Raw genomic sequence first — 56,614 nt, 5'->3', positions numbered from 1 at the left:
GGTCTCCCGGCTCCTGCCCGGGGCGGCGGTCCACGACGAACATCGAGGGTGGGGGCCACCATCCGGTGCTCCTCGGTCACCGTCTGTCGAAAGGGAAGCGGAGCCATGACCCACAACGATGTGGTCGTAGGAGTGGACGGCACCCTGTCCTCCACCAGGGCCCTGGACTGGGCGGCCAGGGAAGCGATCCGGCGCGGTGCCGAGCTGCGCCTGGTGTGCGCCGCCTCCGACCGCGACGAGGCCATACCCCTCCTCGGGGCCGCCGTCGCGCGCGTCCACGAGCGGCACCCCGGCCTCCCGGCCCGGACCGTCGCGGCCGAGGGCGGCGCCGTACGAGCGCTGGCGCGGGAGAGCGCCGACGCGGCACTCACCGTCGTGGGCACCCGCGGCATGGGGCGCACCGCCGGCCTGCTGCTCGGATCGGTCAGTGTGCGGCTGTCCCGTCGAGTACGGGGTCCGCTGCTCGTCGTGCGCGGGGACCACCCGTGCGACAAGGGGCGCGAGGTGGTGCTCGGCCTGGAGGACGACACCGACGAGCGGGCCGCCGTCTACGCCTTCGAGGAGGCCCGCCGACGCGGCGCCCACCTGCGCGTCCTGCACTCCTGGTCCCACCGCCACATCACGCCCGCACTGCCGCCGCTGATGCCCACCGAGGGCCGGCGACGGGACCCGGCCACCTCCTACGAGCGCGCCGAGGAGGCCGTCCCCCGCTTCGCCCTCGCCGCACTGTGGGAGCGGTACGCCGATGTCACCGTGGAAGCCGTCACAGTGCGCACGAGCGCGCCCGAGGCGTTGCTGGAGTCGACCCGCGAGGCCGGTCTGGTGGTCGTCGGCTCGCACCACCGGACGTCCGCCGTCGCCCCGCACCACGCGCAGGTCGCCCCCGTCCTGCTGCGCCGCGCGCACTGCCCGGTGGTCGTCGTCCCCGCCGCGTGAACCGCACGACTCCAGGAGGCCCACCCATGTCCCGTGTCGTCGCCGTGGGTCTGGACGGATCGTCGGAGAGCCGCGCGGCCGCGGACCGGTCCGCCCGTGAGGCCCGGATGTACTCCGTCGCAGCACGGTGAGCACCGGGCAGAGCTTCTCCCGGGTCAACGGCTCGGCAGGGCCGACCCGTTCGGCCTCGACCAGGATGAGCGAGGTGCCGGCGGGCACGGTGAAGCCGGCCTGCTCGGCGATCCACTCCGGGCTCTGCCCGACGGCCGCGGAGTTGACCTTCGGCTCGCAGCCACCGCCCACCGTGCCGCCGCCCACGGTCCCGCCGCCCGGGAAGAGGAAGACCTCCAGCTTCGCCTTCTCCTCGGCGGTCGCCAGATGGGCGTGCAGCGTGCGGAACTCGGTGAGCGCCGCCTCGTAGATCTCGTCGTCCAGGATGACGGCCTGCTCCGAGGCGCAGATCATCCCGTTGTCGAAGGACTTCGACAGCACCAGGTCGTTCACGGCCCGCCGCAGTTCGGCGCTCCTGTGCACATACGCCGGGACGTTGCCCGCCCCGACGCCCAGGGCGGGCTTGCCCGCCGAGTAGGCGGCCTTGACCATGCTGTTGCCGCCGGTGGCGAGGATCAGCGAGACACCGGGGTGCCGCATCAGCATGCCGGTCGCCTCGACGGACGGGGTCTCGATCCACTGGACGCAGTGCTCGGGTGCCCCCGCCGCGACGGCCGCGTCGCGCACGACGCGGGCCGCCTCCGCGCTGCAGCGCTGGGCGGAGGGGTGGAAGGTGAAGACGATCGGATTGCGGGTCTTCAGCGCCATCAACGCCTTGAAGATCGTGGTGGACGTCGGGTTGGTCACGGGAGTGACCGCGCACACCACCCCCACCGGTTCGGCGATCTCCACCATGTCCTCGATGTCGTCGCGCGCGATGACGCCGACCGTCTTCATCGGACCCATGCTGTGCGTGATGTGCTCGCACGCGAACATGTTCTTGGCCGCCTTGTCCTCGAACACACCGCGCCCGGTCTCCTCCACCGCCAGGCGGGCCAGCGCCGTGTGCCGGTCCAGGGCGGCCACCGACGCCTTCTTGACGATGTGGTCGACCTGTTCCTGCGTGAGGCCGTCGTAGTCGGCCAGCGCCTTGAGGCCGTCCGTGACCAGACGGTCCACGGCCACGGCCGTCCGGGACGGCGCGTCGGTGGCCGTGGTGGTTGCGGGGCCGCTGTCGTGACGGGTCATGAGGAGTGCCTCCGGGGTCGAGCGCCACCGTCGTGCGACCGGTGGCGTACGGGGTGGGACGGCGCCGTACGAGGCAGCCGCCCTGGGACCGATGTCGCTCACCCGCTCACTCTCGTCCGCACCCGGCCGTGTCCCGGAGATGCCGATGGTCCCTCGTCGGGACTGAACGGCCCGACCGAGCCGGCCGTCGTCGATCCGTCGGCGATCCGCTCGTGAATGAGGGCCGACCGGCCCTGGCCGTTCGGCCCGGATACGACGAGGATCAGCGGGTCGAGGCCGATACTGTCCGTGGCGGACAAGGACGGCGTGAAGTGCGGGACCGAGGAGTGAAGCGATGCCGGTCAGCGATCAGCCGGGCCCGGACAGCCCGATCCGGGTCTTCCTGCTGGACGACCACGAGGTCGTACGCCGGGGAGTACGCGACCTGCTGAACGACGAGCCGGACATCTCGGTGATCGGCGAGGCCGGCACGGTGGAGCAGGCGCTGGTGCGCGTTCCCGCCCTGCGTCCGCAGGTGGCGGTGCTCGACGTCCGCCTGCCCGACGGCGACGGGATCACCGTGTGCCGGGAGCTGCGGTCGCGCATGCCGGAACTGTTCTGTCTGATGCTGACCTCCTTCGACGACGAGGAGGCCCTCCTGGACTCGATCATGGCGGGCGCGTCCGGGTACGTCCTGAAGCAGATCCATGGCTCGGATCTGGTCTCCGCGGTGCGCACGGTGGCCGCCGGTCAGTCCCTGCTCGATCCCAGCGCCACCGCCCGGCTGATGGCGCGGCTGCGGCAGGGCCCGAAGGAGGAGCAGGAGCCCGAGGCACTGCCGGGCCTGACCGAGCGCGAGCGGGAGATCCTGGCCCTGATCGGTGAGGGCCTGACCAACCGACAGATCGGTCAGCGGCTCTTCCTCGCCGAGAAGACGGTCAAGAACCACATCTCCCGGCTGCTCGCCAAGCTCGGTGTGGAACGGCGCGTGCAGGCCGCCGTCATCGCCACCCAGGCCCAGGACAGGCTCCGGCAGGAAGGCCGGTAGGCCGTTCTCCCCGGGTGAACCCGCAGGCCACGCGCCGTTCGTCCGGAAGGCCGGGCAGGTGCGCCCGGACTCCTTCCAGGCTGGACCCGCGCGCGACCGGATCCGCTACCGTGCCCAGTGACGGGTCGTTACCGTGGCTCAGGACAGCGGCGGAACGGGCGGCTGCCGGCAGGCTGTGGGGAATGTGGAGGGGCACCGGTGGCAAGCGTGGAGAGGGCCGGGGAAGCTCGTGTACTGCTGCCGCAGCTGAGGTTGGACGAGCTGCTGGAGGAGTTGCAGGCGCGTCTGGACGCGGCGCGGGGGACGCGGGATCGGGTGCACAGTCTGTTGGAGGCGGTGCTGTCGGTCGGGCGTGAGCTGGAGTTGGAGCAGGCGTTGCGGGGGATCGTGGAGGCGGCGGCGGTGCTGGTGGATGCGGAGTACGCGGCGTTGGGGGTGATCGGTCCGGACGGGAAGCGGTTGTCGGCTTTCCATACGGTGGGGGTGAGTGCGGAGCAGATCGCTGGGATCGGTGCGTATCCGGAGGGGCACGGGATTCTGGGTGAGTTGATCAGTCATCCGGAGCCGTTGCGTCTGGCGAAGTTGTCGGAGCATCCGTCGTCGTTCGGTTTTCCGCCGAATCATCCGCCGATGAATTCGTTTCTGGGTGTGCCGATCCGGGTGCGTGAGCAGGTGTTCGGGAATCTGTATCTGACGGAGAAGCGGGGTGGGGCGCGGTTCGACGAGGAGGACGAGTCGGTGCTGTCGACGTTGGCGGTGGCGGCGGGTGTGGCGATCGACAACGCGCGGTTGTACGAGGAGTCCCGGTTGCGGGAGCGGTGGCTGCGGGCCAACGCCGAGATCACCCACAGCCTGATGTCCGGCGGCGAGCCCGCCGAGGTCCTCCAAGTGATCGCCGAACGGGCCAGGGAGATCATGACCGCGGCCCTCGCGGTCGTCGCGGTGCCGATGGAGGACACCGAATCCCTCACCGTCGATCTGGCCATCGGCGAGGGAGCGGCGGCGCACCGCGGGCTGGTGCTGCCCCTGGAGGACAACCTGATCGGCCAGGCCTTCTCCGGAGCCGCTCCCGTCACCAGCGCGGACGTCTCCCGTGACGACTCCGGCGTGACGGGCGCGCCGAGCCTCACCGGTCTCGGCCCCGCCGTGGCCGTTCCCATCGGATCGGGTGAGGGGACCCGGGGCATCCTGCTGCTGGCGCGCGCGGTGGGCCACACGGTGTTCACCGAGCCGGAGATCGAGCGCCTCCAGGGCTTCGCCGCGCAGGCCGCGGTCGTCATGGAGCTGGCCGAACGCCGCCGGGACGCCGAACAGATCGCGCTGCTGGAGGACCGCGACCGGATCGCCCGGGACCTGCACGACCTCGCCATCCAACGCCTCTTCGCCACCGGTATGACCCTGCAGAGCGCGGGCCGCTTCATCGACCACGCGGAAGCCTCCGAGCGGGTCCTGCGCGCGGTGGAGGACCTGGACGAGACCATCAAGATCATCCGGTCGACCATCTTCGGCCTGCGCTCACGCGAGGGCGCCACCGGTGTCGGTCTGCGGGCCCGCGTGGTGCGCGTGGTCGGCGAGGCGGCACCGGTCCTGGGCTTCGCCCCCAGCCTGCGGCTGGAGGGGCTGCTGGACACAGAGGTGCCCAAGGAGGTCGCCGACCACGTGGTGGCCGTGCTCTCCGAGGCCCTGACGAACGTCGCCCGTCACGCCCGGGCGTCCCGGGCCGACGTGGTGGTGGAGACCGCCGCGGGGGAGGTGCGCCTCACGGTCTCCGACAACGGGGTGGGCATTCCCGCCGAGGGCCGCCGCAGCGGACTGCGCAACATGGCCGAGCGCGCCCGGCAGCTGGGCGGCGAACTGGAGGCGACCAGCCCGCCCGGCGGCGGCACGACCCTGGTGTGGCGGGCACCGGCGGCCCACACCCGGTAGGGCAGAGCTCCTCGGCAGGGCCCGTCACGGGGTGGGCGCCGGTACGGGGGACCTTCGGCATCCGCCGTGAGCCGTGTGCCGGAGCCCTGACGGGAGGCGGAACGTCGTGAACGGCCTGGATCTGCTCACCGTGATCAGCGTGTTCGTGCCGGGCGTGCCGGGCGTGCCGAGTATCACCGGGCGGCGTCGACGTCATCAGCAAGGTTCCCGAGACCCCGCACACACCCCTGATGCCGGAACCGGAAGGCCGGGAGTCCTCCGGCTCGGGCAGGCAACGTTCTCCAGGGCGTCACAGCTTGAGCGTGAACCAGGTGGTCTTGCCGTCGTCCGTGGGGCGAACCCCCCAGCTGTCGGAGAGCGCGCGGACCAGGTGCAGACCACGTCCCGACTCCTCGTCCTCGGCCGCGAGGCGCGGCTGGGGCAGTTGGGGACTGCTGTCGCTGACCTCGACCGTCAGGTCCGTGTCGGTCCGGCACACCTGCAGACCGATGGGGCCATCGGCGTGCTGGACGGCGTTCGTCAGCGTCTCGGAGAGCAGCAGCAGCGCGTGGTCCGCCGATCCGACGCAGCCCCAGGAGGCGAGAGCCTTGGTGAGGAACTCACGGCCCTCGGGCACCGACGAGGGCACGGCGGGCAGATCGGTGGTGACGGACGCCAGCGGGGCGGCCGGCAGCTGGGCGAGGAGCAGCGTGACGTCGTCGTTGTGGCTCTCGGCGTCGGGCAGCAGCCGTGCGAGCACATGGTCGGCGGCGGCCTCCAGGCACGAGTCGTGGACGAAGAACCCGTCGAGGGAGGAGACGAGTTCACCGATGTGGTCGTCGATGTCGCTGCCCGGGGTCTCGACCAGACCGTCCGTGTAGAGGACGAGTGTGGCGCCCGGCGGGATCTGCTCGCAGGACTGCTGGTAGAGGATGCCGCCGACACCGAGGGGCGCGTTGACGGGTGTCGTGAGCCGGCGGACGTGATCGCCGGGGGAGGCGATGAGCGTCGGCAGATGACCGGCCGAACAGACGGTCACGGTGCCCGTGTCGGGGGCGATGACCAGGTAGCAGCAGGTGACGAGCTGGTCGGGGACATCGAGGTCGGCGACGCAGGTGTCGAGGGCCTGCATCAACTGACGTGGCTGCATATCGGTCTTGGCGAGCGCGTGCGCGGCGGACCGCAGCTGGCCCATCACGGCGGCTGCCTCCAGGCCACGGCCCATGACGTCACCGATCAGCACCCCGACCCGGCCCGCCCCCAGCGGGATCAGGTCGAACCAGTCGCCGCCCACACCCGCGCCCTGGGTGGCGGGACGATAGCGGCTCGCCGTGGCCAGCCCGGCGATCGCGGGCGGGGTACCCATCAGGCTGCGCTGCAGCGTGAGCGCGATGTGCCGCTGCTGCTCGTACAGGACGGTGAGTTCGGCCTCCGCACGCTTGCGGTCGCTGATGTCCCGGACGATGGCGCAGGCCCCGACGACCGTGCCGTCGGTGTCCCTGGTCGGCCACAGCGTGACGTCGACGTCCAGCAGGGCACCCGTCCGGGTGACGCGCAGGGTCTCGAAGTGTTCCACCTTCTCGCCCCGCCGCAGCCGTTCCATGAGGGCGCTGACCTCGTGCCTGCCGTCCATCGGGGCGAGGAACGACATGTGGCGACCGATGACCTGCTCGGCCTCGTAGCCGTACAGCCGCTGGGCGGCGGCGTTCCAGTAGGTGACGTGGCCGTCGAGGGTCGTGGCGAGGATCGCGTCCTGGGACGACTCGACGAGCGCGGCCAGTTCGTTGATGCGGCGCTCTGCGGCCTTGCGGTCGCTGACGTCCCGGACGGCGGCGGACACCAGCAGACCGTCCGCGGTCTCCAGGGGACTGAGGCTGATCTCGACCGGGAACTCGGTGCCGTCCTGGCGCAGGCCGTGCAACTCCAGTCCGGCGCCCATCGGGCGCACCTGCCGGTTGGCGGCGTAACCGCCCCGGTGTCGGGTGTGATGGTCGCGGAAGCGGTTCGGGATGAGCAACTCGACCGGGCGGCCGAGGAGTTCCTCGCGCCGGTAGCCGAAGAGAGCCTCCGTCTGGGCATTGACCAGTCGGATGGTTCCGGTGTCGTCGACGATGACCATGGCGTCCGGCGCGGCCTCCAGCAGCCCTCGGAACCGCTCCTCGACCACGCTCGGTCCACCGTCTCGTTCCCGTCGCGCACCGCATCGGCAGCGCTCCCGCTCGCCGGCCTCGGCGTGCAGTGCCCGCGCCACCGGGACGAAGTTGTCCATGCCCGCCCACCCAGCCTTCCCTCACGATCGGGTCATCCCACTGCATCCGTGGCGGACGGGCCACTGTTTGTCGGCAACTGTGCTCCTACCGAATGAATTTGCCCGGTTCGCGCCTCGGATGCCCGACGTGGCACCGCCGCTGTCCGAGACCGCCGGGACCTCCGGGAAGTCCAGGACCGACATCCCCCGAGCGGCCGGGAGACGGCGCGGCGGTCAGGGGCACGGCCGCCAGGGACGTACGAGACCGCGATAGAGGCCGTTCGGCTCATGTGCCGCGCACCGCACCGGAGTTGGCTGGGGCCGAAGAGACGACTACGACGTGCAAGACGTGCAAGACGTGCAAGACGTGAAAGGGGACGAGGCCCATGGGCACGAGTCTCACACCGGAGTTCTGGGCGCGGCTCGCGGTCCTCCTGGTCGTGGCCGTGGGGGTCACCCTCGTGCTGACCGCGTGGCTCGACACGCTCGCCGTTCGACTGCTGCACCGCGCCCCCAGGCGTCGAGGCGCACCGCGCGCCCGGCGAAGGGCGCGGTGCCGCAGGGGGCCGGTGGCAAGGCGTGCCGTTGCGGAACGGGCACCGTGACCACGGGGACGGTGGCGTGGCGCAGGCAGTCACGGGTGACCGCGCCGATCGCGGGGAGCCCTTGGCCATGGTGGTCGGGGCGGCCGAGGGCCAGTAGTTGTGCGTCGCGGGCGTGCTTCAGCAGGACCCGCGCGGGCGGGCCCTCCACCACGACGGTGCGTACGGCGGTGTCGGCGTGCGGGCCGAGGGACCTGCGCACCGCCCCCGCGAGCAACCGCTGACAGTCTCCCTGGACGGGCTCTGGTCCCACCATGCCCTTCACCGGCGCGGCGGGACCTGGGCCGAGGGGGCTCGGCCGTCGTGCCCGACGGCTCGGTGTCATGCCTGGACAGGGCCGGTGAGTTGCACGATGTCGTCGGAGGCGACGTCGTGGAGGCGGATGGCCAGGTCCTCCAGGGCGCGGCTCGCGGCGAGCTCGTCGCCGATCTCCGGGATGGGACGGTCGATCGGGTTGCGCCGGGCCACCCCCCTGCCTGTGAGGCGCGAGGTGTCACGCGTGGCCAGCACGGCACGCGCGTGCGTCTCGTCCCCTTCTTCGCTGATGTAGACCTGGACGGTCCACTGCTTGGCTTCCATCATGATCACTTCCGTCCGGCTTCTCGCCTCTCACTTCTCACCCTCTGCTTCTCAGCGTGCGCCGGTTCCGACGGCCGGTCCAGGAAGCGGTCGGTCACCCGGCTGCGCGGTCGTCGCGGAACGCGCCGTTCAGGGCTCCGGCGTGGGCAGGCCCCCACCTGCTGCCAGGTGAGGGCCTGTGGGGACGTGCCCGTCGGGGGTGAGCCTGAACTCACGGGCACGTCGGCCGACGACCCACATGCGGCCGCCGCTTCGCCCGAAAGCGGCCCCCGCACGAACGCCCTCACACGGAGAAGGGTGGCGGTGTGTCACCCGTAACGCTCGTGCCCTATTACAGCTTCGATCCGTCCGCGCCTCGGTTGAAGGGCTTACCGGCCCCGGTCCGGGGGAGGGGAGGCCCTTGCCGTCGCGGTGTCCCCGGCCCACCCCGGGCCCGCCCCGGGGCCTCGGCCGGGATCAGGCCGAACGGCGGTGTCCGGCGCCCGGCTGGGCTAGATGAGCGGTGAACCAGTCGCGGGCCAGTTCGGCGACCGTGGCCAGGGTCCCGGGCTCCTCGAAGAGGTGGGTGGCGCCGGGGACGACGGCGAGCCGGTGCTCGCAGCGCAGCCGGTCGGCGGCGAGGCGGTTGAGGCTGAGCACCCTGGTGTCCAGACTCCCCACCACGAAGAGCGTCGGGGTCCGCACACGGCCCAGGGCCGCCGGGGTGGCCAGGTCGGGGCGCCCGCCCCGGGAGACGATCGCACGGATGTCGGCCCCGGGCACGGCGGCGGCCTCCAGGGCGGCCGCGGCACCGGTGCTGGCACCGAAGTAGCTCACCGGTACGCCGGTTCCGTCGCGCAGCCAGGTGGCGGCCGCGTGCAGCCGGCCCGCCAGGAGGGCGACGTCGAAGACATTGTGGCGGTCGCCTTCCTCCTCCGCCGTGAGCAGGTCGAGCAGCAGGGTGCCCAGGCCCGCCCGGTTGAGGGCGTCGGCGACGTACCGGTTGCGTGGACTGTGGCGTCCGCTGCCGCTGCCGTGCGCGAAGAGAACCACCGCCGGGGCCGCGTCGGGCAGCACCAGCCGGGCGGGCAGCCGTACGTGACCGGCGGGCACTTCCACCTCACCATGGCCCGACCTCTCCGCCTGCCGCCCCCTGGACGTCGCCCTGGGGGCCGGCGTCGGCGACTCAGCGGCTGCGGCACGTGTGAGGAGTTCGATCACCTTCGAGTCGGGTGTCTGCGTGAAGTCGCGGTACCAGGCGCCGACCGAGCCCAGGTTTCCCCGCGTTTCGAGGCAGACGACCTCGTCGGTGACTCCGCGCAGCCGGGCGACCGCCTCCGGCGATCCCACCGGGACGGCGAGAACGACCCGCGCCGCACCCTGGCCCCGCACCACACGGCAGGCCGCCTCGGCGGTGGCGCCGGTGGCCAGCCCGTCGTCCACGACCAGCACGGTGCGACCCGCGAGGGACACCGGGGCGCGCCCGGCGCGGTAGCGGGCCACACGCCGGCCCAGTTCCGCCCGCTCCTCCCTCTCGACGCCGGCCTGTTCCTCGTCCCGTACACCGCAGCTGTCGATCACGTCCTGGTTGAGGACACGGACACCGTGCTCACCCAGGGCGCCGAAGGCCAGCTCCGGCTGCCACGGCACGCCGAGCTTGCGCACCACGAGCACGTCCAGCGGCGCCTCCAGCGTTCGGGCCACCTCGTACGCGACCGGCAGGCCGCCCCGGGGCAACCCCAGGACCACGATGTCCTCGTCGCGCAGGTGTTCAAGACGTCGGGCCAGTCGGCGTCCGGCGTCCGTACGGTCGTCGAAGGGCATACGCCACCTCCTCGTGCGCCTACCGCGACGATGCGGAGGAATCGGCGGGACGGAAGGGACCCTCCTGCCATCCTCTCCATTGCAGCGCGCCACCTGCCGTCGCGCGAGGGGCCTTCGGCCCGGGTGAGGGCCGGACGGTCCCTCCCGGGGGCGGCGCCACCGCCGCAGACTGGGGACGAAGCGGACACCGCGCATGTCTCGCCGGACGGGACACCGCGCCGACACGACGGGCCCGGGGCGGCCGTGGCCACGGAGTCGCGGCCCCGAGTCGCGGACCCGAGCCTCGGTCCGGAGCCTCGGTCCGGGGGAGGCCGGTGGAGGGACCCGCGGTCTCGGGCGGTCGACGCCCGGTGGACGAGGAGGTTGCGATGACCACGCGAGAGCTGGACACGAGGACGGTGACGGAACTCGTCGCCGAGGCCACGGCCGCACCGTCCATGCACAACGCGCAGCCGTGGAGCTTCCGCTTCCTGACCGACGAGCGCGTCCTGCTGCTGCGCGCGGACCTGGACCGGGCCATGCGCCGCAGCGACCCCGTCCACCGGGCGCTGCACATCGGCTGCGGGGCGGCGCTGTTCAACCTTCGCGTCGCCGCCGCGCACTCCGGGCTGTCCCCGCTGGTCCGACTGCTGCCGGACCGGGGCGACCCGCGGTTGCTGGCCGCCGTCCACCTGGCGGGCCCCGGGGGGCCGGTACCGGACGACCAGGATCTGGCCCGGCTGTATCCCGCCATCCACCAGCGGCACACCAGCCGCTATCCCTTCGACGACTGGGACGTCCCAGAGGACGTACGGTCGCGGCTGCGGGCGGCCGCCACGCGGGAGGGGGCCGAGCTGTCGTTCCCCGAGTCCTGGCACCTCGACACCGTCCTGGAGCTGGTCCATGACGCCGAGAGCCGCGACAGCCTGGATCCCGGCGGCCGGGAGGACCTGGAGCGCTGGACCCGGCTGGGCCCGGAGGCCGACGTCGCCACCGACGGGGTTCCCGAGTACGCCTTCGGGCCGCGCCGAAGGGACGGCCGGGCCCCGCTGCGGGACTTCGCCGGCCGCCGACCGGTGGCCGACCGCGGCAGCACCGTCTTCGAGAAGAGCCCGCACCTGGCCCTGCTGTACACCGGCGGTGACGCTCCCCTCGACTGGCTGCGCGCCGGGCAGGGGCTGGAGCACGTCCTGCTGGAGGCCACGACGGCCGGACTGGCCAGCTCGCTGACGTCCCACCTGCTGGAGAACGACGACCTGCGTGTACTCGCCCGGGACCCGGTCTCCGGGCGAGGGTACGTCCAGATGGTGCTGCGCCTCGGGTACGGGCCGCACGGCCCGGCCACACCCCGCCGACCCGTCGGGGACGTCCTCGACATCACCTGACCGGCCGCACGGTCACCTCGCCGGCCGCGCCCGGGAGTGGACCACCGTGCGAACGGAGGCCGGACGGCGCGGGCGCGGGCGTACACGCTGGTGCGAGGGGTCTGCACGTGTGCGCGGGAAAGCGGTGGGACGAGGGCCGGACGGGCGCCCGCCGGGGCCGTCCGGCCCAGTGCGGGATGCGCGGCCCGCGGGGAGACGCTGAAGTCCGGAAGAGCGCGGCAAGACCGCCCGGACGAGCAGTTCCGGCCGTCCGGCGCTGCCCTCACCCGTCCGTCGAACTCGGCGCCCGGTCCGGGGCCGCGCACCCGCACCCCGGACCGGGACCGGAGAAGAGGAGAGCCGCGATGAGTGCTCCCGTCGTGGTCGGAGTGGACGGCTCACCGTCCAGCCTGGCCGCCGTGGAGATCGCCGCGCGTGAGGCCGCCCTGCGCGGTGTGGGGCTGCGTCTGGTCCATGCCTTCGGATGGCCGGGCGCCCATGTGCCGTCGGGCGTGCCGCCCTGGAATCCCACGGGGGCGGGTCTGCGCGCGATGGTGGACGGCACGATGACCGAGGCCGAGCGGCGGGCCCACACCGTGGCGCCCGGTGTGGAGGTCACCCGTGAGGTCGTCGCGGGCGAACCGGTCCTGGTGCTGGAGATCGGTCCCGCACCGCCGGACTCCTGGTGGTCGGCAGCCGGGGAACGGGCACGTTCGCGACCCTGCTGCTCGGCTCCACCTCCGCGCACCTGGCCGCCCACGCGCGCTGCCCGGTCATGGTGGTGCGCGGCACGTCGGATCCGGCGGATCCCGTGCTGCTGGCGGTCGACGGCTCCCCGACGGGTGAGGGCGCCGTCCGGTTCGCCTTCGCCGAGGCGTCGTCGCGCGGTACTGACCTGGTGGCGCTGCATGTGTGGAACACCCGGACCGAACGCGTCTACGACGGTGCCGCCGATCCGCCCTTCGTGACCTACGACGAGGGCCGGCTCCGCGACGAGGAGGAGCGGGTGTTCGCCGAGGCGCTCGCGAGGATGCGCGAGAGGTACCCGGACGTGACCGTGCACCGCCGGCTGGTCCGAGGACGGGTGCGGGCCTCGGTGATCGAGGCGACCGCGCAGGCTCAGCTCCTCGTGCTCGGGGCACGCGGAAAGGGCGGCTTCGCCGGTCTGCGCCTGGGGTCGGTGAGCCAGGCCGTACTGCACCACGCGCACTGCCCCGTCACCGTCGTCCGCTGGGCGCAGGAGTGACGGGCGGACGTACCGACGCCGCAGGCCCTCAGGCCCTGGAGGGCCCGGCGCACCGAGCGGGCGCGGGAGGCCCACTGGCTGCCCCCGCGTCTGCTGCCGCCCGCACCGGTGCCCGCCCGGTTCGGCGTCGAGGTGGGGCGCCCCGAGCACCCGGCCGCGTCCCAGCGACGTGAGGGCAGGACCGGTCCCGGCGGCAGGACCGGGCCCGGTGCCCGGACCCGGCCCGACTCACCCGGGCAGGGGCAGCACACTCTCGTCCAGCACCTGCCCCGCCGACCGGCGCGGGGAAGCGGGGCCTTCCGGGCCGTAGCCGAGGCGGAGCACCATCTGGGCGTGGGCGCGGCGGTCGCCCGTCGGCGGGACCAGCTGCCCGCGCAGGTCCGGCCATTCCAGGGCCTGGTGCAGCAGGGAGGCCCGCAGCCCGCGGGCGGTGGCCACCAGCAGGACGCGTTCGAGAGCCTGCCCGGCCCGCAGCCAGTCGGCCCGCCGGTCGTGCGCGGTGAACAGCACGGCGATCGACGGCCGATTCTCGAAGGGCCGGCTGGTCAGGGCGGAGGGGTGCCGGTGGGCGCCGAAGTCCCGCAGCGGAATCCGCTCGTGGAAGTCCTGCGGGCCCACTGCCGCGGGCGGCATGCCGAGAGCCGCCCCGTTTGGCTCGTGCACCCAGCGACGGCTCTCCACCGCCCGGTAGGCGTCTGCGGTGTTGCGGTGCTCGGCCTCACGCGTGAGCCGCAGCAGTCGTTCCGTCGCGCCGGGTGCGGGACGCGCCAACAGGGCGCCCTCGCTGTGGGCGGCCTCGGTGAGCTCCGCCGCCACCGCGGTGGGCACGGGCACGTCGGAGAAGGGGAAGCGGCTGCTGTGCCGGTGCCACAGCGCCTCGTACAGCCCGGGGAAGAGGGCGCTGCGCACCGGACCGCCGAATCGTACGGTGGCGAGCAGATCCGGCTCGTCGGGCCGGGGCAGCAGCCGTGTCACCGGCTCCCGGCCGACGTGGGCCACCGCCACCCGCAGGTTGAGGACGGCGCAGCCGACGGAGAGGTGCAGAGCGCGGCCGGTGGGATCGATGTGGCGCAGGCCGCGGTCCTCCACGGCCCGGATCTCCAGCGTCACGGTGTCCGGATCGAGCCGGAACCGCCAGGGCTGGGTGTTGTGGATGGAGGGCGCGGCCACGGCCGCCGAGATCAGCGTCTCCAGCGCCCGGCCGTCGAGGGTCTCGGACCACATCGGATACTCCTCCCCGCTCCGCGTGCGCGGAGCCGCCGGGCCCCGGAGGTGGGCCCTGCCCAGTGTGGTGGACCCCTGTCGGCACCGGCATGGGCCGTACGGCCCATGCCGGTGCCGGTCGGCCCGGGCTGTGCGGCGGCGTGCGGCAGTTGGGGCCGAAGGGCCCGGCGACAGGACTGTGCGGCCCCCTGCGGGGGAGGCGGTTCTCCGCGAGGCTTCGGCACAGCAGGAGCCAGGCCCGAGCGCAGGAGGTACGCATCATGCACCGGCACGTGACAGCAGGAGTCGACGAATCGACCGAGAGCCTGGCCGCCGCCCACTGGGCGGCCAGGGAAGCCCTGCGCCTGGGCGCCGAGTTGAGGCTCGTGCACACCTGGGCGTGGCACCCGCGCCCGCCCGCCTCCCTGCCGGCCGACGTCAGCGAGCGCCACTGGGCCGAACAGACACTGGACCGGGCGGTCGTCAGCGTTCGCTCCGCGCACCCCGGACTGCGGATCGTCGACCGGCTCGTCGCGGACTCCCCGGTGAACACGCTGCTGGAGGAGGCGGACAGGGCGGACCTGCTGGTGCTCGGCTCCCGTGGCCTGGGCGCGGTCACGGGGTTCGTCGTCGGCTCTGTCTCCCAGCGTCTGGTCGGCAGGTCACCGCGTCCCGTGGTGCTCGTCCGGGCCCGGCAGACGCTCGCCGACGACCACCTCACGGCCCCGGACGGCATCTCGCCCGACGAGATACCGCAGACCCCCTACCGGGACGTGGTCCTCGGGCTGGACACCTCGCGCCCCTGCGACGAACTCATCGAGTTCGCCTTCGCGGCCGCCGCGCGTCGCGACGCACGGCTCCGTGTGCTCCACGCGTACCGGCTGCCGACGGCGCACACGGTCGACGACAGCTCCGCACCGACGCCGGCACCCGAGCTGGTCGCGGAGCGGGAGCGCGCCGTCGTCGCGACGTTGCGCCCCTGGTGCGAGAAGTTCCCCCGGGTCCCCGTCGTGGAGAGCGTCGTGCGGGGACGGGCCGCCACCGCGCTCGTCGAGGCCGCGACCGGGGCCGGGTTGGTGGTCGTGGGGCGCCGGACGCGGGACGCTCACCTCGACATCGGTCCGCACATCGGCCCGGTCACCCACGCGGTGCTGCACCACGCCGGCTGCCCCGTCGCCGTCGTCCCGCATCCCTGAGCCGACCCCGGCGACGCGTGTCGGCGGACATCCCGGCCGGAAACGAAGGACGGCCACCCGTGTCGCCGCCGGCCGGTAATCGGCCGACGGCGTATGCGTGTCCCGGCCGGGTTCTGCCGACGGCGCGTGTCTCACGTCTGTCCCGGTCGGCGTCGTCACGTCGGCCCGGCGTCAGACGTCGGCCTCGACGCCCTTCGCGTCGGCCTCGACGGCCGTGAGCCGGATGCCGGTGACCAGATCCGGGCGGATACGGACCGCGTGGTCCATGGATCCGCTCGCCCAGGGTCGCAGCATCGCCTGATAGCGGGCCAGCTCCTCGGGATCGGTGACCGGGCGGGCGTAGCCCGTGACGACCACGCTCCAGCCGAGGTGGGTCTCCGGGTCGATGGAGTCGGCCTCGTACGCCACCACGACGCCCTGGTCGTCCGCCTCCTGGGCCCGCGCGGTCAGTGCCGTGCCCTCGTGCGTACGGATGACGATGTCGCCGTCGTCCAGCACATGGTTGACGGGGCGGACGGTCGGCAGCGCGTGCCGGGTGAAGACGATCCGCCCGAAGGACACACTGCCGAGCAGCCGCAGCGCCTCGTCGCTGTCGAGCTCGACTGACCGCCGGGGTTTGGCGGCTCCGTTGTGGTTGGTGATCGGCATCGTGATCTTCCGCGCGGGTTGGGGTGCGTGCTGACGGATTTCGGTTCGGGCGGCCTCCATGGAACGGCGGCCCTTCGGAGTGGCGGTAGGGCCATTCGGCCCCGACCTCACGCGAACCGGCCCGGGACGTCGGGCGAACCGGCCTCGGACGTCGGGCGAACCGGCCCCGGTCCCCGGGGCGAGGGCCCCTCGGGCCGTTCAGCTCGCCAGCCCGGAGCGGCGCGACATGCCCGGTTCCGGGTCCGCGGACGTGTCGGTGTCGTCGATCCGGTGGTCCAGGTCGGCGGAGACGTCGACCACTCCGTCGACGCCGCCGCACAGCCGCACCACGACCGGGACCAGGGACTTGCGCTCGACGGTGCCACGGAGCGTGACGCGCCCGTCGACCACCCGGACGAGGATCGCGTCGGGCGCGATGCCCAGGGTGCGCAGCAGGACGTCTCCGTTGATCTCCTCGCGGATGGCGCGGTCGCCCCGCAGGAAGACGCGGAGCAGATCGGCCCGGCTGATCAGGCCGACCAGCCGGCCGGCCTCGTCGACGACCGGCAGCCGCTTGACCCGGTGCCGCTCCATGACCTGGGCGGCCTCCACGACCGTCCACTGCGGCCGGGCGGTCACAGCCGGACTGTTCATCAGCCCGGCGGCCGTCGCCGCCTCCGCCTTCGCACGGGCGGCGGGCTTCGGGTGCAGCACCGGCAGCAGACCGGCCGGATCCAGTTGCGCGGCCTCCTTGCGCAGCAGGTCCGCCTCCGAGACGACGCCCACCGGACGGTCGTCGTCGTCCACGACCGGTACGGCCGTGATGTCGTACTCGGCGAGCAGCTTGGCGATCTCCTTGAACCCGGTGTCGGGGTGCACCCGGACGACCGACGTGGTCATGAGGTCGCTCACCATCCGGTGCCGCATGGCACTCGCCTCCTGAGGACGCTCGTGTTTCTCCAGTTGTCTTCCCACCCACTGTCGGCCCGGGGCGGCCCGGCCTCCATGGGCCGGTCGGCCCCGGGCCGGGACCTGCGGCCCCTGCTCCCGGGGCCCCCGCTGCCGCGACGCTGCCATCGGGGAGCCCGGCCACGAGGCCGGGGTGACCGTCACGGTCGCCGGTCCTCGCCCGAACCACGCGCAGTTCCCGACCCCGTGAGGAGCACACCGTCATGACCGTTCGCGTCGGCATCAACGGCTTCGGCCGTATCGGCCGCACCTACCTGCGCGCCGCCCTCGACCGCGCCGAGGCCGGCACCCAGGACGTCGAGGTGGTCGCGATCAACGACATCACCTCGCCGGCCACGCTCGCGCATCTGCTGGAGTACGACTCGACGTTCGGGCGCATCGGACGCGAGGTCGTCCACGACGACAGCTCCATCACCGTCGACGGCCGCCGCATCGCGGTCACCGCCGAACGCGACCCGGCCGCCCTTCGCTGGGCGGACCACGGCGCCGACATCGTCGTGGAGTCCACCGGCCGTTTCCGCGACCGCGAGTCCGCCGCCCTGCACCTGAAGGCCGGCGCCCACACGGTGCTGCTGTCCGCGCCGGGCAAGAGCGTGGACGCCACCATCGTCATGGGCGTCAACGACGACACCTACGACCGCCACCGCGACCGGATCGTCTCGGCCGCCTCCTGCACCACCAACTGCGTCGCCCCCATGGTGAAGATCCTCGACGACGCCTTCGGCGTCGAGCGCGGCGTGATGACCACCATCCACGGCTACACCAACGACCAGGCACTCCTGGACGGCCCGCACAAGGACCTGCGCCGCGCGCGCTCGGCGGCGCTGAGCATCATCCCGACCAGCACGGGCGCCGCCCGAGCCGTCGGCCTGGTGGTGCCGGAACTGGCCGGCGCACTGGACGGAATAGCGGTCCGGGTGCCCGTCGAGGACGGCTCTCTGACCGACCTGGCCGTCGTGCTGGCGCGCGAGGCCACGGTCGAGGAGGTCAACGCCGCGTTCGAGACGGCCGCCGACGGCCCGCTCCACGGCATCCTGCGCGTGTCGAAGGCCCCGATCGTCTCCCGTGACGTGATCGGGGACCCGTCGTCCTGCGTCTTCGATCCGGCCCTCACCCAGGTCAACGGCACCCTGGCCAAGGTCTTCGGCTGGTACGACAACGAGTGGGGCTACACCAACCGCCTCCTCGACCTGACCGCCCTGGTCGCCGACGACTGAGGACCACCGCGGCAGTACGGCCGAGGACCGGCGCCGAAGGGCCCCGGCCGAGGCACGACCACCGAGGACACACGGGAGTCAGGATCCCCCGTCTGCCGCCGTACCCGCGTCGCGCGGGACGGGTGGCCCTAGGCTCGACACGACGACGGGACGCCCACGGGCTCCGCGAGGCTCCGCGAGGCTCCGCGAGGCTCCGCCGCCGAGGCGGCCTCGCGGAGCCCTACGCACCGGAGGACCGGATGCGCGACCGGATCTGGGAGTACCAGGGATAGGACCCGGGGGAGGAGGGCCTGCGCGAAGCGCTGTGCACCCTAGGCAACGGCTATTTCGCGACCCACGGCGCACTGCCCGAGTGCGGCGCCGACTCCGTGCACTACCCGGGCACCTACGCGGCCGGCTGCTACGACCGGGTCACCTCCGAGATCGCGGGCCACCACGTCGAGAACGAGGACATGGTCAATCTGCCCAACTGGCTGCCGCTGCGCTTCCGCCTCGTCGGCGAGGACTGGCTGACCCCGGACGGCCCCCGGCTCCTCGACCACAGCCTGGGCCTGGACCCGGGCACCGGCCTCCTGGAACGCCGTTCCACGTACGCCGTCGGCACCGGCCGTCGGCCGCGGATACGGCAGCTGCGGCTGGTGCACATGGCGGATCCCCATCTCGCGGCGCTGCGCACGGAGTTCACCGCCGAGGATCTCACCGGCGAACTTGAGGTGGAGGCGGCCCTGGACGGCCGGGTGCGCAACACCGGAGTGGCGCGCTACCGGGACCTGGAGACCCGGCACCTCGTGCACGTCCACACCGACTCGGTGGACGCCGACACCGTGTGGCTGCGCTGCCGCACCAGCGCCTCGGACATCCGCATCGGCAGGGCAGCACGGACGGTCAGCGCGACCGGTGAGACCGCCGAGGCCCGCCACCAGGGACGGCGCGCGGTCCAGCGGTTCCGCCTCGCGCTCGCGCCCGGCCGCACCGTCACCGTGGACAAGACCGTCTCCCTGTTCACCTCCCGCGACCCGGCGATCGACGACCCGCTCCAGGCGGCCGTCGACCGGGTCGGCCACGCACCCGGCTTCGACGAGCTGCTGGAGTCCCACCTCACCGCGTGGGACCTGCTGTGGCGGCGGGCGGACCTGGTGGTGCCGGGGAAGGCCGGCCGCATCCTCCGGCTGCACCTGTTCCACGTCCTGCAGACCCTCTCCCCGCACACCGCGGACCTCGACGTCGGCGTCCCCGCGCGCGGGCTGCACGGCGAGGCCTACCGCGGACACGTCTTCTGGGACGAACTGTTCGTCCTGCCCTATCTGAACCTGCACTTCCCCGAGGTCTCCCGGGCCCGACTTTGGCCGACGGCCGCGACTTCGGTAACCCCGTGACGCCAACCGCCCTGCCGCAGCAGGGGAATGGCGGGTTCGGCCGTCCCGCCGCAGGGTGTCCCGCTCGTCGGTCACAGTCCTACTCGGTGCCGCACAGGGGTGTCGGTGGCGCGGGCAGGAGCGCGTCGACGAAGGGCTGCGCGACGAGCACCACCGGCTCGCGGAGCTGACGCGCGGAGACCTGGACGTGCGCGCCAGAATCGTGCTCAGCTACCGGGCCCTGCCCTGGCGGGAGCGCCTGGCCTTTCGTCGGCGGGCACTGCTGGACCTGCCCGAGTTCGCGCCCCCCGGTTGCCGCGCACTGCTGAACACCGATCTGCCGTCGGCACGACCTCTCCTCGAGCGGCCGGCAGACATACGGCTGCTGGAACCGCTCGGCAGGGAACGGCCCGCGCATGGGCTGGAATCCGCAGGCTGGGCCTCGTATCGACGCCCCTCATCGTCCGTCGCGCTGGACGTGGGTCCCGGCCTCCCGTCGGCAGGACCTGCCCGTGCGCATGTTGCCGGTGGCGGCGGTGATGACCGCATCGAGCCGGTCCCGGGCGTGCAGGAGGTCGGTGATGCGCTGGTCGACATGACCGCGCTCCGTCGCCAGCCGCTCGAGCAGGGCGGGTGTGGCCCGGCCGTCGATGACGCACGGCAGGAGCTCGGCGATGGTCCTGCTGGACAGCCCGGCGGCGTACAACTGCTGGATGAGCCGGACCCGGTCGACCGCGCTCTCGGGGTAGTGGCGCTGGCCGCTGGAACTGCGGTCGGCGCTGAGCAGGTTCTGCTCCTCGTAGTAGCGCAGGGCCCGGACACTGACGCCGGTTCGGGCGGCGAGTTCTCCGACGCGCATCTCGTCTCCTGGGCGACTTCCGTCAGGCGACTTGCCTCTGACGTCAACGTCAGGTTTTAGCGTAACCGACGTGCGCCTCACCACGGGACTCTCCCGGTTCCTCTCCTGGCACACGAAGGCCCGAACGAAGGAGTACGCGAGCATGCCCGCGAGCCAGCTGACCGGCCTCACTGACCCCCCGGTCACCCCGACTGTGTCGGTCAAGCCGATCGTGCTTCCCGCGCCGTATCGCGGCGAGGACCTGCCCGTACGCGTTTCCGCACCGGTCACCGGTACGAATCTGCCGATCGTGCTGTTCGCGCACGGATTCGGTTCGCATCTGGACGGCTACGCGCCACTGGTCGACCACTGGGCGTCCCATGGTTTCGTAGTGATCCAGGCCACGCACCTCGACTCCAAGCGCTACGGTCTCCTCGCTGACGATCCCCGCAAGCCCCACTTGTGGCGCTACCGCGTGCAGGACATGCGGCAGATCCTCGACGAACTCGATCACCTGGAGGCGTCCGTACCCGCCCTGGCCGGCCGGGTGGACCGCAGCCGCATCGTCGCGGCGGGGCATTCCTTCGGCGGTCAGACCGCGGGTGTCCTCGTCGGCCTGCGTGTCATGGATCCGACGACAGGCATCGCGCAGGACATGTCCGACCGCCGGGTCATGGCCAGCGTCCAGCTGGCCACCGCCGGCAAGGGCGGCGACGAATTGACCCCCTTCGCCCTCGAGAGCGCTCCCTGGCTGTTCGGCCAGGACTTCTCCCACATCACCGCGCCCGGACTCGTCGTCGCCGGGGACAAGGACGAACTCCCGCTCTCCACCCGGGGACCGTCCTGGACGACCGACCCGTACACCCTGAGCCCGAGCGGCAAGAGCCTGCTGACGGTCTACGGCGGCCGGCATTCCCTCGGCGGCATCGCGGGCTACGAGGCAGCGGAAACCACCGACGAACATCCCGGCCGCGTCGCCGTCGTCCGGCAAGTCACCCTCGCTTACCTCCGCCACGTGACCGGCCTCGACCACACCGACTGGGAAACAGCGCAAGCCGCGCTCACTGGTGACTCCCACCCGCTGGGACGACTGGAGTCGAAGTGACCACCCTCGCCGGGCCCGGCTGCCATACGATGGCGTTGAGGGCCGCGCCCTCGGAGGCGGCCACAGCGCCTCCCCGGTGAGGCTGCGCGCACAGCGGGACCGCAGCGCCGACGGATCGACGTGCTAACCCCCGCATGACGTTGGGCCCCGCACGACGACCTCTCCCTCCACACCCGGCGGCACCTCGCTGCCGTCGGGGTCGACGATCCTGCCGTCAAGCCCTTTTCGTGCCGCTCTGTTCGCGGACGGCGTCGAACATCGAGGTGAGGGCGGGACTCTCGGCGAGGCTGCTCAACAAGGCGTGGAGCGAGTGCCGTTCAGTGGAGTCCAGGTCGGTGAGGATGTCGGTGTCGAGGCCAGCGAGTGTGTTGTTGAGGTCGGCCAGGACCTTGCGCCCGTCGTCGGTGATGTCGACGGCGTAGCGGCGCCGGTCCTGCGGATCGCGTGTCCGCTCGGCGTATCCGGCTCGCTCCAGGTCGTCGAGGCTCGTCACCATCGTCGCCGGGTCGATGCGCAGGAACGAGCCGAGCGCGAGCTGCGGCATGGCGCCGTTGTCGGCCAGGGCCTGCAGGACGCTGTAGTGGCGCACGCGCAGGCCGGTGCCGCTGATGCCGTCTTCGGCGATCCTGAAGGCCACCTGCCCGAGCTTGACCAACAGGCAGATGGTGTGCTCGGCCACGGTCCCCGGTACCAGCGGAGCCTCGGACATCGTTTATCCCGCCCATGGTTGGTCCTGCGTACGGTCGGGATCCATCGTACGAGAAGGCCTGCGGTGGCCGGACCGGGGCAGTGATCGGTGCGCGGAGGCGGGATTCGGCACCAACGAGATCCAGAGGTGGGTCATCGCCCGGCAGATCTTCGGCCGGACCATCGCCGATACGGGGCGCCCCCGCATGCCGCCCACTTCGACGAGCCGCTGCGCCTCTCCCGCCTGTTCGGCGGGATACGTCGCCGCGACGGGGAGTGTGAGGGTGCCGGACTCGGCCGGCGTCCAGCGCCATCCGCGCGGTCAGCGCGTTCATCGGCAGGGTCGACGCCGTCGTCAGGTCGGTCTCCTTCGGCGCGCGGACCGCCGACTCCGCCTGCGCCGTCACGTACTCCGCCTGCGCGCCGAGCGCCAGTTTCGGCTCCAGCGGAGCCATCACTCGATTTGGCCCTTGAAACCGACCGGTTTACGATGGCGATGAAACCGACTGGTTTCCTCTAGGGGGCGGTCATGACCGCCCCAGTGGGTTGCCGAGCGGTCAGCGTGTTCCCCTGCGGCTGTACAGGCCGAGGGAGCAGGTTGCCGCACAGGTGCCCCTCAGCGAGAGCGATCTCGAGGAACTGCGGGGCCTGCGTGCCGAGTTGCGGCGGCTTCTCGCCTCACGAAACGACGACGGCGCGGACGCCGGCGACCGGACCGTCGCACCCGCCGTGCATGTCGCGGCGGCGGCCGTGCGGATGGACCGCGATGGACGGGCCGTCCTGGAGCCTCGCGGTCAGGGCTGGCGATATGTGGCCGCCCTGGTGCTCCTCGAGGTGTTCCAGGCTCAGCAGGCGGACACCTGGCGCCGACTCAAGATCTGCCGCAATGCGCGGTGCACAACGGCGTTCTTCGACCGCTCCCGCAACAACAGCGGTGTATGGCACTCCACCAAGACCTGTGGCAACCCTGAGAACCTGCGTGCCCACCGGGCCCGTCAGCGTGTCCCTACCACCGGGTTGTAGGAGCCGTCCGGGTCGGTCGCCTGGCGAGAGAACTCCGCTCGAGTTGAAATAAGTGAAAGCCGTACGATCACTCGACGCGCCCCAGCCCGCGCCCGCCGGACCAGTCGACTTCACGGGCCGCTGATCCGAGGCAGGCGTAGCGTCACTCGTCGTGGGCAGCCGCTTCTCGCTCGCCATCGTGCCCACGGTGTCCGAAGGCGCGCAGAAGGAGGGGCAGCATGCGGTCGGCGGTCTCCGTCGCGGTGGCGGTGTCGACTTCGTTCGGCGGCAGGGGCGTGAGGAAGAACCTGCTCATCATGGGACCGATCACCAGGTCGCCGAGCAGGTCGGCATGCTCCACCGGCGGGATCTCACCCCGGTCCACCGCACGTTGCGTGATCTCCTCCAAGCGTTGGCGCACGGGCACCATGAAGGCGTTCGTGAGGGCCTCGGCCAGGGAGGGGCTGTACGCGGCCTCGCCGATCAGAGTGCGCAGCACCCCTCCCTCGTTGCCGGTCAGGGAAGCCGCTTTGTCCCGGAGCAGGGCGCGCAGGTCACCTTCGAGCGTGCCGGTGTCCGGCTGCGCCGTCAGGTCCTTGGCGTACGCGGCGGCGGCGTCGACGACCAGGACCTCCTTGGACGGCCAGCGCCGGTAGAGGGTGGCGGTGGACACTCCGGCGCGGGCCGCGACGGCGGCCGTGGTCAGTCCGCTGTAGCCGCTCTCGGTCAGGACGGCCAGGGTCGCGTCCAGCAGCGCACGGTCGCGGGAGGCATCGCGGGGGCGCCCCCGGCGTGCCTGCGTCCCGGTCATCGGACGGCTCCAGAGGGGATCCGGCGGGGGGTGTGGGCGACGGCGCGGACCGGATGGTCGGGCTGCCGTACAGAACGTTGAGTAAGGGTGCGGTAGGTCACACGACAAGTATACAAGAAAACGAAACGAAAGGCTTTCGTTTCGTATATGCTTCTCGGTATGAAGACCAACGCACCCGTCGGCGGTCAGCCGGACATCGCCGTCATGGCGGCCCCTGCGGCGGAGACCGTCGCGCGACTGCGGGCCACGTTCGACACCGGCCGTACCAAGCCCGTCGCCTGGCGCAAGCGGCAACTGCAGGCGCTGAGACGTCTGCTGACGGAGCATGAGGACGTGTTCGTGCGGGCGCTGCAGACCGACCTGGGCAAGAGCGCGACCGAGTCGCGCATGACGGAGATCGGCTTCCTGGTCAGGGAGATCGACCACACCCTGAGTCATCTCGACCGGTGGCTGCGTCCGAAGCGGGCCTCCGTGCCCCTGTCGCTCATGCCGTCCCGGGCCTGGACCGTGCGTGAGCCGCTGGGCGTCGTGCTGGTCATCGCCCCCTGGAACTACCCGGTCAACCTGGCGCTCGCGCCGGTCATCGGCGCCCTGGCCGCCGGCAACGCCGTCGTCCTCAAGCCCAGTGAGGTCGCACCCGCGACCTCGGCGGTGCTCGCCCACTGGCTGCCCCAGGTTCTGGACCCGCAGGCCGTGGCCGTCGTCGAGGGCGGCGTGCCGGAGACGACCGCCCTGCTGGAGCAGCGCTTCGACCACATCTTCTACACCGGCAACGGCGCGGTCGGGCGCATCGTCATGACCGCCGCGGCCCGCCATCTCACTCCGGTCACCCTGGAGCTGGGCGGCAAGAGCCCCGCCGTCGTCGAACCCGGCACCGACCTCGCCACGGCCGCCCGCCGCATCGCCCTGGGCAAGTTCATGAACGCGGGCCAGACCTGCGTCGCACCCGACTACGTGCTGGCGATAGGCGAGGCGGGGGCCGAGATAGAGGCCCACCTGGCGCAGGCGGTCCGCGAGATGTACGGCGCCGATCCGGCTCGGAGCAACGACTACGGCCGTATCGTCAACGAGCGTCACTTCGACCGGCTGGCCGGGCTGCTGAAGGACGGCCGGACCGTCGTGGGCGGCGACCGCGACCGCGACGCCCGCTACATCGCCCCGACCGTGCTGGCCGACGTCGACCCTGACTCCCCGGTGATGCGCGACGAGATCTTCGGTCCCGTCCTGCCCATCGTCGCCGTCCCCGACCTGGACGCGGCGATCGCCTTCATCACCGGACGGGACAAGCCGCTGGCCCTGTACGCCTTCACCGCGTCCAAGCGCTCCAAGCGGCGCCTGATCGCGGAGACGTCCTCCGGTGGCCTGGCCTTCGGCCTCTCGCTCCTCCAACTCGGCGCGCTCGACCTGCCCTTCGGCGGTGTCGGTGAGAGCGGTATGGGCCGCTACCACGGCTCGTACTCCCTGGACACCTTCAGTCACATCAAGTCCGTCCTCGACAAGCCGCTCAAGCCGGACACGCTGGGCGTGGCCACCCCGCCCTACACCCGCGGCAAGGACCGCATCCTGCGACGCATCACGTGACGTCCCCAAACGTCCCCAAACATCCCCAACCGTTCCCCAACGTCACGACCATCGCCGCGGGCCCCCGGGCCCGCCCTGGCACCAGATGACGGTTGCCGACCGTCGCAAGACTGAAAGGAGAAGGGGAGGAGGTGCCCGCGAGGGCGCCGTGTCCCCGACCGCCCCATGAACAAGATCGACTACCGCACCCAGACCACATTGATCACCGGCGCGAGTGCCGGACTCGGCGCGGAGTTCGCCCGTCAGTTCGCCGAGCGCGGCTCGAACCTCGTGCTGGTCGCCCGCCGCGCGGACCGGCTTCAGGCCCTGGCCGACGAGCTGTCCGCGAAGTACGAGGTCACCGTCACGGTGGTGCCGTTCGACCTCACCGTGCCGGCCGCGGGTCAAGCGCTGGCCCAGGAGGTGGCCCGGCGTGGGATCACCGTCACCAGCCTCGTCAACAACGCGGGGTTCGGCACCCACAGCCCGTTCCGCCAGGAGGACCCGGCACGGGTCCAGCAGGAGATCGGTCTGAACGTGGCCAGCCTGGTCGACGTCACCCGGGCCTTCATCGACCAACTGACCGGTGTCCTGGTCAACGTCGCCAGCTCCCTCGGCTACCAGCCGTGGCCGAACGCCGCCGTCTACGGGGCGACCAAGGCCTTCGTGCTGAGCTTCACCGAGGCACTGTGGCAGGAATCGCGAGGGACCGGGCTGCGCGTGCTCGCTCTCTCCCCGGGCCCGACCCGCACCGAGTTCTTCGACGCGGCCGGCTCCGACGACATGGCCCGCGGTGTCCGGCTGCAGACCCCGCGCCAGGTGGTCACCACCGCACTGCGCACGCTGGACCGGCGCAACCCGCCGCCCAGCGTCGTCTCCGGCACCTTCAACTGGGTGATGACCCTGACCTCGCGCTTCACCACCCGCCGGGCCAACGTTCTGGCCTTCGGCGCGGTGACCCAGTGGCAGATGCGCTCGAGCAAGCCTGGTCACTGACCTTCGCCAGGCCACCGTCAATCGGAGGGCCCCATCCACGCACGTAGGATCGTTGAACGATCCTCCTGTAGCCTGTTCGTCATTTGTCACGTATTGCACTCGAGCTGTGAAGGGACCGATGTGAGCAGGAACGAGATGAGCGTGCCCCGCTCCGTCCAGGAGGCGGTTCATGCCTGTGCCGTCCGCGCGACGCAGGGCTCGGCGGCCTTGGCCCGGGCCTCGGACGTGGAGATCGACACCGCGCTGCGGGCCATGGCGGAGCGGCTGCTCACGGCACGCGACGTGGTGACAGCGGCGAATCAGGACGACCTGCGATCGGCCGCCTCGAACGGGATGTCGGCGGCACTGCAGGACCGCCTGCGGCTGACCGGCCCGCGGTTCGAGGACATGGCCGCGGCGTTGCGTACGCTGGCGGACGTGCCGCACGAGCCGCGGGACAGCGTCCTCGAGGAGCGCCCCGACGGCCTGGTCCTGCTGGAGCGCCGCCGGCCGGTGGGTGTCATCGGCGCGAACTTCGAGGCGCGTCCGAACGTGACACTCGACGTCGCCTCCCAGTTCCTCAAGTCCCGCAACGGCGGCGTGCTGCGCACCGGTTCGGCGGCCTTGCGCTCCTCCCAGGCCTTGGTCACCCACGTGATCACGCCCGCTCTCACCGACGCGGGACTGAACCCGGACGCCATCCAGCTGGTGCCGAGCGAGGACCGAGCGGCGGCCCACGCGCTGGTGTCGCTGCCCGAGACCGTCCCCCTGGTCATCCTGCGCGGCAGCGGCGACAGCACCCGGGAACTCGGCCGAGAGGCCGCCCGACACGGTGTGCGCACGCTGGCCCACGCGGACGGCGGGGGAGTGCTGTACGTGGCCCGGGACGCCGACGAGAAGCTGGTGCACGAGTTGGTCGTCAGCAGCCTGGACCGGCTGGGCGTCTGCAACCGGCTCAACCTGCTTCTCATCGACCGGGCCGTCCACGACAAGCTGCTGCCGGGCATCCTGAAGACCCTCGAAGACCTCGGCATCGCTGCCTCGTTGCCGCCGCACGCCCACGCGCGCGGTTACGAGTGGTCCCTGGACTCCGAACATGCGGCAACGGTGACGATCGACGAGGCGGACGGCCCGGTCCAAGCCGCACGGATCGCCAACGAGGAGACCTCCGGACTGGCCGCCGCCATCGCCACCCACGACCCGGACACCGCAGACCGGTTCATGGACGCCTACGGTGGCTCAGGCGTCTTCTGGAACTCCACCACACGCCTCCTCGACGGCTTCAAGCTCCTGCGCCTGCCCGAAACCGGCATCAACATCGACCGCGTCCCCGGCCCCCGCGGCCCCGTCACCTACCGCGACCTGTACCTGCGCCAGTACGTCGTACGACCCGCGGCGTCCCTGCGCAGGTGAGCCGGTGCCGCATCGATCCTCTGCGAAGGCGGTTCCAGCCGCAGCCGGAACCGCCTCCGTTTCACGAGCCGGTCGAGGCCGTGTCCGGGCCGAGGTGGGTGCGGAACCACGACAGCGCGGCGCCGCTGGATTCCTCGAAGTGCACCTTGTTCGGGCTGGGGGATGAAGCCGAGGATGGAGGAGATGTTGATGATCCGTCCGAAACCCTGGGCGCGCATGTGCGGCAGGACGGCCTTGGTCATGCGCATCACACCGAAGACGTTGATGTCGAAGACGCGCTGAGCCTGGGCGACGGAGTTCTCCTCGTCGGCGCCCGAGGAGCCGATGCCGGCGTTGTTGATCAGGACGTCGATCCGCCCGTACCGCTCGATCACCTCCGCGACCGCGGTGCTGACCGAATCGTCACTGGTCACGTCGAGTTCGAGGAAGGTCACGCCGTCGCGGCGGACCGCCCCGGACGCCTTCCGGCTCGTGCCGACGACCTCGAAGCCCGCCTCGACGAGCGCCAGGGCGGCTGTCTTTCCTCTGCCGGAGGACGCGCCCGTCACGAGGGCTACCGGCCGTGCTGTCGCCATGATGTGCTCCCGATCCATGGCGCAGTCAGCGGCAATATCGGAGTGCGCAGAGGGTCCCGGGAGTGCCACAGTCGCTGCGTGACCTTGATGGACGTGCTCGTCGACTTCGCCCGTACCGGCCGGATCGGGCCGCTGCACTGCGGGATGCCCTTGGCCGAGGCCGAGGGCCTCCTCGGCCCGGGGCGTCCGCACCCGGCCATCGTCATGATGGGGCCCGACATCGACGGCTACCCCTACTCCTGGGACGGACTGAGGCTGGACGTCACCCGGCGGCGGGTCAGCGGCCTCTGCGTCGACCTCCATCCCGGATCGACCACGAAACTCCCAGCGCTCGTCCTGCCCGAATCGACGACCTACGAGGCCACGATCCAGCGCGAGGAACTCATCACGGCCCTCGACGACGCGGGCTGCGGGCACGAGGTCAACGGCGTGCTCACGTTCGGGCAGCAGTCGAGCATCCTCACCCGGCCCGCCGACGTCTGCGCGGTCTTCAGCCTCCCGGGCCGGGACGACCACGTTCCGCACCGCGACCGGCACCATCTGCGCGTCATGCACAAGCGCGCCGACATCGTCTGAACCCACGACCGCCCTCAGCGCAGCCGCTCGTGACGTGTGGTGCCCAGAGCGTGCAGGACGGCGTCGGCCATCCCCTCCTCGCCGCGTGCGTTGGGGTGAACGGCCGCCGCCGGACTGCTGGGCACGAGCGGCTCGATCCAGCGGGTGTCCTCGGCCGCACAGGCGTCGTGGCCCTCGGACACGGTGTAGGTGTCGACGTACACGGCCCCCTCGGCCTCGGCCCGCTCGCGAAGTACGTCGTTGAGCTGCTGCTCCTTCTCGCGCAGATAGATCATGTCGCCGGGTGCGAGGGGCATCTCGCGCTCGCAGTCGGTGCTGTCGGCAGGCAGGACGGCCGGGTACCCGACGACGTAGACGCGGGCCTCGGGCGCTCGGCTCTCGATGTCCTTCAAGGCGTCCGTCAGCCGACCGCCCACGGCGTCGATCCTCCGCTGAACCCGGTCGGTGCCGTCCTTGCTGTAGAGCCGCTCGCAGGGGGTGTCATCAGGGATGTACTTCCCGCTGCCGAGGGCGTGATAAGCGGCCCCCATGCCGACGCAGCGCTCGATCATCGTGCCGAAGCCGATGTCATTGCCGCCGATGCCGAGGGTGACGAGGCGCGTGCGGTCCGACAGCGCCGTGAACTGGGCGGCGTTCATGCCTTCGGCGGTGCGCTGCGGGGAGGTGAGATCGGTGATGGTGGCTCCGGTGCAGCTCATGTCGCGGAAGTCGGTGCTGTCCAGGCCGAGTCGACGGGCCACCAGGGACGGGTAGTTGTGGTCGGAGCGGGCACAGTCGACCGGGGTGCCCGTCCGGCCGGGGATCATCGGGCCGGCGGTGTAGGAGTCGCCGAGCGCCACGTACGGTCCCCGCGGCGCGGCGAGCGCGGCTGTCTGCGCCGGGGTGCGGTCGTCGCCGTCGTGGGTCGCGACGCCGACCGCGGTGGCCAGGGCTCCGCAGGTGAGAAGGGCGCCGACCAGGACGGTCCGCAGTCTCGTGGTCATCGAGGTGTTCTGCCTTCCCTCGGGATTCGGGGGTGCCGGCGCCTCGGCCGGTCCGCTCCGCATCCGCCTTCGGCGGCGGGGAGGGGAGAGGGAGGCGCCCTGTCGTGGCCTCCACGATTCCGCCGACCACCGGTTCGAACGAGGGAGCACGCTCCCGAAGCGGGGGTGGAGCGGGCTACACCGTCGTTCGGCGGCCGCCCGGGACCCCTGAGACGCCCGAGGTTGGGCTTCGAAACCGAGTGGGGGTGGCGAACGCCCAGCGTCCTCCTCAAGAAGGTGTAGTCAGCGGCGCGTCAAGGCGTCCCCGGGGCCACGGGCATGGGGCTGGGGGGACGCCCCTGTTACAGCAGCGCCGGGTGGTGCGCGGGCGGCGCTACGGCGACGTCGGCTCCGCCCTCGGCCGAGGCGCCGTCGCCTGTGCCCCGACACATGAGCCGTCAGCAGCTCCAGGGCTGGGCGGGTGCCCTGACCGGTCACCTCCTGTGCCACCGCCGCCGCGGCCGCCTCCGCCGGCAGCCGTGTCTTGCCCACGCCACTCGCACCGGTCAGCGTTACGCGAGGTCGTCACCGCGCAGCACACCGCAGCCGGCGCCGCCTTCAGTCGAGGACCGCCGTGGCCTCGATCTCGACCAGATGCTCGGGTACGTCCAGCGCCGCCACGCCGATCAGCGTGGCCGGTGGCGCCGCGGTGACGCCGAGCTTCGCGGCCGCCCGGGAGATCCCGTCCAAGAGCAGGGGCATCTTGTCGGGCGTCCAGTCGACGACGTAGACGGTCAGCTTCGCGACGTCGTCGAAGGACCCGCCCGCGCCGGCCAGGGCGGTGCCGACGTTGAGGTAGCACCGCTCGACCTGGGCGGCCAGGTCGCCCTCGCCGACCGTGACGCCGTCGGCGTCCCAGGCGACCTGGCCGGCGACGAAGACGGTTCTCGTACCGGATGCGATCGCCACCTGCCGGTAGATGTCGGTCTTCGGCAGCCCGTCGGGGTTCAGCAGGGTGATGGCCATGGGCGTACGACTCCTCGTGCTCTCTTGTGGTTACTCGGAAACCGTAGGAGAGTGGGCGCTGACGTGGAAGAACGCACTTTCTGGTGACTGGGGAACCCGATGGTGACCAAGCAGGTCGAGGGCTCGGCCAAGGACGAAGCCGATGTGACACGGGCGGATTCCCTCGCCCGGGAGATCTTCACGGACATCGCCAACAAGTGGGCCCTGTTGATCATCGAGGCGGTGGGCGAGCGCACCCTGCGCTTCACCGAGCTGCGGGGTGAGGTCGAGGGCATCAGTCACAAGATGCTCACGCAGAACCTGCGCCTGCTGGAGCGCAACGGTCTGGTCGAGCGCACGGTGTATCCGACCGTGCCGCCACGCGTCGAGTACAGGCTCACCGAGCCGGGCCGGGCCCTGCGCGCCACGGTCGACGCCATGTGCGACTGGACCCACCGCTATCTGGGCGCCATTGAAACCGCCCGCCACCGCTTCGACTCGACCTGACGCCGAAGCCACGGGGCCGGGACGGGCATGGTGTGCCGCCCGGCCCCGCGAGGTCGGGGTCAGACGCGGTCGGCCGCGATCAGGACGTACTGGAAGGAGCCGTCCCGGTACGACTCGATGAACGCCTCCTCGATCCCGGTGACCAGCGAGGACGTGGCCCGCAGCTCCCAGTAGGGCAGCGTCTCCGCGGTGAGGTCGACGATGGTGTGCGGCACCAGCCGGTTGTCGGCCATGGCCCGCAGATACTCGCGGCGGGAGTGGATGTTGCACTCGAAGTGGGCGTTGATCTGGGAGACCCACTTCGACGGCTGGCCGTAACGGGGGTTCCAGCAGCCGGTGATGGTCACGTACCGCCCGCCCGTCTTCAGGAAGCGGGAGTGCTCGGCGAACAGGTCGTGGAGGTCGACGTACATGGTCGACTCGTTGTTCCACGAGGCCGCGACGCTGCCCTTGTCGAAGGGGGTGTCGAGCATGTTGCACACGCGGGAGCGGACGTGGTCGTCCACGCGCAGCTCTCGCGCGCGCCTGTTGCCGAAGTCGGCCTGGGTGGCGGACAGGGTGACGCCCTCGACCTTGGACCCGAAGCGCTGGTGGGCCATGATCATGGACCCGCCGCGCCCGCAACCGGCGTCGACGAGGGTGTCGTCGGGGCCGACGGAGCCGAGGTGGTCCAGCAGGAACTCCGCTTGCGCCGACTCCAGCCGGTGCAGTTCCGCGATCAGCTTCTTCTCGTACTCGCTGTGGGCCGGGTCGCCGAGCGCGGCGTGGTCCACGGCGCCGATGCCGTAGTGGTGGTGGTAGAGCCCGTCCACGTCGCCGAGGCGGAGGTTGACGGGTCGTGCCTCGTTGTTCCAGTAGCGGGCGATGTCCTCCTGGTACGGCGACGCCGGGGCCGGGATCTTCGGGGTGGCTGCGGCGGTGGCCGTGGCGGAGGCGGTCGTTTCAGTGGCCATGGAAAATATCCGTTCTTTACCAGAAATCGGGCAGGCTGTAGCGGAAGGTATTGGTGCGGTGCCAGTCGTGGTTGCCGTCGACCCAGGCGGCCACGCCCCGCAGGAAGCGCAGCACGGTGGGCAGGGGGCAGGCCTGTGCGAGCTCGGTCGCGGCGGCCTCGAAGGCGTGCTGCAGTTCGTTGTGGACCTCGACGGCCTTCAGATAGGCGTCGCGCTCGGAGAGCTGCTCGCGTTCCGCGAGCACCACCGGAAGGTTCAGGTGGTGGCCGGGGCTGTCGAGTTCCTTGGTGTACGAGTAGAGGTCGTTGACGATGGTGGTCGCGTTGCCGGCCAGGGCGATGACCCGCTGCATGTCCGGCCGGGCGTGCAGGTCCGCGGGCAGTTCGTAGCCGCCGACGCTGTCGGTGATCGTGGGGCAGGGGCGGAAGTTGTTGAACTGGCGCATCGCCAGGTACTCCCACACCTCCGGGACGTGACCGGTCTGGGCCCAGGCGGCCTCGGCGAGGTACCCCATGTGCAGCCTGGCCATGTCGTGCCGGTAGCGGTCGGCCTGGGAGGGCGTTGTCGCGCGGACGAAGTACTCCATCGCGCTGTCGTACGCCCGGCGCGGGGCGTCCGAGGCGAGGGACTCCCGCCACGCCGGCGCGTACTCCCCGGTGGTGTGACAGTGGTCGAGCGCGGTGTGCGCGAGCAGGAGGCGCCCGCCGAGACCGACGGGTGATCCACCGTGGTCCTCGCAGTAGCAGTCGTCCACCGCGTTCTCCGCGACCATCAGCCGTGTGGCGAGCATCAGATGGTCGACCGTCGGGGCGTCGGGGTGGCAGGCGACCATGTAGCGGCCGACGGAGAAACCGTCGAACTGCCCCTCCCACTCCTCGGGATAGAGCTGGACCTCGTCCTCGGCCCAGCGCTTGATGCGGCGGCTCACCTCCTCGACGCGTACGGGGTCGGGCTCCGGAATCGGATGGTGGTAGAGGCCGGGCACCGCTCGCCCCTCGGCGGACGGAGCGCGTGCCGGGGACTCCGGACCCGGGAGCGGGGGGTTGAGGCGGCCGGCCACGGCGAGCGAGGCCGTGCCCGGTCCGGTCGGTCCGCGCAGGATCGCCCGGAGCGCGGAGCCGGCTGCCGTCGTGTCAGGCGCGTCCGGCACGGCGGTGACGGGTGCCGGCACCGACGCTGGGGGCGGGAGCGGGGACGGTGGCGGTGCCGTTGGCTGTGGTGGCGGGCCGGGGATCGTGACCGGGGGGTGCAGTGACGCCAGAAAGCCGGCGGGGATCGGCGTGACCGGAGGGTCCGAGACCACCGGTGCGGGGGCGTCCGGCACGGCTGTGGGCGGTGTCGGCCGCTGCTCGGGGGGTGATGATCCGAGGGGCCCGGAGTCGGGCATCGACGGCTCCTTGCTGTGCTGCGGTGGGGTGGGTGCTCCGTCGTGCACGCACGCGTGGATGCACGTGTCCATGCGCGCGTCCATGCGTGTCTTTGTGCGCGCACGCGTGTTCGGTGGGGCGGGTCGGGCGCTGACCTGCCGCGATCAGGGCCTCAGCGCGGCCTGGCCGCGATCTGCACGTTCTCCATCACACCGAGGGCGTCGGGCAGGAGCACGGCGGCGGAGTAGTAGGTGCTGACGAGGTAGGAGGTGATCGCCTTCGCGTCGATGCCCATGAACCGTACGGAGAGACCCTCTTCGTACTCGTCCGGCAGTCCCGTCTGCCGCAGGCCGATGACGCCCTGGTTCTTCTCGCCCGTGCGCATCGCGATGATGGAGCTGGTCTGCTCCCTGCTGATCGGGATCTTGTCGCAGGGCAGGATGGGTACCCCGCGCCAGGCGGGGACGGTCTGCCCGCCGAGGTCGACGTGGTCGGGGTGGAGGCCGCAGGCGTTGAAGCCGCGTCCGATCGCGGCGATCGTCCTGGGGTGGGCGAGGAAGAGCTTGGTGCCCCGCCGACGGCAGAGCAGATCGTCCATGTCGTCCGGGGTCGGCGGGCCCGAGCGGGGTTGGATGCGCTGCTTGAAGTCGGCGTTGTGCAGCAGCCCGAACGCGCGGTTGTTGATCAGCTCGTGTTCCTGGCGTTCACGCAACGCCTCGACGGTGAGCCTGAGTTGCTCCTGGCTCTGGTTCATCGGGCCGTTGTAGAGGTCGGACACCCGGGTGTGGACGCGCAGAACGGTCTGCGCGACGGCGAGTTCGTACTCGCGCGGCCGTAGTTCGTAGTCGACGAAGGTGCCCGGTAGGTCGGCCTCGCCGACATGGCCGGCCGACAGGGCGATCTCGGCCTCGCCGTGCTTGTTCTGCCGCTGCCGGGTGCGGGCGCCGAACGCCTCGACGTGCGCCCGGAGTTGGGGCGCGGAGGCCTGGACGGCGGCGAAGTCGGCATGGGAGAGGGTGAGGAGGGTGCCGGCGGTCTCGGCGGTGACCGTGCAGTCGTGGCGGGCGTCGGGGTTCGACAACGCCTCCTCGCCGAAGTGGTCGCCGTCCGCGAGCACCGCGACGGCGACCTCCCCGCCGTACTTGCCCTCGGAGGTCCGGCTCACCCGGCCGTGGGCGATCAGATGGATCCGGTCGGCGGGGCTGCCGCGCTCGACGAGGACCTCGCCCGCCGTGAAGTCGCGCTGCGCGCAGCGGCCGGCGAGGGCGGTGAGGACGTCGGTGTCCTCGAACCCGCGCAGCAGGGCCAGTTCACCGAGTTCCCGGGGGATCACCCGGACCGTGGCGCCCTCCTGGACGAACTCGACGCGCCCGTCGCCGAGGGTGTGGCGCAGTCGTCGGTTGACCCGGTAGGCCCCGCCTCCGGCCTCGACCCAGGGCAGCATCCGCAGCAGCCAGCGGGAGGTGATCTCCTGCATCTGCGGGGCGGACTTGGTGGTGGTGGCGAGGTTGCGGGCGGCGGCGGTGCTCAGGGACTGCTGGGACTGCTGAGGCGTGTCGGGTGCGGTCCGCGCTTCCGGGACGCTGTCGACGGACATCGGGGGCTTTCTCCTTGCGCGACGGGTCGTCCGGCGCACACGGGTGCGCCGACCGGGAGACAGGGAGGGGTGGGCAACGGGCGAGAAGGATCACGGGGAATCCGTCCACCTGCAGAAACCTAGCCCCCGGACCGGCCCCATCCACCGGGCGGACGAGATGCTTACCTCGAAGCGGTGACAATCAGTGCGATGCGGTTTATCGGTCCGTGATGTGTCATCGCCCTGCCCCCGGTTCCCTTTTGTGTGGAATGCGAGTGACCTGCAACATATGAGCTGGTCACACGTTATGGGTAGCTTGAGGTGCTTGCCCCGTCCGTCGCGGTGCCTCGTCGAGCGCACCGCCACGCCGATCCCCGGTCCGGGAGACCCATGCGCCCTCGAATAGCCTCCGTGCCGCCCCTCGCCCTGGCGGGCGGTGCGCTGACCGTCGGTCTCGGCGGTCTGTATCTGGCCGGTCTGCTCGTCCTCGGGGGTGAGATCGAGGCGGGTACGACGGTGCGCGGGGTGGACATCGGGGGCCTCAGCCGCGCCGAAGCCGTCCGCAAGCTGGACGACCACCTGGCGGCGGCCGGCTCACGGGAACTGGTTGTGAGGGTCGGCGACCGCGCCGGGACCGTCGACCCGCGGCGGGCCGGACTCGCCTTCGACATCGAGCGGACCGTCGACCGGGCGGCGCGGACGGCCTCCGACCCAGTCGGCCTCGTCGGCGGGCTCTTCCGCTCCGGGGGTGCCATCGAGCCGGTCGTACGCCTGGACGAGGGAAAGACCCGCGCCGCTCTCGGGAAACTGGCGAAGACCCTTGACCAGCCGGTCCACGACGGGGCCGTGACCTTCGAGGACGGTCGGGTCGAGCAGGCCGCTCCGCACCGGGGCTACGCACTGGACGTGGACGCCGCCGTCGACACCCTGCGGACCTCCTTCCTGCGTGGCACGGGGGACACGGTCACCGCACTGCCCGCACACATGACCGAGCCAAAGGTGGAGGCGGCGGAGGTGCGGCGGGCGGTGCGCGAGTTCGCGCGGCCGGCCATGTCGGCACCCGTCACCCTCACCACGGGCGGCAGCCGGTTCACGATCAGCCCGGCCGTCGTGGGCGAGAACCTGACGATGCGGCCGGACGACTCCGGCAGGCTGGTCCCGAAGCTGGACGGCAAGGGCCTGCGCTCCGCCCCCGAGGTGGCCGGCCCCCTGGCGGACGTCACCGCCACGGCCGAGGACGCCCGCCTCCGGCTGGACGGCGAGAAGGTCGTGGTGGCCGACGACGCCCGGCCCGGCGCACAGATCACCGACGAGGCGCTGAGCGGCGCCGTGCTGCCGCTGCTCACCGAGACGGGCGCGGCCCGCACCGGGGAAGTGGCCGTGCGACGCGTCCAGCCCGAGGTGACCCGGGAGAACGCGGCGCGGCTGGGGCTGACGGAGAAGATGTCGTCCTTCACCGTCAACTTCGAACCGGCCGCGTACCGCACGAAGAACATCGGTCGGGCGGCCGAACTCATCAACGGTTCCCTCGTCATGCCCGACGAGACCTGGAGCTTCAACCGCACCGTCGGCCGGCGCACCGAGGCCAACGGTTTCGTCGAGGGCGTCATGATCCTCGACGATCAGTTCACCAAGGCGGCCGGTGGTGGTGTCTCCGCCGTGGCCACGACCGTGTTCAACGCGATGTACTTCGCCGGGGTCAAGCCGGTGGAGTACGGCGCCCACTCCTTCTACATCGAGCGGTACCCGGAGGGCCGTGAGGCGACGGTCGCCTGGGGCAGCCTCGACCTCAGGTTCACCAACGACTCCGGCAAGGCCCTGTACATCCAGGCCGAGGCCACCGACACCTCGGTGACCGTCACCTTCCTCGGCACCCGGAAGTACGACGAGATCACCTCGGTGAAGGGCCCCCGGACCGACGTGAAGCCGCCGGCGAAGAAGGTGAGCACCGACGAGAAGTGTGTGCCGCAGACCCCGCTCGACGGCTTCGACGTCACCGTCGAGCGGGTCTTCCACGACGACGGCAAGGTGGTGAGGCGGGAGCCGTTCCGCACCCACTACACCCCACGCGACGAGATCACCTGCGAAACCCCCGAGAAAGCGGACGACGACCGCCCCGACAAGCGATAGGCCGGGCCCGGCTCGCGGGGGACGGATCGCGCCCGCGCCGCCCCGTGCGGGCGTGCGGTCTCCCGCCGGGGGAGGTATGACTGACAGGGACCGGCGGACGGGGTGAGCGCACCCCTGTGCGCCGCCGGAAGGAGCCCCGGTATGCCTGAGGAAGAGACCCGGAGCGGGAGCGGCGGGCAGGACCGCGTCACCGCCGCGCCGGGTGGGCTGCTGGATGTGCTGCGGGTGGCCGCCCTGGTCCTCGGTAGCGACGGCCGGATCGTGCTGTGGAGCCCCGAGGCCGAGGCCCTGCTCGGCTTCAGCGCGGCGGAAGCGCTGGGGCAGGACGCGGGCGCGCTGCTGGTGGACCCCGATCACCGGTCACTGGCGCACGAGCTGTTCGACCGCGTGCGTACAGGTGCCCGCTGGGCCGGCGTCTTCCCGGTGCGGCACAAGGACGGCTCCACCCGCCGGGTGGAGTTCCGCACCATGCAGCTGCGCGACGCCCGTGGCGACATCCACGCCCTCGGTCTGGGCACCGACGCCGACACCGTGCGCGATGTGGAACGGGACCTGGCCCTCTCCCACATCCTGGTCAGCCAGTCACCCGTCGGCATCGCGGTCTTCGACACGGAGCTGCGGTGGGTGCGGGTCAACCCGTCACTGGAACGCATCAACGGCGTCCCCGAGGAGGCCGTGCTGGGCCGCCGCGTCGGCGAGGTGCTGCCCGCGCTCGACGTCGAGGCCATCGAGTCACGGATGCGGCGGGTCCTGCGGACCGGCGAGCCGCTGCTGGACCAGCAGACAGTCGGCAGGACGGCAGCCGACGGCGAGGATCACGCCTACTCGGAGTCGTATCACCGGATCCAGGACGCCAACGGGCGGGTCCTGGGCCTGGCGATGGCGATCATCGACATCTCCGAGCGGCAGCGGGCGACGGCCGAGGTCGCGAAGGCCCGCGAACGCCTGGCGGTGATCGCCGACGCCGGCGTCCGCATCGGCACCACGCTCGACCTGCGCCGGACGGCACAGGAACTCGCCGACGTGGCCGTTCCCGAGCTCGCCGACGTCGCGGCCGTCGACGTACTGGACGCGGTGGTCAACCCCGGCGGCACGGCCGCGCCCCGTACGGACGGCTCCCTCGACTTCTGGGCGCTCGCCCTCAAGGCGAACCGCCCCACCGACGCGCTCGAGGCCCTGGACCCGGTCGGGGAGCCCGCCCAGTACAGCTCGTCCCGGCTGGTCACCCGGTCCGTGCGCGAGGCGCGGCCGATCCTCCTGGAGCACGTCGACGACGCCGCGATCCGCCGCATCGCCCGGAACGAGGCCGCGGCGCGGGCCCTGCGGCGCGCCGGTGTCCACTCCTGTCTGGTCGCTCCGCTGATCGCGCGCGGCGAGGTCCTGGGCACCCTCAGCCTGTACCGCACGGCCGGCCCCCGGCCCTTCGACGACCAGGACCTCACCCTCGCCGGCGAACTGGCCGCGCGCGCCGCCATCTGCATCGACAACGCACGCCTGTACGGCCGCGAACGCGACATCGCGCTCACCCTCCAGCGCAGCCTGCTGTCCCAGGAGCCACCGCAGCACAGCGGCATCGAGGTCGCCTCCCGCTATGTGCCCGCCGTCAGCGAGGTGGGCGGGGACTGGTTCGACGTCCTGCCGCTCAAGGACGGCAAGGTCGGACTCGTCGTCGGTGACGTGATGGGCAAGGGTGTGCACGCCGCGGCGATCATGGGCCAGCTCCGCACGGCCACCCGCGCCCTCGCCCGGCTCGACCTGCCGCCCGCCGAACTGCTGCACCACCTCGACGACCTCGCCACCTCCCTCGGCGACTCCGACACCCTGGCCACCTGCCTCTACGTCGTCTGCGACCCCCGGCACGGCCGGTGCGAACTCTCCCGCGCGGGCCACTTGCCCCCGGCCCTGGTCGGCCCGGAGGGCGGAGCCGAACTCCTCGACGTCGCCGGCGGGGTGCCGCTCGGGGTGGGGGGCGTGCCGTTCACCGTCGAGGAGCGGGAACTCCCCGAGGGGGCGCTGCTCGTCCTGTTCACGGATGGCCTGGTGGAGAGCCGCGCGACACCCGTCGGGGCAGGACTGCGGCGCCTGCTCGGACTGCTCGACAACGCCCGGCTTCCCCTGGAGGAGACCTGCGACATGCTCCTCGGCGCCCTGGACCGCGAGCGGAGCGACGATGTGGCGCTGCTCGTCGCCCGCCGCGTGGGCCGGTGCCCACCGGACGCCTGAGACGCCACCTCGGCGGCGTCTCAGGCGACCGGCGTGGGGTCGTGTTCAGCGGTGGCACGTGGTGAGTCCCGGGCGCCACGGGCAGGCGAGGGCGGCGAAGCCGCCGTTCGTGACCACGTCCACCGTGAGCGTGTCGCCGCCGCGGCGCACCTGACGGTCCTGGACGAGACCGTCGGCGCCGTCCCGGACCGTCTCGACCAGCCAGCGGCCCGGCCCGAGGGACAGCGGCACCTCGGCGGTGCGGGCCGCGCCGGCGTACACGCCGCCCACGAACCAGCGGTCGCCGCTGCGCCGTGCGAGCACCGCCTCCCGGCCGGGCTGTCCGGCGAGGAGCCGGGTGTCGTCCCAGGCGGCGGGGACCTGGTCGAAGTAGGCCCGGGCGAGCGGACGGGCGTCGTACGACTCCGGGGTGCCCGCGAACATCTGCAGGCCCGACTCGTAGGCGACGGCGAGGCCGACCTCGGCCGCGTCGGAGTTGGGTCGCAGCCCGACGCGCTGGAAGGCACCGGGCGTGAAGTCCATGGAGCCGATGACGTTGCGCGTGAACGGCAGAGTGGTGAGGTGGGCGGCGGTGTTGGTGCGCTTCTCCTCGCCCGCGACGCCCTCCAGGGTCATGACGTGCGGCCAGGTGCGCTGGATGCCCTTGGGGATCGTGGAGCCGTGGAAGTTGACCAGGAGGTGGTGGGCGGCGGTCTCCGGGAGGATCGCGTCGTACCACTTCAGCGTGGCCTGCGCCTCCGAGTCCATGAAGTCGATCTTGACGCCCTTGACGCCCCAGCGTTCCAGGGTGGGCAGCCACCGGGCACGTTCCTCGGCCGTGTCGAGGTCCCGCTGGTGGATCCAGACGATGATGCCGACGCCCTTGGCCCGCGCGTACGCCACGAGTTCGGGCATCCAGCTGGTGGTCTGCCAATCGGGGTCGGTGGTGTCCCAGGCGTCCGGCCGGAAGTACCAGCCCGCGTCGACGGCCTCGTAGGGCCACCCGCGTTCGGCCGCGTAGTCGACGTACGCCTTCTGCGCGGCGAGGCTCTGTCCGGCCGGTCGCCCACCGGCCAGCCAGGTCCACAGGGCCGTGCCGGGCCGGATCCAGGAAGGGTCGCGGACCTTGGAGGCAGGGGCGAGGTCGTCGGTGAAGGTGGAGCGGGTGACGGTGGCGAGGTCGCCGGTGACCAGGGCCCGCCAGGGGGTGGCGAGCGGGCCGTCGGTCGTCACCCGGTCGTCGGCGAGCGCGATCCGATAGGCGCCGCTGCCCTGTTCGTGGGTGAGCCGGGCGCCGGAGTAGGCGCCGGTGAGGTCGGACTCGGCGAGCAGGGTGTAGCCGCCGTCGGTCCGGAACAGGGCCTGGTCCGAGTACGCGCCGGTGGGCGCGCCCGCGGCCGTGTACTGGACGAACTGCCCCTCGTTGTCGGCCCGGTAGGCCCCGAGCCAGGCGTCGGCGTCCGCCGGCAGGTGGAACGCGGAGGTCTCGCCGAGCACGTCGCCGTGGCCGGCGGGCAGTACGTACCGGTAGGCGACGCCGTCGGCGGCGGCGCGGACGACGAGGTCGAGCCGGGCACCGGCGGCGGTCGCGAACGACAGCCGGCTCTCGTGCATCCGCACCCGGCGTTCCAGCCGCTTGCCGGCCTTCGTCCGGTACCGCTCGTCGATCACCCGGTCCCCGCGGTGCAGGAACCGCAACCCCTGGGACAGATCGGCCCGTTCGGTGACGATGCCGACGGGCGACGGCTCGACGACCGTACGGCCGCCGCGGGACACCGTGAGACTCAGGGCGCCGGTGTCCGCGTCGAGGGACACCCGCGCGCGGGGCGCGTGCGCGGACGCGGACACCGACCAGGCGCGGTCGTGCGGTTCGGCCCGTGCGGGCACGGTCGTGAGAAGGGTGGCCACCAGCCCGGCGCAGAGCCCGGCGACCGCGGTCCTGATCGGAACAGCCATGGGAACCTTCCTGTGGTGCGTGCGTGCGGACGAGCGACGGGTCGGTGGTTCGGCGCCTACGGCAGTCCCCAGGCCGCGCCCGGTGCACTGATGTCGACCGGCGCGACGACCAGGTCGGGCCGGGCCCCGGAGTGGACCAGCACCTCGCGGCCCCTGGGCAGCTCGATGCCGAGGGTGCCGTCGCCCGGGTCGTGGGTGCGGGCCGGGGTGCCGTCGTCGAGGAGCACGGTGAGCCGGCCGGAGAGCCCGTGCCGGAGCCTCAGCGGCTCGCCGGCCAGGCTCCTGATCCGGATGAAGCGGGTCGTTCCGCCCTTGCGGACGGCGCTGACCAGGAAGGCGCCCTGCGTGCGGAAGTCGTGCAGGGTGACGTCCGCCCAGGCGGTCGGGACGGCCGGGAAGACCCGGATCACTCCGTCCCAGCTCTGGCAGAACATGTCGTGCAGCGACTGCGAGGCGGACAGCGGCGTCTCGATGACCGGACCGGCCTCGGTGTAGTGGGTGTTGGCCTGGCAGGGGTAACGGGTGCTCGGGTCGAAGAACTTCCGCAGATAGCCGAGCGCGGTGTCGCCGTCGCCGGTCATCGCGTACATCGAGGCGGCGCCGGTGTAGCTGTAGCCGCGGTGCGCGCTCGGCAGCGCGTGCCAGTGGGCCACCGACTTCGTGATCAGCTCGCGGTTCTCCGGCTGCTCCCAGTTGACGAGGTACAGCGGATAGATCATCAGCAGATGCGAGTAGTGCCGGTGGGACTGCGCGTACGGGGTGTCGGCGCCGATCATGAAGCCGTTGGCGTCGACCGGGTACGGCGTGAGCCGGGTCAGCACCTCCTGCCAGCGCGGGAGCAACTCGTCGTCGACGCCGAGCAGTTCGGCGGACTCGATGAGCGTCCGGCAGCCCCAGCGGATGAGGGCCAGGTCGTAGTTGGTGTCCTGCGGCGGCACCACCGGGTACTCGGGGGAGAGCGTGCTCGGCAGATGCAGCTTGCCGTCGCTGCCGGGGGTGAGGAAGTGCAGATAGTAGTTGATCGCCCGGCGCAGCACCGGGAAGACGGTGTCGCGCAGCAGGGACTCGTCCATGGAGTGGCGGTAGGTCAGCCAGACGTTGTGCAGCGCCCAGGTGAGGTTGCCGACCTCGGTGGCCTGGCCCGGTCGGCCCACGCCCCGGTTGGCGAACATGTCGGAGCTGCGGCCGACACCGGAGCTGTCCGAGCGGTAGGCGGCGGGCACGTTGGCGATCAGCTGTTCCTGGCTCTGTCGCACGGTGGTGGCGAGCGAGTCGAGCTCCAGGTGATTGGAGCCGTGGACGAGCCAGTACTCCAGCTGGATGTTGAGGTTCCACCAGACCGCGGGCCACGGCGTCGGCTCCAGCCAGGGGCCCGAGGTGGCCATGACGGGGCCGCCGGCGCGGCTGGCGGAGGCGACCTTGTAGAGCTGGATCCAGTGGAAGCTCTGCAGCCGCTGGTCGGGGAACGACACGAAGCTCTTCGGGTAGAAGGCGTGCCACCAGCGCCGGTGCCGTCGGCGGAGCGCGTCGTAGGACCGGGCGCGCCGCAGCAGCCGTAGCGAGTCGGCTCCGGCGGCGGTCCCGGAGGGGGAGCTGTGGCCCACGCCGAGCAGCAGTTCGTCGCCGTCGCGCCGGTAGGCGGTGGCGGTCTGGCCGGTGAACAGGGGCTGGAGCACCTGCTCGGTGCCGTCGTCGTGCGTCCGGGTCGTCCAGGGCGGGTTGGGGGTGTACCCGGCGGGCGGCGCCTCGCTGATCTTCCGGGGGCTGACGGCCTCCTCGGGGTGGAAGGTCCAGACGACCCGTTCGTCGCCCTCGGCCGTGACCCGGGTGGCCAGCACCTCGTCGTGGACGAGGGCGGAGAGGGTGAGGGTGCCGGCGGTGGTGGTGACGGTGCCGGTGAGCTCGGCGTTCCACAGGCTCAGCCGCCAGTCGACGGCCGTGATGGTGCCGACCGGGTCGAGGGTGAGGTGCCCGACGGGCAGTCGGCAGGTGCCCCAGCCGCTGCCGAACTCGGGCCGGTGGTCCTGGACACGGCCGTGCTGCACGGTGAAGCGGATCCGGTTGGCGCCCGGTTCCTGGTAGATCATGCTGCCGAGCAGCCCGTCGCCGAGGAACGGACCCTCGTACCAGCGCGTGGGCAGTCTGCTCCAGCGGAGGTCCTGGCCGCGCAGGAATCGCTCCCAGGAACGGTCGGTGGTCATGGTGTCGCGGAGTCTCCAGGGGCGTCGGGCCCCCGCGGCCACCGCTTCGGTGCGGGCGGACGGTGCCGCCGACGGTAAGGACGGCCCGGCGTGCGCCGTCCCGGGCAGGGCCGCCACCGCCGCTCCGCCCAGGGCCGTGCCGAGCACGGCACGGCGGGGCAGGGGCGAGTCGTTCGCCGACTGCGAGGTCATCATCGTCCTCCAGACCTGACGGATCCTTGATACATCGGGTGTATCGGCGAACCTAGGCAGGGCTCGTGTACCTGTCAATGGTGGGGACGGTGGCGAGTTCCCGTGCAACACAGGCTGAAAGTAGGCTGTTTGCGGGTCGGATTGACCTCCATGCTCACTCTGGCGCCATGGTCCAGACGTTTGCACCCATCCGATGTTTCCTGTACGGGAGGACATTCCGATGAAGAGACGCACGGTCCTGCGAGCGGGAGCCGGCCTGCTGGCCGGCAGCACGGTCGCCGCCGCCCCGGCCGCCGATCCGACCGACGGCTGGACACGGACCTCGTTCACCCACAGCTGGCAGAAGCCCTGGAACCTCGATCTGAGCGACCGCCACAGCTACACCGGAGGCGTCCACCGCATGTGGGTGTACGCCACCGACGAGCCGTTCGAGGAGGGCAACTCCACCGACCCCCGCACCGAGATGCGCTGGAAGAACGACTACAGCACCGGCAGCCACATGTGGGACGCCGACGTCTACCTCCCGGCCGGCACCGACGGCGCGTCCTTCGTCCAGACCCTGCGCAGCCAACGCCCCTCCGGCACCCCGGCCACCGACATCATGCTCAACGTGTACGACACCGGCGGTGGGACCGTGCGCCGCTACGACGGCACGGTCCTCAGGACCGACGCCTACGACACCTGGTTCAACGTGAAGATCGCCCACCAGGCGAGCAGCGGGACCGGCACCATCAAGGTCTACCTCGACAACTCCCTCGTCCTCACCGTCGCCGACCGGGGCCCCGCCACCCGCTACTTCAAGAACGGCGTCTACCACCACGGTTCCGGCCGCGCCGAGGCCCGCTTCCGCAACATCACCTACTGGAGGCGCTGACCGCGCCAACCGCCGGACCGTACGGGGCGGGGGGGGCGTACGGTCCGGCGGACGCGCACCCCACCCGGGCACGGCCACGCAGGTCACCGCCCAGTAGAGTGCGCGTCTGTCGCCCCCGGGAGCCGCCTGCCGTCCGACGGGAGCAGCCCCCGAGCACCGCCCCCGAACCACCGAGGAACCGCGCAGTGACCCCCGCCCCACCAGGACCGCCGTACGCCGTCACCGTCGTAGGGATCGGCGCCGACGGCTGGCGAGGCGTCCCCGACACCTCCCGAGCGGTCCTGCGCGACGCCGAGGTCCTGATCGGCGGCCCCCGCCAACTCGACCTGCTGCCCCCGGAGTGCGCGGGCGAGCGGATCACCTGGCCCTCGCCCCTGCGCCCCGCCGTCCCCGCGCTCCTCGCGGCCCACACCGGCCGCCGCATCGCCGTCCTGGCCAGCGGCGACCCCATGTTCTACGGCATCGGCCGGGCCCTCGCCGAGGAGGCCGGCGACCGGCTGCGCGTCCTGCCGCACCCCTCCTCCGTCTCCTACGCCGCCGCCCGCCTCGGCTGGCCCCTGGAGGACACCGAGGTCGTCACCCTCGTCGGCAGACCCACCGCCCGCCTCGCCGCCGCCCTGCACGAGGGCCGCCGGCTCCTCGTGCTCAGCGCGGACGCCGGCACACCCGCCGAGGTCGCCGCCCTGCTCCGGGACCGCGGTTTCGGCCCGAGCCGGCTGCGCGTCCTGGAACAACTCGGCGGCGAGAAGGAACACACGACCGACGCCACCACCGCCGACGCCTGGACGGCACGGACCGACCCGCCCGGCGACCCCCTCAACATCGTCGCCGTCGAGTGCCGACGAGCCCCCGACGCGCTGCGGCTCGGCGCCGTCCCCGGGCTCCCGGACGAGGCGTACGAGCACGACGGGCAGCTCACCAAGCGGTACGTCCGCGCCGCCACCCTGGCCGCGCTCGCCCCGGCACCCGGCGAACTGCTCTGGGACGTCGGCGGCGGCTCCGGCTCCATCGCGATCGAATGGATGCGCACACACCCCTCCTGCCGGGCGGTCACGGTCGAACGCGACCCGGTACGGGCCGACCGCATCACCCGCAACGCCGACCGCCTCGGCGTCCCCGGCCTCCGAGTCGTCACCGGAGCCGCGCCCGCCGCACTGACCGAACTGCCGCCCCCGGACGCCGTGTTCATCGGCGGCGGCCTCACCGTGCCCGGCCTGCTCGACAGATGCTGGGATGCGCTACCGGTCGGCGGCCGGCTGGTCGCCAACACGGTGACACTGGAGTCCGAGGCGGTGCTCGCCGACGCCCACCGCCGCCACGGCGGCGAACTGATCCGGCTGGCGGTGGCGCAGGCCGTCCCCGTGGGCGGCTTCACCGGCTGGCGACAGGCGATGCCGGTGACCCAGTGGGCCGTACGGAAGACCACCACCGGCGACCCCCGCCACATCGACGACCCCCTCGACACCGCTCCGGGAGCAGACAGATGACCGTGTACTTCATCGGCGCCGGCCCCGGCGCCGCCGACCTGATCACGGTCCGCGGCGCCCGCACCCTCGCCGCCTGTCACGTCTGCCTGTACGCGGGCAGCCTCGTCCCCCGCGAACTGCTCGCCGAATGCCCGCCGGACGCGCGGCTCGTGGACACGGCGCAACTCGATCTCGACCGGATCACCGCCGAGTTGGTCCGCGCGCACGAGGAGGGCCATGACGTGGCCCGGCTGCACTCCGGGGACCCCTCCGTGTTCAGCGCGGTCGCCGAGCAGATGCGGCGGCTGGACGCGGCGGGAGTGCCGTACGAGGTGGTGCCGGGGGTACCGGCCTTCGCGGCGGCCGCGGCCGCGCTGAAGCGGGAGCTGACCGTGCCGACGGTCGGCCAGACTGTCATCCTCACGCGGATCGCCCAGCAGGCCACGGCCATGCCCGACGGCGAGGACCTCGCCACGCTCGGCCGCAGCGGGGCGCTGATCGTGCTCCACCTCGCCGCGCGGTACGTCGACCGCGTCGTCGAGGAACTCCTCCCGCACTACGGCGCCGACTGCCCGGCCGCGGTCGTCGCGTACGCGTCCCGCCCCGACGAGCTGATCATCCGGGGGTCTCTGGACGAGATCGCCGACCAGGTCAAGGCCGCGGGTGTGCTGCGCACGGCTGTCATCATGGTCGGCCGCACGTTGGGTGCGCGGCAGTTCCGGGACAGCCACCTGTACTCGTCCGAGAGGGATCGGCACGGGTGTTGAGGGGCGGGTGGGGTGCGTTGTCGGGTGCGGGTGAGTGGGGGCCGATCGCGCAGTTCCCCGCGCCCCTGAAAGCGGCCTGCGGCGCTTTCAGGGAAAAGCACGGGGCGCAGCCCCTGCTTTTCAGGGGCGCGGGGAACTGCGCGAGAAGCCCCGCTCACCCGCACCCGACAACGCACCCCCCAATTGTTAGGCTCCCCCTCGCCTCCCGCGGGGAAAGTCCGGTGAGAACCCGGCGCTGACCCGCAACGGTGTGTGCGACGGCCGAGACGGCCCCGTCGTGCGAGCCCGATCGCCCGTGGGTGGTGCGACCCGTTGAACGCTCGCCTTGCCCTGGCCGAGGTCCTGCGCGAGGACCTTCAGCGGCAGGATGCAGCGCAGTGGACAGCCCGGCACGGCACGACGTGGCAGATCCCCACTCGCGACATCCTGCCCCGCTTCAGCCCGGCCCAGCGCGCCGCTGCCCAGCAGAGGCAGCCACACCTGATGCTCGATCTTCTGGAAGGGCCCACCCAGTGGTCATGACGCACGCGGCCCAAGCCCCCGCACACCGCGCCGCAGTGCCCGAGGACGCCCTGGTCCTGGCCACGCGCCCGCTTCGCGCCGAGGCCCGGCTGGAGGAGACCTACCGCTACGGCGATGACCTGTGGACGCTGACGCCGGCATGGCTGCGCGCAGACCGCAAGCCTCACCGGCTCGACTTCGCGCAGGCCCGCATGCTCACCGGGACACCGCCAAGCTCCTGTTCTACGCCCTGCTGATCGAGGACACCCCGCCCGGCGAAGAACCGATCACGATCTCCAGCATCCGCGCCTACTTCACCTGCGTACGCCACTTCCTGCTGTGGGCACAGAACCGCCGGCTCCCGCTGGCGCAGCTGACGGGCGATGACCTGGACGCCTACCACGCCGAGCTGACGTCGCTGCGGCTGTCGGTCAGCGGGGTGTATCGCCACCGCCGTGCCGTGCGATTACTGTGGGCCTACCGCTCCCGCCTTGCCGACCACTTCGGGCAGGACCCGTTGCGGCGGCCGCTGTGGCAGGCATGGGCGCGCGCCAATCCGCGCCGGTATGACGAGAACCTCACTGACCGCATCCCCGAGCATGTCATAGGGCCTTTGCTGACCTGGGCGCTGTGCTGGGTGGATGACCTCGCCGACGACGTGCTCGCCGCCCGCGCCGAGCGCGACACCATCGACGCCCGCCCGCCTGCCCATCCTGATCCGCTCGTGGCCCTGCAAGTTGTACTGGACGACTTCCGCCAGCGCGGACAGCCGCTGCCCACTGCACCCGCCCGGCTGGCCACCGGATGGCGGGGTAGAGGCGGGTCCCCGAACTTCACCTACCTGGCCCGGCTCGCAGGCCATCCGACATACCCGTTCCACAAGGCCCACCCCCGGCGTCTGATCGAGGAGGCGGCCCGCGAACTCGGTGTGCACACCGACTCCCCCTACGAACGGGGCGGAGTTGCATCTGATGCGGCACTCCGCAGGGTCCAAGTAAGCGTGAATCGGCAGGTGAGAGGCGTCTGCTCCGCCATCCTCTCGCACCGTGCACGCGATCTACCAGCGACTCTTGCGCCCCGGCGACGCCATCCCAACAATGTTGCACCTAATGCAACGGAGGTTGGAGTGGTGAAAGCGGCCGATTTGGCGGGTGCGGCACACCTGATGCTCGTGGACGGGATTTCCTACCTCGACCCCGAACCTGCCGTGTTCGAGGCCATGCTGGAGGGGTGGACCAAACAGCAGCGGGCCCGCTTCCTGAAGTGGGAGGGGACCATCAACCCGCAGCTGTCGCTGGTCCGCCGGTTCGCCGAGTTCTCCAACCAGTACCCGTGGCAGTGGCAGCCGGCGGAGTTCGAGGCGTTCATCGACCACCTGCGCACGAAGACGCCGACGTTCACCGTGTCGAGCGGCCGTAACTACCAGAACCACCTGCGGCTGTTCTGCGAGTACATCACCGATCCGCGCTACGACTGGATGTCCGTCTGCCAAGAGCGCTTCGGCCAGGTGCCGGTCCAGATCCTGCACGAGTGGAACACCGTCACCCATGTCAGCGAGTACGAAGGCGACCCGAGCCGGGAGGCCGCTGACCTACGACGAGATCCAGGCCCTGTTCGACGCCGCCGACGGCCGGGTCGAGGAGATCCGAAAGCGCGGCCGCAAGGGCGCGTTGACCGCGATGCGCGACTCCGCCCTGCAGTCCGCCCAAGCGCCGCACCATCTTCACCGTCCCCGAGATGGACTGGATCGTCGACGACCTCGACCACCACCTGACCGAGGTCCGGCCCCGGTTCAAACGTGGGCAAGCACCCGGCGATCTGGGTCACCGAACGCTCCGGTCGCCTGTCACGCCGGTCGGCGAACGAAGCCTTCGAAGCCGCGAAGCAGGCCGCCGACCTGCCCGAAGAACTCGAATTGCACCGCCTGAGGCATTCCTATATCACACATTTGACCGAATTTGATTACCCGGAGCGGTGGTTCGTCCAAGACCAGGCCGGTCACGGCTATGCCAGCACGACGGCCCTTTATACGGGTGTCTCGGACGAGTACCGCAATCGGCTGCTGCACAAGAAGTTGGGCCGGCGATTCCCCGGCATCTGGGAGGACCCGAAGTGATCAAGAAGATGGGCTACCGCTGGAATCTACGCAAACTCATGGCCGACCGGGAGATGTTCCAGACCACCGACCTGGTGCCGCTGCTGGCCGAGCGGGGCGTCAACCTCTCGCGTGAGCAGGTCTTCCGCCTGGTCACGCAGCCGCCGCAGCGGATGTCGATGGACACTCTCGCGGCTCTGTGCGACATCCTCGACTGCCAGCCCAACGACCTCATCGAGATCCGGGTCGTCAACGAAGAGGTACGCAAGACCGCTGGCGGAGAGACGCCCGGCCCGCTTCCGGCCGTGCGCCGGACCTCGATCCGGCGGCCGGAGGGCCTGTGACCGCGCCCTCCCCGACCGCCCCGTCGATCGTCGCCCGCCTTGGGGCGCGGGCCGCCCGCATGGAGGCCGCGACGTCCGCCGCCGTCGGCCAGCTCACCTTGGTGCTGCCGTCGCTCGACGCCCAGGAGGCCGAGGCCGCGCTGGTGACCGCGGCCCCGATCCCCGTGCGGGGGGCGGCGAAGTTCCTGGAGGAACTGGCCGGACACCTCGCTGCCCAGCCTGACGCGCTGACGTCGGACAGTTCGCTCTGTCCGCCGGTTCTGCTGCGGCTCGCCGAAGTACTGCACGACTCCGGGCACCCCGTGGTCCGTCCCGGTAGCGCACACTGCGGAAAGATACGAAGCGACCTGCGCCAACTCCGTCCCGAAGGACGGCTCTGCGGCACCTGCGACTCCCGGAGCCGGCAGGCGACATGCGCCCGCTGCGGACGCGAGAACGTACGCGTCGCGGCCCGCCGACCCGAGGGCCGCATCTGCCACACCTGCTACCACTCGGACCCGGAGATCTTCGAGGAGTGCGCCGAATGCGGCCAGCACCGAGCTCCGGCCGTCCGCCGCGAGGACGGACGAGCCCTCTGCAGGGGCTGCTGGAAACGCCCGATGCACACGTGCGTGAGCTGCGGAAAGACCGCAGCAGCTGCCCTCGTCGACGCCGATGGGGCACTCTGCCACCTCTGCTACAACCGCCACCGCCGACCGCGGCGTCCCTGCGGACGGTGCGGTCAGCTCAAGCGCATCGCCCGCAATGCGCGTGACGGTCAACCCGACCTCTGCGACGGCTGCTACCGCGGCCCCGAGGTGACCTGCTCGATCTGCAGCCGGGTCCGCCCCTGCACCAGCCGCGATGCGCAGGGCCAGCCGGTCTGCGGCAACTGCTACCGGCGTAATCGTCCCGGAGAGCCATGCGCTCGATGCGGCCGGACCAAACCGGTCAACACGCGGTGGCCCATCGGGCCGGTCTGCATGAGCTGCTACAACACCGTGCTCCGGTCGCCGGCCGAGTGTTCCCGCTGCGGCACAGCCCAGCCACTGATCGCACGGAACAACGACGGCGCCGGAGTCTGCGGACCCTGCGTCGGCTTCGCCGCCGACTACACCTGCCGTCAGTGCGGCCGGGGCGGCAACCCCCACAGCCGCGGCCGATGCGCTCACTGCGTCCTCGCCGGGCGGGTCAACGCCCTGCTGACCGGTCCCGACGGCATGGTCGCCCCGCAGAGGAAACCGCTCGCCGCCGCGCTGGCGGACGCTCCCTCGCCGTTTCCGGCGATCCAGTGGCTCAAGGAGAGCCCGAGCACCAAGCTCCTCGCCCAGCTCGCGGCCGAAGGCCACACGCTCAGCCACGAGTTGTTGGACGAGCTCCCGCCCAGCCGGAACCAGCGCTACATCCGTCAACTCCTGTTCCACACAGGCGTCTTGGAAGAACGCCATGAGGACCTCGAACGCATCCCGGGCTGGCTGGAGCACGAGCTCGAGGACAAGCCAGCCGCGCACGCCAGCCTCGCCCGCCCGTTCCTGCACTGGTTCCTGCTCCGGCGGGCACACCAGCGGGCCGCCATCCGCAGCCATCCCGCCTCCGCCGACCGCGACCTGCGGCGCCGCGTCAACGTCGCCCTGGACTTCCTGGCCTGGATAGACCAACGCGGCCTGGACCTCGCCGACCTCGCCCAAGCGCACATCGACGACTGGATCGCCGAAGCCACCAGCCAACGTCGCTACCTGATCCGGTACTTTCTGAAATGGACCACGAGCCGTCGGCTCACCCGCGAGCTCACGGTTCCTTCCGTCCCGAGGCAGGAGCCACAGAACCTGCTCGACGAGGACGATCGGTGGCCGCTCCTCCAGCGTTGCCTCACCGACGAGGCCATGCCCACGGATGTCCGGGCGGCCGGCGCGATCACCCTGCTGATCGGCCCGTCCACAGAACGCCTCTGCCATCTGACGCCCGAGCACCTCAAGCTCGGCGACAAGGACACCCACCTCGCCCTGGGCCGCCATCCCGTCCTGCTGCCTCCACGTCTCGCCGAACTCCTTCGGCGCCTCGCCGAACAGCCCCAGCTGCGGCCGCAGCTCTCGCGAGTCCGCCCAGGCCCTCGGTGGCTCTTCCCGGGCATGGTCCCGGGCAAGCCGATCTCGACGCACGGCATGACCCAGAAGCTCAACCGGCACGGCATCCCGGTTCGCACCGCGCGCAACGCGGCGCTGGCCTCCCTTGCTGCTGATCTCCCCAGCCCGATCCTCGCCGACGTGACGGGATGCACCGCTACACCGCACTCCGCTGGGTCGCCTACGCCCGACGCGACTGGGCCGCGTACCTCGCCGCCCGAGCCGAGGACCAACAGGAGGACAACCGATGACCGACACGACCAGCGACAGCGACGGGCGCACAGCGCAAGAACTACGCGAGTACCTACTCGCGCACTTGAACGCTGCTATGCGCCGCCCCGGAATGTATGGCGGCGAGATGGCGCTCAGGCTCTACCTCGACGCAGTGGCCTTCGCCGACGCTGCTGAGCAGGTATGGCAGGAGGAGCTGAAGGATCTCCAAACGAGAGTGGTCTTCTCCACTGGAGTGCGCGGAGCCTTCCAAGATCTCTGGGGCGATACGCACGACGGCTCTGTGGCGTCGGTGTATGCCGAGATTGCACACCGCCAGGGATGGCTGAGACTCGACCGGACCCTCACCTCAAGCGAATACGACGAGATCCGTCACGCCAGCGAGACCTGGTGCCGAGAGGATCGGTTCCTCAGCGATGTCGTCACCGCGTTCGGTCCGCCCTCGGTGCTCTTCGGGGGGACCAACCCCAACTACCCCAAGACACTTGCCTATACGACCGATCGGCGAGACGACGTCCTTCTCTGTTTTCACCTCTGGAACAGTTTCACGCCGAGCCCAAGCCCATCGTCGTCGTGCGTCCACGCCGAGCCAATCCTCTGGGCGTTCCGCGCCGGCGGCACCCTGTTCATGGACGGCTTCACCTTCACGCCTGAGGGGACGGCCCGCCACTCGCTGAGCCGCGACCGCACTCAACCTGAGGGCAGTTGAGGGAATAGTGCACGGTCGGAATAACCCCCTCCCGCCAGTAATCAAACACCCGCGGCGCGGCTGCGTGAGCGTCCAACGCGACGCCGACGGCCGTATCTACCGCTACCGGCTTCACGGACTGGCCTTCAAGGGCGAAGGCGTCCATGGCGCGGCCGCCACCTGGATCGTCACCGATCCCGTCGCACGAGCCGTCGCCGTCCTGGAACGCTGCCAGCCGGCCGACGAGCCCTACCTGTTCGCGCACCCGCTCAAGTCGGCCAATCATCAGAACCACCACGTTGCCGGGCGCGTGCGGACCAGCGCCACAACTATCAAGGACATCACCGCACTGGCCAAGTGGATCAACACCTGCTGTGCGGCTCACTTCCGCGTGGATGCGATCCCCGAGAACAATGGGCGGCTGCCGCGCCTGACGCCCCGGCAGTTCCGCCGCACTCTGGCCTGGTTCATCGCCCGCCGCCCGGGCGGCACCATTGCCGGCGCTCTTCAGTACCGCCACCAGCGCATCCAGATGTTCGAGGGCTGCGCCGGCACCAGCGACTCCGGCTTCCGCGACGAAGTCGAGGCCGAAGAGGCATTCGCCCGCGGCCAGTTCCTCGCCGAGCTCGCCCGCCACACCGTCTTCGACGGCCAAGTCGTCACCGACGAATCCCCGCCTGCGCCGCATCCTGGCCCGCCACGATGCCCGCCTGTACCCGGGCACCTTCATCACCTGCGTCTACAACCCCGACCGCGCCCTGTGCCGCGGCCCCGAGGCTTCCGCCGATCAGCCCGTTATGGCCGACTGCCAGCCGCAAGCCTGCCGCAACACCGCCCTGACCTCCGACAACCGGCAGGCCCTCGCCGATCACCTCCTCCGGCTGGAGGACACACTGGCCGCCGGTGACCGTTTGGCCCCCTACGTCCGTCACCGCCTTGAGGAACAGCACCGTGCCACCGCCGCGTTCCTCACCCGCCACACTCCGGAGATCGCCGAGTGAAACGCGCGCTGCCCGACACCGACACCGTCAAAGCCGCCGTCGACACCGTCCTTGCCGAGGCCGCCGCCCCCGGACGGCGCCCCACCGTGACCGCGGTCGAACGGTTCCTGGGCATCCCGCACGCCACCTTCCACCGGCACTGCGCGGACCTGATCGACACGCACTTCCGGCCCCGCATCCCGCAGCCCGCGACCACCCCGTCCCCCGTCCCCGATGCGCGCGCGGAAGCCAACCTGAGCCGACTCCGTCGAGAGAACACCGACTTGCGCCGCACCCTAGCCTTGTACGAGGAGGCCATCCGGCAGCTGGCCCTCGAAAACAACGCCTTGCGTGGCGGCGGCACCGTCGTCCCCCTGTCCACCCGCGCCATGCCTTCACCACCCTGACCCGGCACAGCCTCGGAGGTGTCTGGCGTGCGGATCAGCGAAGATGTAACAGAGTGACGCTGTATCCCCCGTCGAGCCGATGCCGACCGAAGCGCGGGGCCCCGGCCTTCACGGCGCGACGCTGCCGGGGTACCTGGTCGCGGAACAGAAGTTATGGATGGGCTTTCGTTCTGTCCGTTGTCCATCGCGGGCATGGGTCAGGGCCCTCCGGTGTGAAGGGCCCTGGACGAGTGGCGGCGTCGGTTCTGCCAGCCGCACCCCGACGGGGTAGCGAACGCGTCCTCCAAGCTTTCGATGCTGCCCTGCGCGGCGATGCGCAGGGCGCCGTGTCCGGGATCATCCGCGCCGCGAGCGCCGCCCGTCGCCGCCTCAAGCTCTTCTCTCAGCTGCTGGTTCTCCAAGGTGATCCGCTGGATTGGCAGGCGGCGAGTGTCGCCACCAGGCACATACGTCAGGACCAGAGGGACTTCGGTGGCCTGACACGGCGCGTCTTGCCTCCGCACTCGCCGGCGATGACTTCTTTTCAGGTCACGCGCTGTCGGCGTGCAGCGCCGGGTAGTCGGTGTAGCCGCGGTGGTCGCCGCCGTAGAAGGTGGCCGCATCGGGGGTGTTGTAGGGGCCCCCGGCTGCGAGGCGGGCGGGCAGGTCCGGGTTGGCCAGGAACAGCGCGCCGAAGGCGATGATGTCCGCGGTGCCGTCCACGATGTGGGCGAGTGCGCCGGGGCCGGTGGTCTCGGGGTGGGTGAAGGGGTTGAGGATGAACGCCGTCGGCCAGTCCTTGCGCAGCCGGGCGGTCAGGTCGCGGTCCGGGCTCTCGACCAGGTGCAGGTAGGCGAGATCCAGCCGACCGAGTCCGGCGATCAGGGTGGTGTAGGTCTCCAGCACGTCTGCCGGGTCGGTCTCGGCGATGTCGTTGTAGGGGTTGCCGGGGGAGATGCGGAAGCCGGTCCGGTGGCCGCCGATCGCCTCCGCGACGGCCGTGGCGGCCTCGATGCCGAAGCGGGCCCGGTTCGCGGCGCCACCTCCCCAGCTGTCGGTGCGCAGATTGGTGTTGGGGGCGAGGAACTGGTGGATCAGGTAGCCGTTCGCCCCGTGGATCTCCACGCCGTCGAAACCGGCGGCGATCGCGTTGCGTGCGGCGTCGGCGTAGTCGGCGATCGTCCGGGTGATGTCGTCGGGGTCCAGTTCCTTCGGAGTGACGTAGTCCTGGGGGCCCTGGTAGGTGAAGACCTGGCCCGCCGCCGCGACGGCGGAGGGGGCGACGGGGACGAGTCCGTCGGGCAGCAGGCTGGGGTGGCTGATCCGGCCGGTGTGCATCAGCTGCGCGAAGATCGTGCCGCCCTGGGCGTGGACGGCGTCGGTCACCTTCCGCCAGGCGTCGACCTGCTGGGCGGAGTGCAGGCCGGGGGTGTTGGTGTAGCCCTGGCCGACGGCCGACGGCTGGATGCCCTCGGTGATGATCAGGCCGGCGCTCGCGCGCTGGGCGTAATAGGTGGCCATCAGCTCCGTTGCCGTGGCTGCGGGAGCGTCGGCACGGCTGCGGGTCATCGGCGCCATCGCGATGCGGTTGGCGAGCGTCTTGCCGCTCAGGTCGATCGGGTCGAACGCTGTGGTCATGGCAGCTTCCTTCGAAGAATGGGTCGGGTGAAAGAGGCAGGCGTCGGCATGGGCCTGGCGGGGTGTCGGGGAATTGGTGATCGGCGAAGCAGAGATCTCAGTGATCCTCATGCCGCTGGTCAGAGGCACTCTCTGCTTGTCGATCACCAGTTGGGCAGCCTGCTTCACGAAGGCGCGGGCTTAGCTGAGCGGGACGTCCGCGACGGCCTTGAGGTGGCTGAACGTCTCGAGGGTGTACCGGCCGTGGTAGCGGCCCATGCCGCTTTCGCCGACGCCTCCGAACGGCAGGCCGGGCATGAGCAGTTGCATCACGGGCTGGCCCCAGGCGACGCCGCCGGAGGACGTCTCGTTCACCAGGCGCGACTTGACGGCTTCGGACTCGGTGAAGGCGTAGAGCGCGAGGGGCTTGTCGCGTTCGTTGATGAAGGCGATGGCGGCATCGAGGTCTGCGACT

General features: G+C 71.5%; 46 protein-coding genes and 4 pseudogenes. 28 read left to right on the top strand and 22 right to left on the bottom strand.

Annotation, left to right across the window (positions count from 1 at the left end; genetic code table 11):
* Positions 1 to 105 precede the first annotated feature (105 nt).
* Positions 106 to 936 carry a universal stress protein gene (locus PUR53_RS09370; protein WP_329907980.1) on the top strand — a complete coding sequence of 277 codons (831 nt, stop codon included), beginning with the start codon at positions 106 to 108 and terminating at the stop codon, positions 934 to 936.
* Between the two features lie 117 nt (positions 937 to 1,053).
* On the opposite strand, the pseudogene PUR53_RS09365 reads toward PUR53_RS09370, so the two are convergent.
* Positions 1,054 to 2,175 (bottom strand): annotated as a pseudogene (locus tag PUR53_RS09365) (aldehyde dehydrogenase family protein); the annotation flags it as partial.
* Positions 2,176 to 2,509: 334 nt separating this feature from the next.
* On the opposite strand from PUR53_RS09365, the gene PUR53_RS09360 reads away from it, so the two are divergent.
* Together PUR53_RS09360 and PUR53_RS09355 are read left to right on the top strand one after the other, a co-directional pair.
* A complete protein-coding gene (locus PUR53_RS09360) occupies positions 2,510 to 3,202 on the top strand; it encodes a response regulator transcription factor (RefSeq protein ID WP_329907975.1) in 693 nt (230 codons plus the stop codon).
* 198 nt (positions 3,203 to 3,400) lie between these two features.
* Positions 3,401 to 5,128 carry a GAF domain-containing sensor histidine kinase gene (locus tag PUR53_RS09355; RefSeq protein ID WP_329907974.1) on the top strand — a complete coding sequence of 576 codons (1,728 nt, stop codon included), beginning with the start codon at positions 3,401 to 3,403 and terminating at the stop codon, positions 5,126 to 5,128.
* A gap of 289 nt (positions 5,129 to 5,417) precedes the next feature.
* Here PUR53_RS09355 and PUR53_RS09350 read toward each other — a convergent pair whose 3' ends face one another.
* From PUR53_RS09350 to PUR53_RS09335, 4 genes are all read right to left on the bottom strand, one after another.
* Complete coding sequence (locus tag PUR53_RS09350) at positions 5,418 to 7,376, bottom strand: PAS domain S-box protein (protein WP_329898524.1); 1,959 nt, start codon at positions 7,374 to 7,376, stop codon at positions 5,418 to 5,420.
* A 432-nt stretch (positions 7,377 to 7,808) separates the two neighbouring features.
* On the bottom strand, positions 7,809 to 8,213 hold the full coding sequence (locus PUR53_RS09345; RefSeq protein ID WP_329898523.1) for a universal stress protein: 405 nt from the start codon (positions 8,211 to 8,213) through the stop codon (positions 7,809 to 7,811).
* A gap of 65 nt (positions 8,214 to 8,278) precedes the next feature.
* A complete protein-coding gene (locus tag PUR53_RS09340; RefSeq protein WP_329898522.1) occupies positions 8,279 to 8,539 on the bottom strand; it encodes a DUF1876 domain-containing protein in 261 nt (86 codons plus the stop codon).
* Between the two features lie 453 nt (positions 8,540 to 8,992).
* Complete coding sequence (locus PUR53_RS09335; protein ID WP_329907973.1) at positions 8,993 to 10,339, bottom strand: phosphoribosyltransferase family protein; 1,347 nt, start codon at positions 10,337 to 10,339, stop codon at positions 8,993 to 8,995.
* A 368-nt stretch (positions 10,340 to 10,707) separates the two neighbouring features.
* On the opposite strand from PUR53_RS09335, the gene PUR53_RS09330 reads away from it, so the two are divergent.
* Together PUR53_RS09330 and PUR53_RS09325 are read left to right on the top strand one after the other, a co-directional pair.
* Positions 10,708 to 11,703 (top strand): Acg family FMN-binding oxidoreductase, encoded by a 996-nt coding sequence (locus tag PUR53_RS09330; protein WP_329907972.1) that lies wholly within the window; start codon positions 10,708 to 10,710, stop codon positions 11,701 to 11,703.
* Between the two features lie 344 nt (positions 11,704 to 12,047).
* Positions 12,048 to 12,928, top strand: a pseudogene (locus tag PUR53_RS09325) (universal stress protein).
* Between the two features lie 228 nt (positions 12,929 to 13,156).
* Here PUR53_RS09325 and PUR53_RS09320 read toward each other — a convergent pair.
* Complete coding sequence (locus PUR53_RS09320) at positions 13,157 to 14,152, bottom strand: Acg family FMN-binding oxidoreductase (RefSeq protein WP_329907971.1); 996 nt, start codon at positions 14,150 to 14,152, stop codon at positions 13,157 to 13,159.
* 260 nt (positions 14,153 to 14,412) lie between these two features.
* Between PUR53_RS09320 and PUR53_RS09315 the strand changes: the two genes are divergently transcribed.
* Positions 14,413 to 15,327 (top strand): universal stress protein, encoded by a 915-nt coding sequence (locus tag PUR53_RS09315; RefSeq protein WP_329898518.1) that lies wholly within the window; start codon positions 14,413 to 14,415, stop codon positions 15,325 to 15,327.
* Positions 15,328 to 15,498: 171 nt separating this feature from the next.
* Here the strand turns inward: PUR53_RS09315 and PUR53_RS09310 are convergent, their stop codons facing one another.
* Both PUR53_RS09310 and PUR53_RS09305 read right to left on the bottom strand, forming a co-directional pair.
* Positions 15,499 to 15,975, bottom strand: coding sequence for a pyridoxamine 5'-phosphate oxidase family protein (locus PUR53_RS09310; protein WP_329898517.1), 477 nt, complete (start codon positions 15,973 to 15,975; stop codon positions 15,499 to 15,501).
* Positions 15,976 to 16,173: 198 nt separating this feature from the next.
* The gene (locus PUR53_RS09305) at positions 16,174 to 16,881 is read right to left on the bottom strand and encodes a CBS domain-containing protein (RefSeq protein ID WP_329898516.1); all 708 of its coding nucleotides are present in this window, start codon (positions 16,879 to 16,881) and stop codon (positions 16,174 to 16,176) included.
* A gap of 245 nt (positions 16,882 to 17,126) precedes the next feature.
* On the opposite strand from PUR53_RS09305, the gene gap reads away from it, so the two are divergent.
* Together gap and PUR53_RS09295 are read left to right on the top strand one after the other, a co-directional pair.
* Positions 17,127 to 18,140, top strand: coding sequence for a type I glyceraldehyde-3-phosphate dehydrogenase (gene gap, locus PUR53_RS09300; RefSeq protein WP_329907970.1), 1,014 nt, complete (start codon positions 17,127 to 17,129; stop codon positions 18,138 to 18,140).
* Positions 18,141 to 18,379: 239 nt separating this feature from the next.
* Positions 18,380 to 19,483: pseudogene (locus PUR53_RS09295) on the top strand (glycoside hydrolase family 65 protein); the annotation flags it as partial.
* Positions 19,484 to 19,952: 469 nt separating this feature from the next.
* Here the strand turns inward: PUR53_RS09295 and PUR53_RS09290 are convergent.
* Complete coding sequence (locus PUR53_RS09290) at positions 19,953 to 20,354, bottom strand: MerR family transcriptional regulator (RefSeq protein WP_329898514.1); 402 nt, start codon at positions 20,352 to 20,354, stop codon at positions 19,953 to 19,955.
* A 142-nt stretch (positions 20,355 to 20,496) separates the two neighbouring features.
* Here PUR53_RS09290 and PUR53_RS09285 point away from each other — a divergent pair, with 142 nt between their 5' ends.
* On the top strand, positions 20,497 to 21,438 hold the full coding sequence (locus tag PUR53_RS09285) for an alpha/beta hydrolase family protein (RefSeq protein WP_329898560.1): 942 nt from the start codon (positions 20,497 to 20,499) through the stop codon (positions 21,436 to 21,438).
* Between the two features lie 214 nt (positions 21,439 to 21,652).
* Here PUR53_RS09285 and PUR53_RS09280 read toward each other — a convergent pair whose 3' ends face one another.
* Positions 21,653 to 22,147 (bottom strand): MarR family winged helix-turn-helix transcriptional regulator, encoded by a 495-nt coding sequence (locus PUR53_RS09280; protein WP_329907969.1) that lies wholly within the window; start codon positions 22,145 to 22,147, stop codon positions 21,653 to 21,655.
* 587 nt (positions 22,148 to 22,734) lie between these two features.
* Between PUR53_RS09280 and PUR53_RS09275 the strand changes: the two genes are divergently transcribed.
* Positions 22,735 to 23,148, top strand: a complete 414-nt coding sequence (locus tag PUR53_RS09275; protein WP_329907968.1) for a CGNR zinc finger domain-containing protein — start codon at positions 22,735 to 22,737, stop codon at positions 23,146 to 23,148.
* Between the two features lie 142 nt (positions 23,149 to 23,290).
* Here the strand turns inward: PUR53_RS09275 and PUR53_RS09270 are convergent, their stop codons facing one another.
* The gene (locus PUR53_RS09270) at positions 23,291 to 23,938 is read right to left on the bottom strand and encodes a TetR/AcrR family transcriptional regulator (protein ID WP_329907967.1); all 648 of its coding nucleotides are present in this window, start codon (positions 23,936 to 23,938) and stop codon (positions 23,291 to 23,293) included.
* 159 nt (positions 23,939 to 24,097) lie between these two features.
* Between PUR53_RS09270 and PUR53_RS09265 the strand changes: the two genes are divergently transcribed.
* From PUR53_RS09265 to PUR53_RS09255, 3 genes are all read left to right on the top strand, one after another.
* Complete coding sequence (locus PUR53_RS09265) at positions 24,098 to 25,519, top strand: aldehyde dehydrogenase family protein (protein WP_329907966.1); 1,422 nt, start codon at positions 24,098 to 24,100, stop codon at positions 25,517 to 25,519.
* Between the two features lie 165 nt (positions 25,520 to 25,684).
* Positions 25,685 to 26,494 carry an SDR family NAD(P)-dependent oxidoreductase gene (locus PUR53_RS09260; RefSeq protein ID WP_329907965.1) on the top strand — a complete coding sequence of 270 codons (810 nt, stop codon included), beginning with the start codon at positions 25,685 to 25,687 and terminating at the stop codon, positions 26,492 to 26,494.
* 120 nt (positions 26,495 to 26,614) lie between these two features.
* The gene (locus PUR53_RS09255) at positions 26,615 to 27,886 is read left to right on the top strand and encodes an aldehyde dehydrogenase family protein (protein WP_329907964.1); all 1,272 of its coding nucleotides are present in this window, start codon (positions 26,615 to 26,617) and stop codon (positions 27,884 to 27,886) included.
* A gap of 152 nt (positions 27,887 to 28,038) precedes the next feature.
* Here PUR53_RS09255 and PUR53_RS09250 read toward each other — a convergent pair.
* Positions 28,039 to 28,461, bottom strand: a pseudogene (locus PUR53_RS09250) (SDR family NAD(P)-dependent oxidoreductase); the annotation flags it as partial.
* 87 nt (positions 28,462 to 28,548) lie between these two features.
* Between PUR53_RS09250 and PUR53_RS09245 the strand changes: the two are divergent.
* On the top strand, positions 28,549 to 29,037 hold the full coding sequence (locus PUR53_RS09245) for a hypothetical protein (protein WP_329907979.1): 489 nt from the start codon (positions 28,549 to 28,551) through the stop codon (positions 29,035 to 29,037).
* A 14-nt stretch (positions 29,038 to 29,051) separates the two neighbouring features.
* Here PUR53_RS09245 and PUR53_RS09240 read toward each other — a convergent pair whose 3' ends face one another.
* Positions 29,052 to 30,020, bottom strand: a complete 969-nt coding sequence (locus PUR53_RS09240) for an SGNH/GDSL hydrolase family protein (protein ID WP_329907963.1) — start codon at positions 30,018 to 30,020, stop codon at positions 29,052 to 29,054.
* 597 nt (positions 30,021 to 30,617) lie between these two features.
* On the bottom strand, positions 30,618 to 31,025 hold the full coding sequence (locus tag PUR53_RS09235) for a RidA family protein (protein WP_329898506.1): 408 nt from the start codon (positions 31,023 to 31,025) through the stop codon (positions 30,618 to 30,620).
* A 99-nt stretch (positions 31,026 to 31,124) separates the two neighbouring features.
* Here PUR53_RS09235 and PUR53_RS09230 point away from each other — a divergent pair, with 99 nt between their 5' ends.
* Positions 31,125 to 31,511, top strand: coding sequence for a winged helix-turn-helix transcriptional regulator (locus tag PUR53_RS09230; protein ID WP_329907962.1), 387 nt, complete (start codon positions 31,125 to 31,127; stop codon positions 31,509 to 31,511).
* A 59-nt stretch (positions 31,512 to 31,570) separates the two neighbouring features.
* Here PUR53_RS09230 and PUR53_RS09225 read toward each other — a convergent pair whose 3' ends face one another.
* The 3 genes from PUR53_RS09225 to PUR53_RS09215 form a co-directional block, all read right to left on the bottom strand.
* Entirely contained in the window at positions 31,571 to 32,464 is an 894-nt protein-coding gene (locus tag PUR53_RS09225; RefSeq protein ID WP_329907961.1) for a geranyl diphosphate 2-C-methyltransferase, read from the bottom strand.
* Between the two features lie 16 nt (positions 32,465 to 32,480).
* Positions 32,481 to 33,851, bottom strand: coding sequence for a family 2 encapsulin nanocompartment cargo protein terpene cyclase (locus PUR53_RS09220; RefSeq protein ID WP_329907960.1), 1,371 nt, complete (start codon positions 33,849 to 33,851; stop codon positions 32,481 to 32,483).
* A gap of 152 nt (positions 33,852 to 34,003) precedes the next feature.
* Positions 34,004 to 35,428, bottom strand: a complete 1,425-nt coding sequence (locus PUR53_RS09215) for a family 2B encapsulin nanocompartment shell protein (protein WP_329907959.1) — start codon at positions 35,426 to 35,428, stop codon at positions 34,004 to 34,006.
* Positions 35,429 to 35,797: 369 nt separating this feature from the next.
* Here PUR53_RS09215 and PUR53_RS09210 point away from each other — a divergent pair, with 369 nt between their 5' ends.
* A complete protein-coding gene (locus PUR53_RS09210; RefSeq protein WP_329907958.1) occupies positions 35,798 to 37,537 on the top strand; it encodes a VanW family protein in 1,740 nt (579 codons plus the stop codon).
* A gap of 141 nt (positions 37,538 to 37,678) precedes the next feature.
* Positions 37,679 to 39,760, top strand: a complete 2,082-nt coding sequence (locus PUR53_RS09205; RefSeq protein ID WP_329898501.1) for a SpoIIE family protein phosphatase — start codon at positions 37,679 to 37,681, stop codon at positions 39,758 to 39,760.
* Between the two features lie 45 nt (positions 39,761 to 39,805).
* Here the strand turns inward: PUR53_RS09205 and PUR53_RS09200 are convergent, their stop codons facing one another.
* Both PUR53_RS09200 and PUR53_RS09195 read right to left on the bottom strand, forming a co-directional pair.
* The gene (locus tag PUR53_RS09200; protein WP_329907957.1) at positions 39,806 to 41,695 is read right to left on the bottom strand and encodes a glycoside hydrolase family 97 protein; all 1,890 of its coding nucleotides are present in this window, start codon (positions 41,693 to 41,695) and stop codon (positions 39,806 to 39,808) included.
* A 56-nt stretch (positions 41,696 to 41,751) separates the two neighbouring features.
* Positions 41,752 to 44,088 carry a glycosyl hydrolase family 95 catalytic domain-containing protein gene (locus tag PUR53_RS09195; protein ID WP_329907978.1) on the bottom strand — a complete coding sequence of 779 codons (2,337 nt, stop codon included), beginning with the start codon at positions 44,086 to 44,088 and terminating at the stop codon, positions 41,752 to 41,754.
* Between the two features lie 220 nt (positions 44,089 to 44,308).
* On the opposite strand from PUR53_RS09195, the gene PUR53_RS09190 reads away from it, so the two are divergent.
* The 9 genes from PUR53_RS09190 to PUR53_RS09150 all read left to right on the top strand — a co-directional run bounded on the left by PUR53_RS09190 (position 44,309) and on the right by PUR53_RS09150 (position 53,177).
* The gene (locus tag PUR53_RS09190; protein ID WP_329898499.1) at positions 44,309 to 44,962 is read left to right on the top strand and encodes a polysaccharide lyase family 7 protein; all 654 of its coding nucleotides are present in this window, start codon (positions 44,309 to 44,311) and stop codon (positions 44,960 to 44,962) included.
* A 185-nt stretch (positions 44,963 to 45,147) separates the two neighbouring features.
* Positions 45,148 to 46,449 carry a precorrin-6y C5,15-methyltransferase (decarboxylating) subunit CbiE gene (gene cbiE, locus PUR53_RS09185; RefSeq protein ID WP_329898498.1) on the top strand — a complete coding sequence of 434 codons (1,302 nt, stop codon included), beginning with the start codon at positions 45,148 to 45,150 and terminating at the stop codon, positions 46,447 to 46,449.
* On the top strand, positions 46,446 to 47,195 hold the full coding sequence (gene cobM, locus PUR53_RS09180) for a precorrin-4 C(11)-methyltransferase (RefSeq protein ID WP_329907956.1): 750 nt from the start codon (positions 46,446 to 46,448) through the stop codon (positions 47,193 to 47,195). The genes cbiE and cobM overlap by 4 nt, the downstream gene beginning before the upstream one ends.
* Before the next feature lie 518 nt (positions 47,196 to 47,713).
* Positions 47,714 to 47,953 (top strand): hypothetical protein, encoded by a 240-nt coding sequence (locus PUR53_RS09175; RefSeq protein WP_329907955.1) that lies wholly within the window; start codon positions 47,714 to 47,716, stop codon positions 47,951 to 47,953.
* Positions 47,857 to 49,470, top strand: coding sequence for a hypothetical protein (locus PUR53_RS09170; RefSeq protein ID WP_329907954.1), 1,614 nt, complete (start codon positions 47,857 to 47,859; stop codon positions 49,468 to 49,470). Before PUR53_RS09175 ends, PUR53_RS09170 begins: the two co-directional genes overlap by 97 nt.
* Before the next feature lie 24 nt (positions 49,471 to 49,494).
* A complete protein-coding gene (locus PUR53_RS09165) occupies positions 49,495 to 49,812 on the top strand; it encodes a tyrosine-type recombinase/integrase (RefSeq protein WP_329898493.1) in 318 nt (105 codons plus the stop codon).
* Positions 49,809 to 50,135, top strand: coding sequence for a helix-turn-helix domain-containing protein (locus tag PUR53_RS09160; protein ID WP_329898492.1), 327 nt, complete (start codon positions 49,809 to 49,811; stop codon positions 50,133 to 50,135). Before PUR53_RS09165 ends, PUR53_RS09160 begins: the two co-directional genes overlap by 4 nt.
* Positions 50,132 to 52,645, top strand: coding sequence for a hypothetical protein (locus PUR53_RS09155; RefSeq protein ID WP_329907953.1), 2,514 nt, complete (start codon positions 50,132 to 50,134; stop codon positions 52,643 to 52,645). Before PUR53_RS09160 ends, PUR53_RS09155 begins: the two co-directional genes overlap by 4 nt.
* Positions 52,596 to 53,177 (top strand): hypothetical protein, encoded by a 582-nt coding sequence (locus tag PUR53_RS09150; protein ID WP_329898490.1) that lies wholly within the window; start codon positions 52,596 to 52,598, stop codon positions 53,175 to 53,177. The genes PUR53_RS09155 and PUR53_RS09150 overlap by 50 nt, the downstream gene beginning before the upstream one ends.
* On the opposite strand, the gene PUR53_RS09145 is transcribed toward PUR53_RS09150, so the two are convergent.
* A complete protein-coding gene (locus tag PUR53_RS09145) occupies positions 53,113 to 53,811 on the bottom strand; it encodes a hypothetical protein (RefSeq protein WP_329907952.1) in 699 nt (232 codons plus the stop codon). The genes PUR53_RS09150 and PUR53_RS09145 overlap by 65 nt on opposite strands.
* 142 nt (positions 53,812 to 53,953) lie before the next feature.
* On the opposite strand from PUR53_RS09145, the gene PUR53_RS09140 reads away from it, so the two are divergent.
* Both PUR53_RS09140 and PUR53_RS09135 read left to right on the top strand, forming a co-directional pair.
* Positions 53,954 to 54,157 (top strand): hypothetical protein, encoded by a 204-nt coding sequence (locus tag PUR53_RS09140; protein ID WP_329907951.1) that lies wholly within the window; start codon positions 53,954 to 53,956, stop codon positions 54,155 to 54,157.
* Positions 54,154 to 54,543, top strand: a complete 390-nt coding sequence (locus tag PUR53_RS09135; protein ID WP_329907950.1) for a hypothetical protein — start codon at positions 54,154 to 54,156, stop codon at positions 54,541 to 54,543. The genes PUR53_RS09140 and PUR53_RS09135 overlap by 4 nt, the downstream gene beginning before the upstream one ends.
* A 528-nt stretch (positions 54,544 to 55,071) precedes the next feature.
* On the opposite strand, the gene PUR53_RS09130 is transcribed toward PUR53_RS09135, so the two are convergent.
* Both PUR53_RS09130 and PUR53_RS09125 read right to left on the bottom strand, forming a co-directional pair.
* Entirely contained in the window at positions 55,072 to 56,160 is a 1,089-nt protein-coding gene (locus PUR53_RS09130) for an alkene reductase (protein ID WP_329898486.1), read from the bottom strand.
* Between the two features lie 180 nt (positions 56,161 to 56,340).
* Positions 56,341 to 56,614: aldehyde dehydrogenase family protein (locus tag PUR53_RS09125; RefSeq protein WP_329907949.1), on the bottom strand; the 274-nt coding region annotated here is incomplete at its 5' end.

The sequence above is a fragment of the Streptomyces sp. SP18BB07 genome, from assembly GCF_036322545.1.
Taxonomy (GTDB): Bacteria; Actinomycetota; Actinomycetes; order Streptomycetales; family Streptomycetaceae; genus Streptomyces; species Streptomyces deccanensis.
The sequence above is the reverse complement of the archived record's forward strand: the minus strand, read 5'-3'. Positions and strand labels throughout refer to the sequence as shown.

What these genes read in the sequence shown, in the direction of transcription:
- PUR53_RS09330 (WP_329907972.1), top strand. Translation starts at nt 10,708, where the DNA reads ATGACCACGCGAGAGCTGGACACGAGGACGGTGACGGAACTCGTCGCC.
- PUR53_RS09370 (WP_329907980.1), top strand. Translation starts at nt 106, where the DNA reads ATGACCCACAACGATGTGGTCGTAGGAGTGGACGGCACCCTGTCCTCC.
- PUR53_RS09320 (WP_329907971.1), bottom strand. Translation starts at nt 14,152, where the DNA reads ATGTGGTCCGAGACCCTCGACGGCCGGGCGCTGGAGACGCTGATCTCG.
- PUR53_RS09200 (WP_329907957.1), bottom strand. Translation starts at nt 41,695, where the DNA reads ATGGCTGTTCCGATCAGGACCGCGGTCGCCGGGCTCTGCGCCGGGCTG.
- PUR53_RS09310 (WP_329898517.1), bottom strand. Translation starts at nt 15,975, where the DNA reads ATGCCGATCACCAACCACAACGGAGCCGCCAAACCCCGGCGGTCAGTC.
- PUR53_RS09215 (WP_329907959.1), bottom strand. Translation starts at nt 35,428, where the DNA reads ATGTCCGTCGACAGCGTCCCGGAAGCGCGGACCGCACCCGACACGCCT.
- PUR53_RS09340 (WP_329898522.1), bottom strand. Translation starts at nt 8,539, where the DNA reads ATGATGGAAGCCAAGCAGTGGACCGTCCAGGTCTACATCAGCGAAGAA.
- PUR53_RS09175 (WP_329907955.1), top strand. Translation starts at nt 47,714, where the DNA reads ATGACGCACGCGGCCCAAGCCCCCGCACACCGCGCCGCAGTGCCCGAG.
- PUR53_RS09360 (WP_329907975.1), top strand. Translation starts at nt 2,510, where the DNA reads ATGCCGGTCAGCGATCAGCCGGGCCCGGACAGCCCGATCCGGGTCTTC.
- PUR53_RS09190 (WP_329898499.1), top strand. Translation starts at nt 44,309, where the DNA reads ATGAAGAGACGCACGGTCCTGCGAGCGGGAGCCGGCCTGCTGGCCGGC.
- PUR53_RS09170 (WP_329907954.1), top strand. Translation starts at nt 47,857, where the DNA reads ATGGCTGCGCGCAGACCGCAAGCCTCACCGGCTCGACTTCGCGCAGGC.
- PUR53_RS09235 (WP_329898506.1), bottom strand. Translation starts at nt 31,025, where the DNA reads ATGGCCATCACCCTGCTGAACCCCGACGGGCTGCCGAAGACCGACATC.
- PUR53_RS09225 (WP_329907961.1), bottom strand. Translation starts at nt 32,464, where the DNA reads ATGGCCACTGAAACGACCGCCTCCGCCACGGCCACCGCCGCAGCCACC.
- PUR53_RS09280 (WP_329907969.1), bottom strand. Translation starts at nt 22,147, where the DNA reads ATGTCCGAGGCTCCGCTGGTACCGGGGACCGTGGCCGAGCACACCATC.
- PUR53_RS09140 (WP_329907951.1), top strand. Translation starts at nt 53,954, where the DNA reads ATGGCCGACTGCCAGCCGCAAGCCTGCCGCAACACCGCCCTGACCTCC.
- PUR53_RS09305 (WP_329898516.1), bottom strand. Translation starts at nt 16,881, where the DNA reads ATGCGGCACCGGATGGTGAGCGACCTCATGACCACGTCGGTCGTCCGG.
- PUR53_RS09230 (WP_329907962.1), top strand. Translation starts at nt 31,125, where the DNA reads ATGGTGACCAAGCAGGTCGAGGGCTCGGCCAAGGACGAAGCCGATGTG.
- gap (WP_329907970.1), top strand. Translation starts at nt 17,127, where the DNA reads ATGACCGTTCGCGTCGGCATCAACGGCTTCGGCCGTATCGGCCGCACC.
- PUR53_RS09350 (WP_329898524.1), bottom strand. Translation starts at nt 7,376, where the DNA reads ATGGACAACTTCGTCCCGGTGGCGCGGGCACTGCACGCCGAGGCCGGC.
- PUR53_RS09150 (WP_329898490.1), top strand. Translation starts at nt 52,596, where the DNA reads ATGGCGCTCAGGCTCTACCTCGACGCAGTGGCCTTCGCCGACGCTGCT.
- PUR53_RS09315 (WP_329898518.1), top strand. Translation starts at nt 14,413, where the DNA reads ATGCACCGGCACGTGACAGCAGGAGTCGACGAATCGACCGAGAGCCTG.
- PUR53_RS09240 (WP_329907963.1), bottom strand. Translation starts at nt 30,020, where the DNA reads ATGACCACGAGACTGCGGACCGTCCTGGTCGGCGCCCTTCTCACCTGC.
- PUR53_RS09265 (WP_329907966.1), top strand. Translation starts at nt 24,098, where the DNA reads ATGAAGACCAACGCACCCGTCGGCGGTCAGCCGGACATCGCCGTCATG.
- PUR53_RS09345 (WP_329898523.1), bottom strand. Translation starts at nt 8,213, where the DNA reads ATGGTGGGACCAGAGCCCGTCCAGGGAGACTGTCAGCGGTTGCTCGCG.
- PUR53_RS09195 (WP_329907978.1), bottom strand. Translation starts at nt 44,088, where the DNA reads ATGACCTCGCAGTCGGCGAACGACTCGCCCCTGCCCCGCCGTGCCGTG.
- PUR53_RS09210 (WP_329907958.1), top strand. Translation starts at nt 35,798, where the DNA reads ATGCGCCCTCGAATAGCCTCCGTGCCGCCCCTCGCCCTGGCGGGCGGT.
- PUR53_RS09245 (WP_329907979.1), top strand. Translation starts at nt 28,549, where the DNA reads ATGGACGTGCTCGTCGACTTCGCCCGTACCGGCCGGATCGGGCCGCTG.
- PUR53_RS09130 (WP_329898486.1), bottom strand. Translation starts at nt 56,160, where the DNA reads ATGACCACAGCGTTCGACCCGATCGACCTGAGCGGCAAGACGCTCGCC.
- PUR53_RS09290 (WP_329898514.1), bottom strand. Translation starts at nt 20,354, where the DNA reads ATGCGCGTCGGAGAACTCGCCGCCCGAACCGGCGTCAGTGTCCGGGCC.
- PUR53_RS09220 (WP_329907960.1), bottom strand. Translation starts at nt 33,851, where the DNA reads ATGCCCGACTCCGGGCCCCTCGGATCATCACCCCCCGAGCAGCGGCCG.
- PUR53_RS09335 (WP_329907973.1), bottom strand. Translation starts at nt 10,339, where the DNA reads ATGCCCTTCGACGACCGTACGGACGCCGGACGCCGACTGGCCCGACGT.
- PUR53_RS09285 (WP_329898560.1), top strand. Translation starts at nt 20,497, where the DNA reads ATGCCCGCGAGCCAGCTGACCGGCCTCACTGACCCCCCGGTCACCCCG.
- PUR53_RS09260 (WP_329907965.1), top strand. Translation starts at nt 25,685, where the DNA reads ATGAACAAGATCGACTACCGCACCCAGACCACATTGATCACCGGCGCG.
- PUR53_RS09270 (WP_329907967.1), bottom strand. Translation starts at nt 23,938, where the DNA reads ATGACCGGGACGCAGGCACGCCGGGGGCGCCCCCGCGATGCCTCCCGC.
- PUR53_RS09205 (WP_329898501.1), top strand. Translation starts at nt 37,679, where the DNA reads ATGCCTGAGGAAGAGACCCGGAGCGGGAGCGGCGGGCAGGACCGCGTC.
- cobM (WP_329907956.1), top strand. Translation starts at nt 46,446, where the DNA reads ATGACCGTGTACTTCATCGGCGCCGGCCCCGGCGCCGCCGACCTGATC.